This window comes from Microbispora amethystogenes, from assembly GCF_016863015.1.
GTDB lineage: Bacteria > Actinomycetota > Actinomycetes > Streptosporangiales > Streptosporangiaceae > Microbispora > Microbispora amethystogenes.
Genome location: NZ_BOOB01000060.1, coordinates 1 through 51,819, shown reverse-complemented (window position 1 = coordinate 51,819; position 51,819 = coordinate 1). Strand labels below are relative to the sequence as shown.

Here is a 51,819-nt window from a genome sequence, read left to right as displayed (position 1 = left end):
TCGTGGTCACGAACCGTGTCGTGGTCACGAACCGTGTCGTGGTCACGAACCGTGTCGTGGTCACGAACCGTGTCGTGGTCACGAACCGTGTCGCTCTGGTCGGCACCGGCATCCCGATGCCGGCCCGCGTGCCGATGGCCCGCATTGTTCCGGCCCGCATCGCCTCGGCCAGCGCCGGTGGCATTGTCGGACGCACCATTGGGAACCTCGCCGGGAATGTCGCTGGGCGCATCTTTTGGAGCGCCGGCAGGAGTGCCGCTGTCGGCGCCTCCGGCGCTGTCAGAAGAGACGCCCTCAGGAGAAACGAGGTCTGGAGAAAAGCTATCTGGAGAAACCAGACCTGGAGAAACGCGGTCAGAAGAGACACCACTCGCGGTCTCATCACCGGCGTATTCAGCAGCAGGGGCCTGGCCGAGCCGAGTATCGGATGGACAGGCAGAGTCGGGCGAGTCCGTCGAGTCCGTCGAGTCCGTCGATTTTGTCGAGTACGCCGAGTAGCCGGACCGGCTCGGATGCTTTCGCGGCCCGGGCTCGACGATCGGCACATAGTCGCGGGCAAGCGCGCCGTCGGAAGACCAAAGGGGCGAGCGGGCGATGAGCTGATCCCACCAGTCACCATCGCCGGTATTGTTCGAATCAGGGCAGCGCGCTGGATCATGGTCGAACAGATCCATAACACACCTCCTCAAGCGATTCGAAAGCCTGTATTAATTCTTCCACACCAAGCCGACGCAGGCACGCCCGCGCAAGTGACTTGTTGGAGTTACAGGTGCGCTTTCTTTTTTGAGGCGATGACCGACATTTCCCTCCTTGCGTGTCGTGGCGTAAGAGACGGAGTGAGGGATGAAAACAGCCGGGCGGCCGGGGCGTACGACCCGCTCGATGAGGGAACGGATCTGGCCCCGGCCGCCCTTGTGTGACGTGTCAGGGACGCTCGTGGAGATCGTCCACCCAGCCGGCCTCCTCCAGGGCGACCCGCAGGTTCGGCGTGGCTTCGCCATCGCCGACCACCTCGTACTGCAGAAGCCTGGCCGAGCCGGGATCGATGATGATCCGGTATTCGATCGATCCGCCGTCGTCGCCGGGGCCCTTCGCCGCCAGGGCCGCCCCCGTGCGCCCCAGCGCGTCGGCGCGCTCGCCCAGCGCGGTCAGCCCCCGCTCACCGGCCAGCACCCGGAACAGCGCCGCGCGGGTGCCCGGCGTGATCGGGGCGTTCAGCAGGTCGACGGCCGTCTGCCACAGGTAGACGGAGAAGTCTTCCTCGTTCGCGGCGCCTCCGGGCCGCGCCCGGTAGAGCTCGTGCAACCGCCGCTCCAGCGCCTTCTCGTCCGTCGGCAGCCGGTCGATGTTGCGGATGGTGAGGCTGGGGTTGTCGATCGACAGGACCCGGTCGAGCCGGTCCTCGTAGCTCTTCTCGCCACCGCTGACCAGCCGGGGCGCACCCGACTCGCGCCACTTCCGCTCGTCCTCCGACGACCCGAACGTCAGCCTGCCGTCGGACTTCCTGACGTTGCGGTTGGCGTCCCCCCTCTGGCGGGCCCGCCAGGTTTCGTCCGTGCTGCCGGAGAAGACGACGTACGGCAGCAGCTCGGGGTGCTTCTTGAACTCGACCAGTTGGTCCTCGAACCACCGGTCGGCGGCCTTCCGGGAGCCGGACGCCGCCTTCCTGTCCCGCTCGGCATCCAGCGCCCGAATTTTCGCGACGTACGCCGCGTCGTCGACAGCGAGGCGGCTGAAGGTGCGGTCGCGGGTGTACCAGTAGTGCCCGGTGCCCGCCTCGACCTTGGACGCGCTCTCTGCGGCGGCCAGCAACACCGTTCGCGCGTCGAGGACCACGCTGGTGGGTGCACCGGTGGTGGATGCGTCGGTGTTGGGTGCGTCGGCGCCGGGTGCGGCGGCGATGTCGTGCGCGGTTCCGCCGAGCTTACCCGCGGCGCCGGGGACGGCCGGACCCGAATCGGGGGTCACCCTGGGCACGACGATCACGGCGGCCAGTCCTGCAGCCAACCCGGCCGCCAGCACGCCTCCCAGCGCCCACGGGCGACGCCTCGGCGACAGGGCTGGCGACCGTGCCGACGACAGGCCCGGCAACAGGGCTCGCTTCGGCGGCGTGGCCGGGGTCCGGAAGGCCCGGGCGAGATCGTCCGTACGGCGGCGGCGATGGGCCGCCTCGGTCAGTTCGTCCAGCCGCTCAGGCTTGAGCTGGGCGAACATGCGCTCGGTCATCTGGTCCTCCTGGGGGTGTTACGAGGGTGTCCGGTGGCCATCACGCCTCCTCCGCGAACCGCTGCCCGTGTTCGACCGCTCGCGGGCGCCGGGCACCGGCGCTGGCACTGGCACTGGCACTGGCACTGGCACTGGCGGCCGGTTCGGCCCGCAGCGCCCGGCTCAACCGCCTGCGGGCACGGTGCAGCCGCACGTTGTAGGTGCGGGTGGAGCAGCCCATCACGGTGGCGGCCTGCTCGGGCGGCAGGCCGTGCCAGCTCGCCAGCGCCATCGCCTCCACGTCCTGCTCCGGCAGGGTCGCGAGCGCGGCCAGCGCGGTCGTCCGGTCGACGACGTGGTCGGCCACGTCCCAGGCCACGGTGTCGCGTTCGGTGCTCAGCGCGGCGATGCGGTCGACCAGCGCCTGCCGCCGGCCGCGCGAGTCGCGCTGCTTGGCCAGCAGGTTGCGGGCCACGCCCAGCAACCAGGGCAGCACCGGCTCGGGCAGCTCGCCCAGGCGCCGCCAGGCGACCAGGAACGTCTCGCTGCACACGTCCTCGGCGACGCCGTGCTCGGCCCGCAGCAACGCGTAGCCCAGCACGGCCCGGTAGTGCCGGTCGTAGAGGGCGGTGAATCGTTCTTCGGGATCGTCCACACCCAGTAGTCCCTCCGGAGACCCCAGGATTACCGGTGAGCCGGAAAAGCTCACCCCGGAGGGAAGACCGGGCCTACGCGCCAGCCGGGATGTCGCCCGGGATGTCTGCCGGAATATCGCCCCGGATGAGACCGCTGCCCTCGGGCGCGGCGGCGGGGTCGGAGCCCACATGGACCGGCCGGTTGTCCCGGTCGACGAAGACGACGCGCGGCCTGAGCGCCTTGACCTCCTCCTCGGCGACCAGCGCGTACGCGATGATGATCACAAGGTCGCCGACCGAGATGAGCCGGGCGGCGGCACCGTTGATGCCGATCGTCCCGGAGCCCGCCGGGCCCTCGATGACGTACGTCGACAGGCGGTTGCCGTTGTCGATGTCGACGATGTCGACCTTCTCGCCCTCGACGAGGTTCGCCTCGGCCATGAGGTCCGCGCTGATCGTCACCGAGCCGACGTAGTGGAGATCGGCCTGCGTGACGGTGGCACGGTGGATCTTCGACTTCATCAGCGTGCGGAACATGGTCTCCCACCGGGGTTCGAAAGCGGCCTCCTCACAAGCGCCCTCGATGGTACGTCACGCCGCGAAGCCGCCTTTCATCCCCTGCACTCGACGGCCGTGTACTCGACAACCGCGTCCAGGAGCCACTCCGCCGCGTACGCCGCGAAGGAGGAGCGGACGAGCACCCAGAAGCCGTCCTCCTTCGCGACCAGGACGACCCCGGTCCTGGCCAGCAGGGTCTGCGCGCACCGGCCCGGGCCGAACTCCCGGGGATGCAGGTCGAGCGCGCAGCCGTGCGCCAGCACGTCCCGTGCCCGCTCCCCGGCGACCACCAGGGTCGTACGCTGGGCCGACACGTCCACGACCGAGACGTGCTCGCCGGCCGCCGCGCCCCGGATCCGCTCGCGCAGTTCCCTCGCGGCGCCGTCCGGGCCGACGACGAGCCACTCGTCCGGCCCGAGCCACAGCACGCTCAGGCCGCCGCCCTCGGTCACGACACCGGGCTCCACCGGCAGCGGCACGCCGAGGGCGGTACCGATCCGCTCCGCCGCCGGGCTCGCGGGGTCGGCCCGGACGTTCAGGTGCGTGAGGAAGGGGATCTCCGCCAGGCGGATCGCGCCGCCCGCGCTCGCCGCCGCGAACCTGTCCGAGTACGCCGCCGCCGGACTCCTACGCCCGATCACAAAACCAGCCGCAGACTCAGCCACAGAATCAGCCACGGGGTCAGCCGTCACGGCGAGCTCCTTCCGGGTCGTACAGGACGTGGGAGGTCACGGTCACGGGCACGAGGTCGTCGCCGACCGGCGCGTACAACCGCTCGCCGACGCGCCCGCGCCCGCCGCTGACCAGCGCGAGCGCGAACGTGCGGCCGAGCGCGGCGCTGCGGTAGCTGGAGGTGACGAAGCCGAGCGCCGGCACCGGCAGCACGGGCGGCACAGCGGGCAGAGCCGCGGACGCTACAGAGGACGGCACAGAGGCTGCCGCAGAGACCGAAACGAGGTGCGCGCCCTCGGGCAGCAGCACGCCGGGGTCCTCCGGCAGCAGGCCCACCAGGTGCCTGCGATCGGGCCGGGACGTGTCCGCCCGCGCGTACGACCGCCTGCCGACGAAGTCGGCCTTCTTCTTCGAGACGATCCACTCCATGCCGAGGTCCTGCGGGGTGACCGTGCCGTCGGTGTCCTGGCCGACGATCGGATACCCCTTCTCCGCCCGCAGCACGTGCATGGTCTCCGTGCCGTACGGCGTGACCTCGCCCGACGCCATGACCGCCTCCCACAGGGCGAGCCCGTGCCAGGACGAGACGTTGATCTCGTAGGCCAGCTCGCCCGAGAAGCTGATCCGGCAGACCCGCGCGTCGATCCCGGCGACCTCGGCGTCCCGCCAGGTCATGAAGGGGAAGTCGTCCTTGCCGACGGCGAGGCCGGGGGCGAGGGCGGCGAGCACCTCGCGGGAGCGCGGCCCGGCGAGCGCGACCGTCGCCCACTGCTCGGTGACCGAGGTGCAGCGGACCCGCAGGTCCGGCCACTCGGTCTGCAGCCACTCCTCCATCCAGTCGAGCACCGCCGCCGCGTTGCCGGTGGTCGTGGTGACAAGGTAGTGGTCGTCCGCCAGGCGGATGGCGGTGCCGTCGTCGAAGACCATGCCGTCGGGGCGGCACATCACGCCGTAGCGGATGGACCCGACCTTGAGCGTGCTCATCATGTTCGTGTAGAGCCGGTCCAGGAACACCCCCGCGTCGGGACCGACCACGTCGATCTTCCCGAGGGTGGAGGCGTCCATCGCGCCCGCGCCCTCCCTTACGGCGGCGCACTCGCGCAGGACCGCGTCCTCCATGTCCTCCCCCGGGTCCTCGCCAAGGCCGGGGTAGTACCAGGGCCGCTTCCACTGCCCGACGTTCTCGAAGAGCGCGCCACGCGCCACGTGCCACTCGTGCATGGGCGTCGTACGGACCGGGTCGTGCAGGGGGCCCCGGTCGCGGCCCGCGAGCGCGGCGAACGAGACCGGCGTGTACGGCGCGCGGAACGTCGTGGTCCCGAGCGCGGCGACGTCGACGCCGAGGGCGTGCGCCACGACGCCGCCGGTCAGCTGCCCGGAGGTCTTGCCCTGGTCGTGGGCCGTGCCCGCGGTGGTGTAGCGCTTGACGTGCTCGACCGAGGTGAGGCCCGCGCCGGTCGCGCGCAGCACCTCCGCCACCGTCACGTCACGCTGCAGGTCCACGAAGTGGGTGCCGTAGTCGCCCGACTCCACCAGCCACAGATGCTCGGCGGGCGCGGCGGCGGGCTCCTCCTCCACCACCGGCACAGTGACCCCAGGCGCACCGAACCCGAGGGCGGCCAGCGCCCGACGGCCCGCCTCGGCGCCGTCCGCCAGGCAGGCGCGCAGCGTCGTCACGCCGGCGGCGAACCCGGCGGCCTCGGCCGCCTGGCGGGTCTCCCCCGGCGTGAACGCGCCCAGCCCCTCGTCGTACCGCAGCGTGCCCCCGGCCTGGCTGAACAGGTGCACCACCGGCGTCCAGCCACCGGACACGAGCAGCAGGTCGGCGGCGACCTCCCGGGCCCGGCCACCCGTACGGGGGGCGATCTCGGCCCCGGTGACCTCGCCCTCGCCCTTCGCCGCCGTCACCACATGCCCGGTGAGGACCTCGATGCCGCGTTCCGCGCACCGGGCCGCCCACATGCGACCCGGCTCCCGTCGTACGTCGGCGACGGCGGCGATCTCGATCCCGGCGTCGGCGAGGTCGAGCGCCGCAGCGTAGGCGGTGTCGTTGGTGGTGAACACGACCGCCCGGCGGCCGGGCAGCACGCCGTACTGGTTGACGTAGGTGCGGGCGGCGCCGGCCAGCATGACGCCGGGCAGGTCGTTCCCGGCGAAGGCGACGAACCGCTCGTGCCCGCCGGTCGCCAGCACCACGCGTTTCGCGCGGATCCGCCAGACGCGCTCGCGCGCCACGCCGGGCGGGGCCGCCGCGCCGAGGTGATTGGTCCGCCGCTCGACCGCGACGATGTAGTTGTCGTCGTAGTGGCCGATGACGGTGGTGCGGCGCAGCACGCGCGTCTCCGGCAGGGCGGCCAGCGCGTCGACCTCGGCGGCCGCCCAGGCACGGCCCGGCCCACCGTCCACCGTCTCGGTCGTGCCGAGCAGGCTGCCGCCCGGCTCGGGCCGCTCGTCGGCGAGGATCACCCGCGCCCCGGCCCGCGCGGCCACGCGCGCGGCGGCGATGCCGGCCGGTCCCGCGCCGACCACGAGCACGTCGCAGTGCGCGTGGACGGCGTCGTAGCGCGCCGGGTCGGGCCGGTCGGCCAGCCTGCCCCGCCCGGCGAGCCCGGTGGCGACCAGGCCGTCGTACAACTCGACGGTCGTGGCCGTGAGCATCGGCTCGGGGAACGGCTCCTCGATCTGGACGACCGCGTTCGGCTCCTCGCAGCCCGCGGCGTAGACGCCGCGCGGACGGCCGAGCCTGACGCTGGTCGCGACCGCGCGCACGCCGCCCGCCAGCAGCGCCGACGCCAGCGTGTCACCGGCCAGACCTTCGAGGTCGCGGCCGTCGAACCGGAAGCGCAGGACCCGCCCGGTCACGCCCTCACGGCGGTACGGCTGAGTGCTCATGAGTTCACCGGCCGCGGCTCGCCCACCCGGTAGACGGCGTGGATCTCGTTGGTGGCGGTGTCCCGTACGGCGTTGAACCAGCGGCGGCACCCGGCCGCGTGGCTCCACCGCTCCGCGAACAGGCCCTTGGGGTTGTCGCGGAAGAACAGGTAGCGGGCCCACTCCTCGTCGGAGAGGGCGGCCGGGTCGTCCGGATGGGCGACGTGCGCCTGCCCTCCGTAGTGGAACTCGGCCTCGTCCCGCGGCCCGCACCAGGGGCAGGCGATCAGCAGCATCAGCACTCCGGAAGTCAGTGGGCGACGGGTCAGTGGGCGACGGCGGCGGCGCCGTGCTCGTCGACGAGCCTGCCGGTGGTGAACCGGTCGAGCGAGAAGGGGGCGTTGAGCGGGTGGGGCTCGCCGGTCGCCACGGTGTGCGCGTAGCACCAGCCGACGCCCGGCGTGGCCTTGAACCCGCCGGTGCCCCATCCGCAGTTCACGTAGAGGTCCTCGACCGGGGTGAGCCCGACGACGGGTGAGGCGTCCGGCGTGACGTCCACGACGCCGCCCCAGGTGCGCAGCACGTGCGCGCGGGCGAAGACCGGGAACAGTTCCAGCGCGGCCGCCATCTGCCGCTCGATGATGTGGAACGCCCCGCGCTGCCGATAGGAGTTGGCCGCGTCGATTCCGGCGCCCATGACCAGTTCGCCCTTGTGCGCCTGGCTGACGTACACGTGGACGGCGTTCGACATGACCACGGTGGGATGCACCGGTTCGAGCAGTTCCGACACCAGTGCCTGCAACGGGTGGCTCTGCAACGGCAGCGCCACGCCCGCGAACCCGGCGACCACCGAGGAGTGCCCGGCGGCGGCCAGCGCGACCTTCTTCGCGGCGATCGGGCCGCGGGTGGTGCGCACCCCGGTCACCCGGCCGTCGCGCACGTCGAGACCGGTCACCTCGCAGTGCTCGATCATGTCGACCCCGAGGTCCGCCGCCGCCCGGGCGAAGCCCCACGCCACGTAGTCGTGCTTGGCGATCCCGGCCCTCGGCTGGAAGGTGGCGCCGAGCACCGGGTAACGCACGTCGGGCGAGATCTCGACGATCGGGCATACCTCTTTGACCTGCTCCGGCGTCAGCCACTCGGCGTCGACGCCGTTGAGCCGGTTGGCGTTGACCCGGCGCACGCTCTCGCGCACGTCCTGCAGGCTGTGCGCGAGGTTGAGCACGCCGCGCTGGCTGAACAGCAGCGGATAGCCGAGGTCCTCCTCCAGGCCCTCCCACAGCTTCAGCGCGTGCTCGTAGATGCCCGCGCTCTCGTCCCACAGGTAGTTCGACCGGATGATGGTGGTGTTGCGGGCCATGTTGCCGCCCGCGAGCCAGCCGCGCTCCAGCACCGCGACGTCGGTGATCCCGTGGTTCTTGGCCAGGTAGTACGCCGTGGCGAGGCCGTGGCCGCCGCCACCGACGATCACCACGTCGTACGACCGCTTGGGCTCGGCGGAGCGCCACAGCCGGTCGGGGTGGTCCGGCAGGTGAGGCGGCAGGGGGTTCATCGGGCCTCCCCGGTCCCGCGCAGCCGTTCCATCGCGGGGTCGAACAACGGCTCCTCGGCGACCACGGCGGGCACCCGCCGGTCGAAGTAGCCGATCTCCAGCGTGCGGCCGGGCGTGGCCAGCGTGGCGGGCAGCCAGGCGTAGGCGATGCCCTTGCCGATCGTGTAACCGAAGGCCGCGCTGGTGACGTAACCGACGCCCGTGCCGCCGTCGTAGACCGGCTCCCTGCCCATGACCACGTCGGCGGGGTCGTCGATGGTCAGGCAGGTCAGGCGGCGGCGCACGTTCTCCGCGCGCCGCTCCAGCGCCCTGCGGCCGACGAAGTCGCCCTTGTCCATCCTGACGGCGAACCCGAGCCCGGCCTCGTACGGATCGTGCTCGAAGGTCATGTCGGTGCCAAAGGACCGGTAGCCCTTCTCCAGCCGGAGACTGGCGAACGCGCCGCGCCCGCCCGCGATGATCCCGTGCTCCTGCCCCGCCTCCCACAGCGTGTCCCACAGCTTCGCGCCGAGGTCGGCCGTCGTGTAGAGCTCCCAGCCCAGCTCACCGATGTACGACAGCCGCAGCGCGGTGACCGGTACGGCGCCGACGTACGCCTTCTTCGCCCGGAAGTAGCGGAAGCCCTCGTTGGAGAAGTCGGCGCCGGTCAGCGGCTGCACGAGGTCGCGGGCGCGCGGCCCCCAGACGCCGAGGCAGCAGGTGCCGGCCGTGATGTCGCGGACCACGACCGACCCGTCCTCCGGCAGGTGGCGGTGGAGCCAGTCCAGGTCGAGGTTGCCGTTCGCGCCGACCTGGAACGTGTCGCGGCCCAGCCGGGCGACGGTCACGTCGCTGCGGATGCCGCCGTCCACGTCGAGCAGCAGGCAGTACGTCACCGAGCCGACCGACTTGTCCATCTGGCCGGTCGTGAGCCGCTGGAGGTAGGCGAGTGCGCCGGGGCCGGTGACCTCAAGGCGTTTCAGCGCGGTCATGTCGTACAGCGCGACGGCCTCGCGGGACGCCCGGGCCTCCGCGCCGACGATCGGCGACCAGTAGCGGGCGGCCCAGTCGCCGGGCGCGGGAATGTCCCCTCCCTCAAGCAGGCGGGCGTTGGCGCCGTACCACTGCGGCCGTTCCCAGCCGGCGGCCTCCAGGAAGTACGCGTCCAGCTCGCGCTGCCGGGCGTGGAAGGGGCTGAGGCGCACCGGCCGCGGCTCCTCCATCGGCTGGAGCGGGTGGATGATGTCGTAGACCTCGACGAAGTTCTGGCAGCCGCGCGCCAGCACGTAGTCGGGCGCGAGCTGGTGCGGCTCGAACCGGTTGACGTCGCACTCGTGCAGGTCGAACGACGAGCAGTGGCCGTCGACCAGCCATTCGGCCATCGCCCGGCCCACCCCGGCGGAGTGGGTCACCCAGACCGCCTCGGCGACCCAGAAGCCCTTCACGTCCGGCGATTCGCCCAGCAGCGGCATGTGGTCCTGGGTGAAGGAGAACACCCCGTTGACGCCCTCTCCGATCTCCGCCTCACGGGTGCCGGGCAGCAGCCGCCGGGTCTCGGCCCAGGCGTCCTCGAAGTCGCCGGGGGTGAAGGCGAGCACCGAGGGCATCACCTCGGCCTCGTCCACCGGCAGCAGGTCCTCGGGCCGGACCGGCATCGGCCGGTGGCCGTAGGAGCCGATGCCGACGCCGTCGAAGCGCTGGCGGTAGTAGAGGTCGGCGTCCTGGTGCCGCAGGATCGGCAGCGTCGCCTCCTGGGTGCTTCCCTCAAGCACGGGCCCCGTCCAGGCGAGCTGGTGGGCGAGGGGGGTGAGCGGCAGCGGCATGCCCGCCATCGCGGCGACCTTCGGCCCCCAGATGCCGGCGCAGCAGACCACGACGTCCGCCGCGATCTCGCCCTGGCCGGTCACGACCGCGGCCACCCGGCCGTCCTCGGTGCGGATGTCCAGCACCTCACGCCGCTCCAGCACCCGTACGCCGCGCGACGTGGCCCGGCGCAGCTGCGCCTCGACCGCGCGTACGGCCTTGGCTATCCCGTCGGTGGGGATGTGGAGACCGCCGAGCACGGCGGCGGGGTCGAGCAGAGGGAAGAGGTCCGCGCACTCGGCGGGGGTGAGCAGGCCCGACTCGACGCCCCAGGAGGTGGCCCAGCCGTGCCGCCGGTGCAGCTCCGCGAGCCGTTCGGGGGTCGTGGCCACCTCCAGGCCGCCGACCTGGAGGAAGCAGGGCTCGCCGTCGAGGTCGAGCGAGCCGAGCTTCTCGACGGTGTAGCGCGCCATCTGGGTCATGGTCTTCGACCCGTTGATCTGGAAGACCAGGCCGGGCGCGTGCGAGGAGGAGCCGCCGGTCGCGGGCACCGGGCCCTGGTCGACCACCGTGACGTCCGTCCAGCCACGGGCCGACAGCTCGTCGGCGAGCGCAGCGCCGACGACGCCGGCCCCGATGACGACGACGCGCGGGCCCGTCGCACCGACATGTTCCATGTTCACGCTCCTCGGCCGGCGTCGCGCGGCCTGAACCAGTGCTGGGGACGGGGATCGGTGTTCTGCCACACGTGCTTGATCTCGCGGTACTCGTCCAGGCCCGTCGGGCCGAGCTCGCGGCCGACCCCGGACTGCTTGAACCCGCCCCACTCCGCCTGCGGCACGTACGGGTGGTAGTCGTTGATCCACACCGTCCCGTGCCGCAGCCGGGCGGCCACCCGCTGCGCCCGGCCCGCGTCCCGCGTCCAGACGGCGCCCGCGAGGCCGTAGTCGGTGTCGTTGCCCAGGGTGACCGCCTCGTCCTCGCCGGAGAAGCGCTCCACGGTCAGGACCGGCCCGAACGACTCCTCCCGGACGACGCGCATCTCGCGGTGACATCCGTCGAGCACGGTGGGCCGGTAGTAGAACCCGCCGGCCAACTCCGGCTCGTCCGGCCGCCGCCCGCCGCAGCGGAGCTTCGCGCCCTCGGCGAGACCGGCCTCGACGTACGCCTCGACCTTGGCGAGGTGCGCGGCGGAGATCAGCGGGCCGGTCTCCGCCTCGGGGTCGAACGGCCCGCCCAGGCGGATGTCCTCGGCCCGGCGGGCGACCTCGGCCACGAACGCGTCGTGGATCGGGTCCTCCACCAGCAGGCGGGCGCCGGCCGAGCAGACCTGCCCGGAGTGCAGGAAGACCGCGGTCAGCGCGAAGTCGACCGCCGTCTCGAAGTCGGCGTCGGCGAAGACGATGTTGGGGTTCTTGCCGCCGAGCTCCAGCGCGACCCGTTTCACGGTCGCGGCGGCCGAGGCCATCACCCGCCGCCCGGTCGCGAGGCCGCCGGTGAACGACACCATGTCGACGTCCGGGTGCTCGGCGAGCGGCGCCCCGGCCTCGGGACCCGCGCCGAGCACGAGGTTGGCCACGCCCGGTGGCAGGCCGGCCTCCTCCAGCAGCCGCATCAGCAGGACGGCCGTGCTCGGAGTGAGCTCGCTCGGCTTCAGCACGAAGGTGTCGCCCGCCGCGAGCGCGGGGGCGACCTTCCAGGAGGTCTGCAGCAGGGGGTAGTTCCAGGGGGTGATGAGCCCGCACACGCCGATCGGCTCGTAGACCACCCGGCTGACCGCGTCGTCCCTGCCGGTGTCGATCACCCGGCCCGCGTCGGTGCCGGCGATGCCGCCGAAGTAGCGGAAGCACCGGACGACGTCGTCCACGTCGTACTCGCTCTCGGCGAGCCGCTTGCCCGTGTCGAGCGACTCGGCCCGCGCGATCGCCGCCCTGTCGCGCTCGATCAGGTCGGCCGTCCGCAGGAGCAGCCGTCCGCGCTCGCTCGCGGGCGTACGCGGCCAGGGGCCCGCGTCGAACGCGCGCCGCGCCGCCGCGATCGCGGCCTCGGTGTCGGCGCGGGTGGCCTCCGCGACGGTCGCGACGACCGCGCCGTCCGCGGGGCATCGGATCGTACGGCGTCCGCCTGCGACGGCGTCGGTCCAGGCGCCACCGATGAAGAGGTCCGCCACAGGCAGCGCCTTCCGATCACACTCGTTGCGTAATACGCACCTGTTTGCTTATCGAGGAACAGAATCAATCCCAGACACGGGCTCCGTCAAGGCGTGATCCCTGGCGTGTGACGGTAGAAGCCGGCCTCGGCGGGCGGGAGGGGGGTGTTGCCGAGGATCAGGTCGGCCGCCTTCTCCGCGACCATCATCACCGGGGCGTAGATGTTGCCGTTCGTGACGTACGGCATGACCGAGGCGTCCACCACCCGCAGTCCCTCCAGGCCGTGCACGCGCATAGTGTCGGGGTCCACCACCGACATCTCGTCCACGCCCATCTTCGCGGTGCAGGAGGGATGCAGGGCCGTCTCGCCGTCCCTGGCGACCCAGTCGAGGATCTGCTCGTCCGTCGCGACCGACGGCCCGGGAGAGATCTCGCCGGCGCTGAACTCCTGGAGGGCCGGCCGGCCCAGGATCTCGCGGGTGACCCTGACGGCCTCGACCCACTCCCGCCGGTCCTGCTCGGTGGACAGGTAGTTGAACCGCAGGGCGGGCTTCACCCCCGGGTCGGCGCTCTTGATCTTCACGCTGCCGCGCGCGTCGGAGTACATCGGCCCGACGTGCACCTGGTAGCCGTGCCCGCCGGCCGGGGAGCTGCCGTCGTAGCGCACCGCGATCGGCAGGAAGTGGAACATCAGGTTCGGGTAGGCCACGTCGTCGTTGCTCCGCACGAAGCCGCCCGCCTCGAAGTGGTTGGTCGCGCCCGGCCCGGAGCGGAGGAACAGCCACTGCGCGCCGATCCACGGCCGGTGCCGCCACTTGAGGTACGGCTGCATGGACACCGGCCGCTTACAGGCGTGCTGGACGTAGACCTCCAGGTGGTCCTGGAGGTTCTCCCCCACGCCGGGCAGGTCGTGGACCACCTCCACGCCGAGGGCCCGCAGTTCGGCGGCGTTGCCCACCCCCGAGAGCTGGAGCAGCTGCGGGGTGTTGATCGCGCCGCCGCACAGGACGACCTCGCCCGCCCGGATGACCTGCCCGTCGCACTCGACGCCGACCGCCCGTTTGCCCTCGAACACGATCCTCGTGACGTACGCCCTGGTCCTGATCTCCAGGTTCGGCCGCTTCCGCACGGGGTGGAGGTAGGCGCGGGCTGCCGACAGGCGGCGGCCGCGCCGGATGTTGCGGTCGAAGCGGGCGAAGCCCTCCTGGCGGTATCCGTTCACGTCGTCGGTGAGCGGATAGCCCGCCTGCTGCACGGCCTCGAAGAAGGCCGGGAACAGCGGGCTCGCCGCCGGGCCGCGCTCCAGCACGAGCGGCCCGTCGTGCCCGCGCCGCGGGTCGTCCGGGTCCGCCGCGAGGCAGTTCTCCATCCGCCTGAAGTAGGGCAGGCAGTGCGCGTAGTCCCAGTTCTTCATCCCGGGGTCGGCGCCCCAGCGCTCGTAGTCCATCGGGTTGCCCCGCTGAAAGATCATCCCGTTGATGCTGCTCGACCCGCCGAGCACCTTCCCCCTGGCGTGGTAGATCCGGCGGCCGTGCATGAAGGGCTCGGGCTCCGACTCGTACTTCCAGTCGTAGAAGCGGCTGCCGATCGGGAAGGTCAGCGCGGCCGGCATGTGGATGAAGACGTCCCACAGGTAGTCGGGCCGGCCAGCCTCCAGTACCAGCACCCGGGTGGACGGGTCGGCCGACAGCCGGTTCGCCAGCGCGCTGCCCGCGGATCCGCCACCGACGATGACGAAGTCGTACTGCTGAGCGGTCGATTGTGCGGTCGATTGTGCGGTCAATCTGCCCTCGTCTCACTCACGTCCGGCACGGGGACCGACTAAAAGGGGAGGTTTAGTGCAAATCGTATCGTCATGATCGCGGGCCGTTCCGGGTGAGGCGCTACAGTCTCGGCTGTGAGCAACGACGCTTCCGCCGCCAGGCCCGAGGCCTCCGGTGGCGGCGTGCAGTCCGTGGACCGGGCGGTCAGCATCATGGAGATCCTCGCCAGGCGCGGGGAGGCCGGGGTCACCGAGCTCGCGGCCGAGATCGAGGTGCACAAGTCGACCGCGTTCCGGCTGCTGGGCGCGCTGGAGGCGCGCGGGCTGGTCGAGCAGGCCGAGGACCGCGGCAAGTATCGCCTCGGCTTCGGCCTCGTCCGCCTCGCCGGCAGCGTCTCCATGCGGATGGACGTGCCGCAGCGGAGCAGGCCCGTCTGCCGCCGGCTCGCCGAGGAGATCGGCGAGACGGTGAACATCGCCGTCCTGCGGTCGCACTACGCGGTCAACCTCGACCAGGTGCGCGGGCCCGCCGCCGTCACCGCGCACAACTGGGTGGGCCAGCTCACGCCCCTGCACGCGACGTCGAGCGGGAAGGTCCTGCTGGCCCATCTCGACCGGTGGCACCGCGAGGACCTGCTCCGCGCGGCCGGCCTGGAGCGCTACACGCCCGGCACGGTGACCTCCGTGGAGGACCTCGAACGCGAACTGGCCGGGGTGCGCGAGCACGGCTACGCCCTTTCGCTGGAGGAGCTCGAGGTGGGCCTGAACGCGATCGCCGCCCCGGTGCGCTCGTTCCACGGCGAGGTCGTGGCGGCGGTCAGCGCGTCCGGGCCCGCCTACCGCTTCAGCGAGGAGCGCATGCGGGAGACGGCCCCCGTCCTGCTGCGGGGCGCCGAGGAGATCAGCCACCGCCTCGGCGGATAGCCGTCTCCCCCGCCGACTCCCCCGCCGGGCCTTGCGCCGCGTCTTCCGCCGCACGGCGCAGCCGTACGACGACGCTCTTGGAGGTGGGCGTGTTCGACGTCTCCGCCACCGAGTCCAGGGGCACCAGCACGTTCGTCTCCGGGAAGTACGCCGCGCAGCAGCCCCGCGCCGTCGGATAGGCGACCGCGCGGAACCCCTCGGCCACGCGCTCGCCGTCCGCCCACTCGCTGATGATGTCCAGCATGTCGCCGTCCGCGAGCCCGCGCTCGTCCAGGTCGTCGGCGTGGACGAAGACCACCCGCCGCCCGTTCCTGACTCCGCGGTAGCGGTCGTCCAGGCCGTAGATCGTGGTGTTGTACTGGTCGTGGCTGCGGATCGTCTGCAGCAGGAGGCGGCCCCGCGGCACCCGCAGCACCTCCAGCGCGTTCACCGTGAAGTTCGCCTTTCCCGTGGCCGTGGGGAAGCGGCGCTCGTCGCGCGGCGCGTTCGGCAACGCGAAGCCGCCCGGCCCGCGCACCCTCGCGTTGAAGTCGTCGAACCCGGGCACGACCCGCTCGATGCGCTCCCTGATCGCGTCGTAGCCGGCCTCGAACTCGGCCCACGGCACGTGCGGGTCGTCGCCGAACAGCTCGCGGGCCAGCCGGCACACGATCGCCACCTCCGACAGCAGCACGTCCGACGCGGGGCGGAGCCGGCCGCGTGAGGCGTGCACCATGCCCATCGAGTCCTCGACCGTGACGAACTGCTCGCCACCGGCCTGGACGTCCCGCTCGGTACGGCCGAGCGTGGGCAGGATCAGCGCCTGCTCGCCGCACACGGCGTGCGACCGGTTCAGCTTGGTCGACACCTGCACGGTGAGCCGGCAGCGGCGCAGGGCCGCCTCGGTCGCGGCGGTGTCCGGCGTCGCCGAGACGAAGTTGCCGCCCATGGCGAAGAACACCCGGGCGTCCCCGTCCCGCATGGCCCGGATGGCCTCCACGGTGTCGTGGCCGTGCTCGCGCGGCGGCGGGAAGCCGAACTCCTCCTCCAGCGCGTCGAGGAACTCCGGCTTGGGCTTCTCGTAGATGCCCATCGTCCGGTCGCCCTGCACGTTGGAGTGCCCGCGTACGGGACACACGCCCGCGCCGGGACGCCCGACGTTGCCGCGCAGCAGCAGAAAGTTGACGACCTCCCTGATCGTCGGGACCGATTTGCGGTGCTGGGTGAGGCCCATCGCCCAGCAGACCACGACCGAGCGGGCGGCGAGCACGTCGCGGGCCGTCTCCTCGATCTCGGCGCGGGTCAGCCCGGTCGCCTCCAGCACCTCGGCCCAGTCGAGCGTGCGGATGTGCTCGGCCCACGCGTCGAACCCGTGCGTGTGCGCCTCGACGAACTCGCGGTCCACCACCGTGCCGGGCGCGGCGTCCTCGGCCTCCAGCAGGAGCAGCGACAGCGCCTGGAACAGCGCCAGATCGCCCCCGAGGCGGATCTGCAGGAACCGGTCGGACAACGCCGTCCCGGTCCCGGCGAGGCCGGAGGCCTTCTGCGGGTTCCTGAACCGCAGCAGCCCGGCCTCCGGCAGCGGGTTGACCGACACGATCCGCGCGCCACCCCGCTTCGCCCGTTCCAGCGCGGTGAGCATGCGCGGATGGTTGGTGCCCGGGTTCTGGCCCACCACGAAGATCAGGTCGGCCCGGTGCAGGTCGTCGAGCAGCACCGTGCCCTTGCCGATGCCGAGCGTCTGGGTCAGCGCCGAGCCGCTCGACTCGTGGCACATGTTGGAGCAGTCGGGCAGGTTGTTGGTGCCGAACCGGCGGACGAGGAGCTGGTAGGCGAAGGCGGCCTCGTTGGACGTGCGGCCGGAGGTGTAGAAGAGCGCCTGATCGGGGTGGTCGAGCGCGCGCAGCTCACGCGCGACGACGCCGAAGGCGTCCTGCCACGAGATGGGCTCGTAACGGTCCGAACCGGCCGGCTTGTACATCGGCTCGGTAAGCCGGCCCTGCTGGCCCAGCCAGTAGTCGCTGCGCCGGGCCAGCTCGTCCACCGGATGCTCGGCGAAGAAGTCCCGGGTGACCCGGCGGACCGTCGCCTCCTCGGCCACCGCCTTGGCGCCGTTCTCGCAGAACTCGGCGGGGCTGCGGTGTCCGTCGCCCTCCGGCCAGGCGCACCCCGGGCAGTCGAAACCGGTCTTCTGGTTGACCCGGAGCAGAGTCAGCAGCGTCCGCCCCGCGCCCATCTGGCGGTACGCCGTGCCCAGCGCGTGGCCGACCGCCGGGACCCCGCCCGCCCATGCCTTGGGCGAGCCGACCTCCAGCCGCTCGTCTCCGACGTCCTCCCGAGGCGCCTTACGCGTCACCCCGCATCTCCTCCACCCTCACTCAGCCTGCCGCGCACCCAATCATGGAACAGGCCGATGTGGTGCTCGCTCGGCACCAGCACCCCGCCCCGGGCGTACGTGCGGGAGCTCATCGACGGCTGCGTGCGCTCGCAGGCGTCGAAGTCCTGCTCGTTCACCCGGTGGAACAGCTCCACCGAGCGGCTGACGTCCCTGCCGGCCTCGACGACCTCCGGCAGGTACAGCCAGTCGCACTCCACGACCGTGCGGTCCACCGCGAGCGGGAACATCCGGTGCACGATGACGTGGTCGGGCACCATGTTGACGAAGACCTGCGGCTTGATCGTGATCGCATAGTAGCGCCGGTCCTGGTCCTCCCTGATGCCCGGGATCCGGTCGAGCCCCTCGGAGCCGTCGACCGTGAACCCCCGGATCTCCTCGCCGAACAACGCGCCGTGGCCCACGTAGTACTGCGCCGCGTAGCCGCCGGCGAACTCCGGCAGCACCTCGGTCAGCTCCGGGTGGATGGTCGCGCAGTGATAGCACTCCATGAAGTTCTCGACGATGAGCTTCCAGTTCGCCGCGACGTCGTAGCGGATCCTGCGGCCGAGCGCCAGGCCGGCGACGTCGTAGTTGTCGAGGGAGGCCACGTCGCCGAGCCGGGTGCGCACCTCGCCGAGCACGTCCTCCTCGAACGACGGCGGCTCTTCGGCCAGGCAGACCCACACGTAGCCCAGCCACTCCCGCACCGCCACGTTCACCAGGCCGTACTCGACCCGGTCGAGGTCGGGCATCTTGGTGAGGTTGGGGGCCGCGACGAGCCTGCCGTCGAAGTCGTACGTCCACGCGTGGTACGGGCACTGGAAGGCCCGCCTGGCCTCGCCGGACTCCTCCGTGCGCAGCCGCGCGCCACGGTGGCGGCAGACGTTGTAGAACGCCCGGGCCGAGCCGTCCCGGGCCCGGGTGACCAGGATGCTCTCCCTGCCGACCTGGACCGTACGGAACGCCCCGGGCTTCGGCAGGTCGGAGGCCCGTACGGCGCAGAACCACATCGACTCGAAGACGCGCTCGCACTCCCGTGCGAAGACCCCCGGGTCGGTGTAGTACGCCCCCGGCAGCGTGGCGACCAGGCTGGGGGGCAGGCTGGGCGGCAGGCTCACGGCCGCGGCTCCTGAGAGGGGATGACGTAGATCGTGTCGGCCTCCACGACCACCGTGTGCGTCCGCACCGGCAGCTTCGCGGGAGGGGAGTCCACCTTGCCGGTCCGCAGGTCGAAGCGCGAGGCGTGCAGAGGGCACTCGACCTCGCACCCCTCCAGCCAGCCGTCCGCCAGCGAGGCGTCCTGATGGGTGCAGGTGTCGTCGATGGCGTAGATCTCCCCGTCCTCCGTGTGGAAGACCGCGATCGGCGGGTCGGCGTCCAGGCGGAACGCCTCACCCCGCGGCAGGGAACGGAGGGGACACACAGGAATCATCGGCGTCCTCGGTCGTGAGTGAGCACAGTTGTGCGACCCGAAACTCGGAGCACTATGCGCAACACACTGAGGTCACCTGTGTCCGGTGTCAATAGGCGGACCAACAGACGGACCAACTACCGCAAAGCAGGCACCTGCCCCGTCGGGTGAGCCGGGAGGCCCGGCACCCGCGATGATTGGTCTTCGCGTTCTTCACCGTTCGCGTTCTTCACCGTTGTCAGAGAGGAGACGACGTGCGGCGCCAGGACGAGGCCGAAGATCTGGTCCAGTTGCTCACGCCGGAAGGCGAACGTGTCGTGCACCCCGGGTACGACCTGGACCTGCCGAAGAGCCAGTACCGAGGGCTGTACCGCGACATGACGCTGGTGCGGCGGCTGGACCGGGAGGCCTTCGCCCTGCAGCGCCTGGGCGAGCTGGGCATGTGGATCCCCTGCCTCGGGCAGGAGGCCGCGCAGATCGGCTCCGGCCGGGCGCTGGAGCCGGACGACCACGTGTTCCCCTCCTACCGGGAGCACGGCGTCGCCTGGTGCCGGGGCATCCCTCCGCTCACGCTCATGGGGATGCTGCGCGGCACGACGAACGGCGGCTGGGATCCGCGCCACACCGGCTTCCACCTCTACACGATCGTCCTCGGCGTGCAGACCCTGCACGCCGTGGGATACGCGATGGGAATGCGCAGGGACGGCGACTCCTCGGCCGTCGTGGCGTACTTCGGCGACGGCGCCGCGAGCGAGGGAGACGTGAGCGAGGCGTTCAACTTCGCCGCCGTCTACAACGCGCCGGTCGTCTTCTTCTGCCAGAACAACCAGTGGGCCATCTCGCAGCCGGTGGACCGGCAGAGCCGGGCGCCGATCCACCACCGGGCGCGGGGCTACGGCTTCCCCGGCGTACGCGTGGACGGCAACGACGTGCTGGCCTGCCTCGCCGTGACGAGGGCCGCCCTGGAGCACGCCCGCCGGGGCGACGGGCCGTTCCTCATCGAGGCGCACACCTACCGGATGGGCCCGCACACCACCTCCGACGACCCGGGGCGCTACCGCCCGGCCGAGGAGGTGGAGGAGTGGCAGAGGAAGGACCCGATCGCGCGGATGCGGGCGTTCCTCCTGCGCGAGGAGCTCGCCGACGACGCGTTCTTCCGGGAGGTCGACGAGGAGGGCGACCGCCTCGCCCTCGAACTGCGCGAGGGCGTGATCTCCATGCCGGACCCGCCGGTGGACGCCATGTTCGACCACGTCTACACCGGCCGCCACACGCTGCTGGAGGAGGAACGCGCCTGGTACGCCGCCTATCTCGACCGGTTCGAGGAGCCGCGCGCCTGACCGCGCGCCGTGTCGTCGTGACGGCCGAGGCGAACCCGGAGCTCCATCTGGGCGTCCAACAGCGACCCCACATCCGGCTACCGACCATGGAGCTCCCCAGTGGCCCTGACCCCACGCTCCGTCCGGCGTACCACGGCGACGGCGGCGCTGCTCGCCGCCTCGGTCTCCCCACTCCTGCCCGGCACCGGCGCCGCCGCCTCCACCGCCTCCACCGCCTCCGCGGCCGGCTCCGCCGTCACCGCGCGCTACGTCGCCCTCGGCGACTCGTACGCGTCCGGGGCGGGGCTGCCGGAGCCCACGGACCCGGCGTGCTCGCGCTCCGGCCTGAACTATCCGTCGGTGCTCGCCCGGTCGTACGGGTCCCGCTCCTTCAAGGACGTCACCTGCGGCGGCGCGACCACCCGCGACCTGTGGCACCGGCAGGGCGCCAAGGCCCCGCAGTTGCGCGCCCTGTCGAGGAACACGACCCTGGTCACGGTCACCATGGGCGGCAACGACATCGGCTTCTCGAGCATCATCGGCACCTGCCTGTCCGCCGCGCGGTCCGACCCCGCCGGCAGCCCGTGCCAGGCGCAGTACGCGAAGAGCGGGCACGACGAACTCGCCCGCCGCATCCGGGCCCTGTCACCGCGGATCACCGCGATGCTGGCGGACGTCAGGCGCCGCAGCCCGCGCGCGACGGTGATGCTGGTCGGCTACCCCGCCCTGCTCCCCGAGAGCGGCGCGGCGTGCCCCTCGGTCGTCCCCTTCGCCAAGGGCGACTTCCCCTACCTGCGGGACACGGTGAAACGGCTCAACGGGATGCTCCGGCAGCAGGCCCGGCGGAGCGGCGCGCTCTACGTCGACACCTACACGCCGACGATCGGGCACGACATGTGCGCCGGTGACGCGCGTTTCGTCGAACCGCTCGTCGTGCCCGCCGGGGTCGCGCCCGCGCACCCCAACCAGCAGGGACAGCGCGTCATGGCGTCCCTCGTCGCGGAGCGGATCGACCGGCTCCGCCGCTGAGGACCCGTTCGCTCCTTCGGCTCAGGCCTGCACAGGCCGCCACATGCCGATCCGTACGGACACGCCGGGCGACGCGTGGACGATCGGGTCGTGCCCCGGCTCGGGCAGGCCGGCCGCCCGCAGCAGCCCCTGCTCCAGCCCGGCCGTACGGGCGTGGTGCAGGGGCCAGCGCGGATGCTCGACCTCGGCGGTGGCCAGCCGTCCGGCGACGACCGTGAAGAGCCGGTACCGCTCGACCAGGAAGTCGGCGAGCCCGCTGCGCTCGGCCTCCGTCACCGGCGCACCGAGGTCGACGTCCGCGTCGCACCGCACGCCCGACGAACCCGGCGCTCCCGGCCAGAGGCGCCGGCAGCGATAGCTGCGCCTCTCCCCCGCGCCGCTCACGGACATGCGGGACCAGTAGTACGGCAGGCCGTACCCGGCCCGGGCGCCCAGCACGGCGGGGAGGCTCCCGGCGTCCAGCGACAGGAACCACAGGCCGCCGCGCCCCCGGGCGTCCCGCGCGTACGTGCGCACGTTGGTCTCGGGGAACCGCGACAGCCACGGCAGCGGCGGCAGGCCGGGCGCCCGCACGTCCCGCATGAGGAACGGCGTGACCCCGACGTACGCCGACCCCTCGAAGGTGTCCACGGTGAGCCCGTCCGGCAGGAACCCCTGCACGATCTCGGGCGGATACCGCCAGTGGATGAAGGTGATGTCGGCCCAGCGGTGGTGCATCACCGGCCGCTCGACCCGCCCTGCCGTCTCCGTCACCATGCCCGTCCCCTACCCGCCCAGCGCCGATCGTCGCCGCCGGGCCGCGCGGAGGAACTTTCGTCACAAGGTAACGAAAGATCAGCGGTTTTCCCGAAACTATCTTCACAATTCTCCAAAAGGGGCTTACCTTCGGGTCGAATCACCGCTACGCGGCCGGTTTGTGAGGCGAACGCGTGCCCACGACCGTGCAGCTGGCCCGCACCGCACCGAGGGAAGGAAGCTCCGCCATGCCCCCCAGGTGGCCGACCCATCTCACCAGAAAACGGATCGCGCAGACCTGCGCCTTACTTCTGACTTTCACGGGCCTGACCGTGCTCGCCCCGGCCGTGCCCGCGCAGGCGGCCCCCATCGACGCCGCCGACTACCAGCGCGTGGAGCTGGCCAGGGGCGCCGCCGAGATGGGCGAGCCGATGACGATGACCGTGCTGCCCGACCTGTCGGTGCTGCACACCGCTCGCGAGGGAGTCCTGCGGCGCACCGACGCGCGCGGCGACACCACCGTGGTCGGCACGCTGAACGTCTACTCCCACGACGAGGAGGGGCTCCAGGGAGTCGCCGCCGACCCGGGCTTCGCGACCAACCGGTTCGTCTACCTCTACTACGCTCCCCGCCTCGACACCCCCGACGGCGACGCCCCGGCCACCGCGTCCGACTTCTCGGCCTGGAAGGGCGTGAACCGGCTGTCGAGGTTCACCGTCAAGGCCGACTGGACGCTGGACAAGGCCAGCGAGGTCAAGATCCTCGATGTGCCGGCCGACCGCGGCATCTGCTGCCACGTCGGCGGCGACATGGACTTCGACGCCGCCGGCAACCTCTATCTGTCGACCGGCGACGACAGCAACCCCTTCGACTCGTCGGGCTACTCCCCGATCGACGAGCGGCCCGACCGCAACCCGGCGTACGACGCCCAGCGCAGCGCGGGCAACACCAACGACCTGCGCGGCAAGATCCTGCGCATCAAGGTCAAGCCGGACGGGACCTACGAGATCCCCGAGGGCAACCTGTTCGCGCCGGGCACCCCGGACACCCGGCCCGAGATCTACGCGATGGGCTTCCGCAACCCGTTCCGGCTGAGCGTCGACAAGGCCACCGGCGTCGTCTACGTGGGCGACTACGGCCCCGACGCCGGCACCGCCGACCCCAACCGCGGGCCGAGCGGCCAGGTCGAGTTCAACCGGGTCACCCGCCCCGGCAACTACGGCTGGCCCTACTGCACGGGCACCAACACGGCGGCCGAGACCTACAACGCGTTCACCTTCCCCTCCGGTCCCTCCGGAGCGAAGTACGACTGCGCCGGCGGCCCGGTCAACGCCTCCCCGCGTAACACCGGTCAGCGCACGCTGCCGCCCGCCCAGCCCGCGTGGATCAGGTACGGCGGCGACGCCGGCTCCCCGCCCGAGTTCGGCGGCGGCTCCGAGTCCCCCATGGGCGGGCCGGTCTACCACTTCGACGCCGCCCTCAACTCCGCGGTCAAGTTCCCCCAGGACCTCGACGGCCACCTCTTCGCCGGTGAGTTCGGCCGCAGGTGGATCAAGGCGATCGACGTGCGGGCCGACGGGACGCGCGGTGACATCACCGACTTCCCGTGGACCGGCACGCAGGTGATGGACCTGGCGTTCGGCCCGGACGGCGCGCTGTACGTGCTCGACTACGGCACCGGCTACTTCAACGGCGACGCCAACTCGGCGCTGTATCGCTTCGAGTACATCAAGGGCCGTGACCGTTCCCCGATCGCGGTGGCCAAGGCCGACAAGACCTCGGGCAAGACGCCTTTCACGGTCACGTTCTCCTCGGCCGGCTCCGCCGACCCCGAGGGCGCGACGCTCACGTACTCCTGGGACTTCGGCGACGGCACCACCTCCACCGAGGCGAATCCGGTCAAGACGTACGACAAGGACGGCACGTACACCGCGACGCTCACGGTGCGCGACCCCGCGGGCAACAGCGGCAGCGCCAGCGTGGTCGTCACGGCGGGCAACACCGCTCCGACCGTGACCATCGAGACTCCCACGGCGGGCAGCCTGTTCCAGTGGGGCGACTCGGTCCCCTTCACGATCAAGGTCACCGACCCTGAGGACGGCGACGTCGACTGCGCGAAGGTCAAGATGACCTACGTCCTCGGCCACGACAGCCACGGCCACCAGATCAGCTCGAAGAGCGGCTGCTCCGGCGAGCTGACCATCCCGGTCGACGGCGAGCACGACGACGCGGCGAACATCTTCGCCGTGTTCGACGCCGAATACACCGACAAGGGCGGGCTGACCACCCACACCCAGCACATCCTGCAGCCGCGGCACCGCCAGGCCGAGCACTACGGGGCCTCCCAGGGCGTCAACCCGATCGGGAAGAGCAACGCGCACGGCGGCAAGACCGTGGGCGACATCAACAACGGCGACTGGATCTCCTTCAAGCCCTACGAGCTGAGCAAGGCCAAGGGGATCGCCGCCCGCGTCTCCTCCGGCGGGAAGGGCGGCACCATCGAGGTCCGCACGGGATCGCCGACCGGCACCCTGCTGGGCAAGGTGAGCGTGCCCGTCACCGGAGGCTGGGAGACGTTCACCGACGTTTCCGCGCCGCTGTCGAACGCCCCGGCGGGGACGACCGAGCTCTTCCTGCTCTTCAAGGGCAACGACGGCGCGCTGTTCGACGTGGACGACTTCACGCTGACGGCCGAGCCGCCCGCGGGCGGAAGCCCGGGACCGATCGTCAACGCCGGCGGCCTGTGCCTCGACGTCGCGAACGCCGACCCCGCCAACGGCACCAACGTGCAGCTCTACCAGTGCAACGGCACCGGGGCTCAGGTCTGGAGCGTCAACGGCTCCACGCTCCGCTCGCTCGGCAAGTGCCTCGACGTCTCCAACGGCGGCAACGCCGACGGCACGCGGGTGCAGATCTGGGACTGTGTCGCCAATGTCGGCGCGCAGGTCTGGACCATCGGGACGGACGGCACGATCAAGAACCCGCAGTCCGGTAAGTGCCTCGACGGCTCGACCACCGGCCAGATGGTCATCAAGACGTGTGATGGCAGCAACGCGCAGAAGTGGACGACCTCGACGGGCCCGGGCGGCGGCGCCGAGGGCGAGGTCCTGGTCTTCTCGCGTACGGCCGGCTTCCGGCACGACTCGATCCCGGCGGGCATCCAGGCGATCACAGACCTGGGCTTCAAGATCACCGCGACCGAGGACCCCGCCGTCTTCACCGCCCAGAACCTGGCCAAGTACAAGGCCGTGGTGTTCCTCAGCACCACGGGCGACGTGCTGAACGACACCCAGCAGGCGGCCTTCGAGTCGTACGTCAAGGCGGGTGGTGGCTACGTGGGCATCCACGCGGCGGCCGACACCGAGTATGACTGGCCGTTCTACGGCGGCCTGGTCGGGGCGTGGTTCGCCTCGCACCCCGCCGTCCAGCAGGCGACCGTGAAGGTGGAGGACCGGGCCCACCCCGCGACCGCCCACCTCGGGCCGACGTGGACGCGCACCGACGAGTGGTACGACTACCGGACCAACGCCCGCAGCACCGCACACGTGCTGGCCACGCTCGACGAGAAGTCGTACTCGGGCGGCAAGATGGGCGACGACCACCCGATCGCGTGGTGCAAGGAGTATCAGGGCGGCCGGTCGTTCTACACGGGCGGCGGCCACACGGCGGCCTCCTTCTCCGAGCCGGAGTTCCGGCAGCACCTGCTCGGCGGCATCAGGTACGCCATGGGCGACCTCAAGGCCGACTGCCGTCCCGAGACCGGCTACACGACGCTCTACAACGGCGGCACCACCGGCTGGGAGCAGGCCGGCCCCGGCGGATTCACCAACGCCGACGGCACCCTGACCTCGCACGGCGGCCTGGGGCTGTTCTGGTACAAGGCGAAGGAGTTCCACTCCTACTCGCTCAAGCTCGACTGGAAGATGCGCGGAGACGACAACGCGGGCGTCTTCGTCGGCTTCCCCGCCTCGGACGACCCGTGGTCGGCGGTCGACAACGGCTACGAGATCCAGATCGACGCCACGGACGCCCCGGAGAAGACCACCGGGTCGGTCTACGGCTTCCAGTCTGCGGACCTCAAGGCCAGGGACGCCGCGCTCAACCCGCCGGGGCAGTGGAACACCTACGAGCTCCGGGTGGAGGGTGAGCGCCTGCAGATCTTCCTGAACGGCGTAAAGATCAACGATTTCGTCAACACCGACCCGAAGCGGTCCCTCCAGCAGGGCTACGTGGGCATCCAGAACCACGGCGACGGCGACGAGGTGGCGTTCCGGAACATCCGCATCAAGGAGCTCGGCCCGGCGGAGGGCGACGTCACCGTCCAGGCCGAGAGCTGGACCGAGGCGAACGGCGTCGACACCTACCCGCACGCCCCGGCGCACGGCGGCACCGTGCTCGGCTACGTCAACCCCGGCGACTGGGCGGCGTACGACGGCGTGGACCTCACCGGCGTCACCCGGTTCACGGCCCGGGTGGCCTCGCCCAACCCGAGCGGCGGCTTCGAGATCCGGACCGGTTCCCCGACCGGCCCGGTGCTCGGCAGCGTCACCGTCCCGAACACCGGTGGCTGGGAATCGTACTCGGACGTCTCCACGGAGCTCACGAACGTCCCCAGCGGGAGCGTGAAGCTCTACCTGGTGTTCACCGGGGCCGACTTCGACGTGGACGACTTCACACTCGTCCGCGCCCCGAAGGACGCCAAGGTCAAGCTGACCGTCACCGCCTCCTCCCGCTGCATCGGCACCTCGGCGTACCTGGCGGTCACGGCCGTCAACGACGGCGACGTGCCGGCGGACATCGCGTTGACGACTCCGTACGGTTCCAAGACCGTGGCCGACGTGGCCCCGGGCAAGCAGGCCTACCAGTCCTTCAACACCCGCGCCGGGCAGATCGACGCGGGCACGGTGACCGTGAAGGGGACCGCGACGATCGGCGGCAAGCAGGTCACGTCGTCCTACGACGCGGCCTACACCGCGGCGAGCTGCCGCTGAGCCGCTCACACCGCGGTCAGCTTCGCTGACCGCCCGGCGGTGACCACGGTCACCACGACGAGGACACCGCCCTAGCACAACCGGGGCCGGCCGGCCCATGAGCCGGCCGGCCCCGCCCCTCATCGCACGAGCGGCCTCGTACGACCCGGTGGTTGACCCGCTGCTTTCCGTGAGAGTCAAGATCATTCCCTCGGATACTAAATTCAAGTATTGACCTAAGTCTCGAAGGCGATCACTCTCGGGTCAGGGCTCGTCCCCGTTCACCCCCCGAAGAGAGATCGCCATCATGCGAAAGCGTTCGACGATCCATCCCACGCGCCGCGCTCTGACGGCCGTGCTCAGCGCGCTGGTCCTGGTCGTGGCCTGCGTCGTCGCAGCGACGGCCGTGTCCGCGCCGGCCGCGGCCGCGCCCATCCTGCTGTCGCAGGGCAGGACCGCGACGGCCTCGTCCACCGAGAACGCCGGCACACCGGCGTCGGCCGCCGTCGACGGGAACACCGGCACCCGGTGGTCCAGCGCGTTCGGCGACCCGCAGTGGCTCCAGGTGGACCTCGGCACAACGGCGACGCTGAGCCAGGTCACCCTCAACTGGGAGACCGCCTACGCCACCTCGTTCAAGATCCAGGTGTCGGCCGACGCCACCACCTGGACCGACCTCTACTCCACCACCACCGGCACCGGCGGCACGCAGACCCTCAACCTCACCGGCTCGGGCCGCTACGTCCGCCTCTACGGCACCGCCCGCGCCACCGCATACGGCTACTCCCTGTGGGAGTTCCAGGTCTACGGCACCACCGGCACGTCGCCGGGCTGCACCGGCCCCAACAGCGCGCTGAACCGGCCCGCGACCGCCTCGTCCACCGAGAACGCCGGGACGCCCGCGTCCGCGGCGGTGGACGGCGACCCCGGCACCCGCTGGTCGAGCGCCGCCGCCGACCCGCAGTGGCTCCAGGTGGACCTGGGCTCGGCCAAGACGATCTGCAAGGTCGTCCTGACGTGGGAGGCGGCCTACGCCACAGCCTTCAAAATCCAGGTCTCCGGCAACGCCTCCACCTGGACCGACGTCTACTCCACCACCACCGGCACCGGCGGCATGCAGACCCTCGACGTCACCGGCTCGGGCCGCTACGTCCGCCTCTACGGTACCGCCCGCGCCACCGGCTACGGCTACTCGCTGTGGGAGTTCGCCGTCCACACCAGCGGCGGCGGCACCATCGACCCGCCGCCGAGCGGGACGCCGATCTCGGCGTACAAGCAGGTGACGGCCTCGTCCTGGGAGGGCGGCAACGCCCCGGCGGCGGCGCTCGACGGGCGGACGACGACCCGCTGGTCGAGCCAGTACTCCGACGACCAGTGGCTGCGGGTCGACCTCGGCGGCGCCGGGCACGTCACCGGTGTCACGCTCAACTGGGAGTCCGCGTACGCCACGGGTTACCGGATCGAGGTGTCCGCCAACGGCACGTCGTGGACGCCGATCTACACCACGACCGGCGGCAGAGGCGGCGTCGAGAACCTGAACGTCACCGGCGACGGCCGCTACGTCCGCTTCGCCGGCACGGCCCGCGCGACGGGCTACGGCTACTCGCTGTGGGAGTTCCAGGTCTTCGGCACCGTGGACACGGCGGCCACGACCGCTCCCCTGCTGTCCCCGCCCACCAGGGCCCCGGCGACCACCGGCCAGTTCGCGCTGTCCGCCCCCGCCGACAAGGCCATGGTCACCGACACCCGGCGGCCCGCGTTCTCCTGGGCGGCCGTCTCCGGCGCGGTGCGCTACGAGGTCTGGCTGAACGTCAGCCGCACCGACTACGACTTCACCGCCTCGGGCAACCTGATCGACCTCTACACCAAGGTCGCCGAGCCGACCGGCACGAGCTACACGCCCACCTGGGACATCCCCGACCGGTGGACGTACAAGTGGTACGTCGTCGCGGTGAGCGGGTCGGGCGCGAGGACGACGTCGAACATCCGCACCTTCAGCCTCTACCTGCCCGACATCGAGCAGGCCGCCGACGGCGTCCCGATCGTCAACGGTGCCCGCGACCTCGACAAGAACGGCACGATCGAGCCGTACGAGAACTGGCGGCTGCCCGTCGAAACCAGAGTGAACGACCTTCTCGGCAGGATGACCCCCGAGGAGAAGGCGTACCAGATGTTCTACAACGCCCAGACCTACCCGCTCTCGGGCTGGCACTTCGGCCCGGCGTTGCCGAACGACCTGCACGCCGTCCTGCTGACCGCGTCAGGAACCCGGCTCGGCATCCCGCCCGTCTCGGCGGGCGACACCATCGCCGGATACCAGACCACCTATCCCCTGCAGAGCGCGCTCGCGGCGGGCAAGGACTACGCGCTCGACTACAGGCTCGGCGACACGCAGCGCCGCGAGGAGCTCGAGGTCGGGGCGCGCGGCGTGCTCGGCCCGCTCGCCGAGGTCGGCACCAAGGTCCTCTACCCCCGCATCCAGGAGGGCAACGGCGAGAACGCCGACGTCGCGGCCGCCCAGGTCCGCGCGCTGGTGGCCGGGCTCCAGGGCGGCCCCGAGCTCAACCCCGCCTCCGTGCTGGCAACCGTCAAGCACTGGCCGGGCGAGGGCGCGGGCGGCGAGGCCGGGATCACCTACGACGCGGTCACGATCAGGTACCACATGATCCCGTTCAGGGCCGCGATGGAGGCCGGCGCGGTGAACATCATGCCGGGGTACGCCGGAAGCTCCTACCTCGACCCGGGCGGCTCGGGCGCGGGCGACAGCAAACCGATCCTCGACTACCTGCGGAACAACCTCGGTTACACCGGTCTCATCACCACCGACTGGCTGCCGTCCTCGGTCTGGGTCAAGGCCGCGAACGCCGGCTCCGACGTGATGGGCGGGGCCGACCCCGGAGCCACCGGGTTCACGATGGCGACCTTCCTCGCAGGAGTCCCGATCGCGCGAATCAACGACGCGGTGACCCGGATCCTGCGCCTGAAGTTCACGCTCGGCGTGTTCGAGCACCCGTACGGCGACCCGGTGAACGGTCCCTACCGCTTCCACCAGCCGTCGTACGTCGCGCTCGCCAATCAGGCCGCCCGGGAGTCCATCACGCTGCTCAAGAACAACGGCGTGGTGCCGCTGAAGCTCAAGGCGGGCGACAACGTCGTGGTGGCCGGCCCGCGGGCCACCGACGGATCGGCCTGCTGCATCTGGACGAGCTTCTTCCACCAGGAGTACGGCTCGCAGACGTTGCTGGACGCGGTGAAGGCGCGGGCGGCCACCGCGGGCGTCAACGTCTACCAGGACACCGGGCCTTCGCCCAAGCTCGCGATCGTGGCGGTCGGCGAGCCGACCTACACGCACGCCACCGCCTGGGTGAAGGAGCAACCCCAGCTGCCCGCCGACCAGCTGGCCGTCATCCAGAACTTCAAGAACCAGGGCATTCCGGTGGTCGTCGTGCTGACCCTCCCCCGGCCCATCGTCATCAGCGAGTGGAACGGCCTGGCCGACGCCATCGTGGTGACGTACCGGGGCGGTGAGGAGGTCGGCCCGGCCACGGCCGGCCTCCTGTTCGGCGACTACACGCCGCGCGGACGCCTGCCGTGGCAGCTCCCACGCGGCCTCGACCAGATCCTCAAGCCGGGCGGCGGCGACGTGCTCGCCGACGCCGTCGAGGACTGGAACCTCCCCTACGACCTGGGCGCGACCGCCGCCCAGCGGTCGGACATCCGGGCCCGCATCGACGCGGGCCAGACCGTCCCCACCACCTACGGCAACCCCCTCTATCCATACGGAGCCGGACTGCAGGGCTGGTCGTGACACCGGCCTCAGACCGAGGTCGGCAGCGGCCCGCCGTGCCAGGTCACGGCGTCGCCCAAGGCGGCGAGGAGATCCACCTCGCCGCCTTCGGCCTCGGCGTAGGCACGGTGGAGGTTGAGCACCAGGCGCTCGGCGTCCGCCCATCCGGCGAACTCGCCCAGGTCGGCTACCTGCGCGGCGGCCAGCGGGGTGAGCCCGTTCTCACGTCCCGCCCGGGCGGCGTCAAGGACGAAGCGGTAGTACCGCTCGTGCGCGGCCAGGATCTCCGGCAGCTCGGAGGCTGTGGCGAGCGGCCCGTGCCCCGGCACGACGCGCTCGGGTTCGAAGGCCGCCAGCCAGTCCAGCGACCGCAACGCCCCCTCAAGCGATCCCATCAGCACCAGCGGCGTGAGCCCGTTGAACAGCAGGTCCCCGGCGAACAGCACCCGTTCGCCGGGAAGCCACGCCACCACGTCCCCGGGGGTGTGCGCGGCGTGGCCGGGATGCCGCAAGTCGACGCGGCGCCCCCCGAGATGGACGGTCAGCTCGGAGGTGAACACCACCGACGGCGGGCGGCGCGTCACGTGTCCCCAGTCGGGCACCGGCCTCCACATCGGCGGGCAGCCGTCGATGATCGGATCGGCCAGCAACGCCTCTCTCATCGCCGCGTGCCCGAAGACGACCGTGTCGTCCGGGAGCAGGCTGTTGCCGTAGCAGTGGTCCCCGTGCTGGTGGGTGTTCACCGCCATCCGGATCGGCACGTCGCCGGTCGCCTCGGCGACCGCGCCGAGAAACCGCCGGGTGCGCGCCTCGGTCGCGCAGGTGTCGACGATCAGCACGCCGTCGTCGCCTGCCACGGCTCCGGCGTTGTTCAGCCACCAGGTGCCGTCCGGCTGCACCCAGGCGAAGATCCCCGGCCCCACCTCGTGCAGCCCCGCCCCGTGCAATTCCGTCTCGTCGGCCCGCTCCACCACGCTCACGATTCCTCTCGCCGGCATCCTCCCCAGGGGGACCCTACCGAGGGAGGGACTCACGGTGGGCGCGCCCAGACCCGGTCACGCCGGGCCGAGCCGGGTCAGCTCCGGCCGTACAGGGCCGGCAGGCCGATCAGGTGCACATCAGGTGAGGCACTCGCCTGGGCCACCACCTTGTCGTTGATAAGCATGGGCGGGCGGGAGCAGCGGGTGCGGGTGCCGTCGCGGGAGCCGTCCCAGAAGACCCAGCCGCACCGCCGGTCGGGGCAGCGCTTCAGGCGCGGCCACTCGCCGCTCGCGGTGGTGGCGAGCCAGGCCCGGGCGATGGCGGCGAGCGGGTCGTCGGAGCGGAGTGCGAGGCCGTCCAGGACGGCGTGCGCCGCGGCCGTCGACCGGCGGTCCGGCTGCTCGCCGTCGGCGAGCAGCCGGGCCCGCAGGCCCTCCCGCAGGGTGCGGGCACGGGCCAGGTCGTGCGGCGTGACGTGGGCGGGCAGCCCCTGCGCGGTCAGCCAGGCGCGCATGCCCGCCACGCTCTCCAGGAGATCGACGCCGCGTTCGACGTCGATCGTGTTCGCGAACGACTCCAGGAGCCTGGTCTCCTCAAGCGGGTGCCGGTAGCTCATCGCGGGCTCTCAGGAGGTCCGGGACCTGCCGATGAGCAGGGCGGCGAGCAGCGCCGCCACGGCGAAGCCCGCGCCTGTCAGGAAGGTCGCCTGCATCCCCTGGCTGAACACGTACCCGTCGAGGGCCTCCTTGGACAGGCCGGCCGGCGGGTGCTCGGTCGCGCGGGTGCTCGCCGCGGTGGCGATGACCACGATCACGGCGAGGGCGAGGGACGACCCGACGTTCTGCACCATGCTCACCACGCTGGACGCCGCACCGGCGTCCTCGCTCTCGACGCCCGAGGTGGCGCGGCTGAACGCGGGGATGATCGCCATGGCGACGCCGGCCCCGACGAGCACCAGCGAGGGCAGCACGCCGGTCCAGTAGCCGTCGCCGATGTCCATCCGCAGCAGCCAGGCGTTGGAGATGAGCAGCAGCACCGCGCCGATCAGCACGACCATCCGCCCGCCGATCCTGGGTTCGAGGCGGACGGCCAGGCTCGCCGCGCCGGTCATGCCGACGGAGACGGCCAGGAAGGCGAACGCGGTGGTCAGGGTGCTGTAGCCGAGGACGATCTGGAAATACTGGCTGAGGTAGAAGAACAGGCCGATCTGCGCGCCCGGCGTGATCATCAGCACCAGGTAGGCCCCGACGCGGCTCCGGTCGGCGAACAGCCGCAGGTCGAGCAGCGGCTGCCGGGCCCGCCTGCTGATCAGCACGAACAGCGCGAGGAGCACCAGGCCGGCCACGACGGAGCCGATCACCCAGCCGTTGAGCCAGTCGCCGCCCTGCGAGGTGGTGAGCCCGTAGACGATCGCGACGACGCCCAGGGTGGCGCTCAGCGCGCCCGCGAAGTCGAACCGCCCGGGGCGGCGCGGGGTCTCGGCGATCACCATCGGACCCAGCACCAGCAGGACGAGGCCGAAGACCGCGCTGGGCAGCAGCACCACGCGCCAGGAACTGATCGTGCCGAGCAGCCCCACCAGCATCAGCCCGACGGCGGCGCCGGCGCCGCCCGCGACCGTGTACGCGCTGATCGCCCGGCGGCGCAGCGCGCCCTCCTCGAACATGCTGACGATCAGGGCCAGCACGCACGGCGTGGCGAGCGCCGCGCCGACGCCCTGGGCCCCCCGGGCCGCGATGACCAGCCAAGCGTCCGGAGCGAGCGCGCGGGCCAGGCAGCCCGCGGTGTAGAAGGCGACGCCCGCGACGAACACCCGGCGCTTGCCGAGGATGTCGCCGGCCCTGCCGCCGAGCAGCAGCAGGCCGCCGTACGGGAGAAGGTAGGCGTTGACGACCCAGGAGAGCTCGGTCTGGGACATCTGGAGCGCCTGGCCGATCCCGGCCAGCGAGATGCTGATCACCATCTCGTCGACCATGATGAGCGCCCAGAAGGCCACCACGACGGACAGGGCGATCAGGCTCTTGCCCCTGATTCCGTCGGGGACGGTCCGGGTTGACGGATGAGTGAGCATGGAGATCCTCCGGCTCCGGATTCGCGCCGCGGGCGCGGGGGGTGTGCTTCGTGCTAGGAGGGCAGGCCGATGGACAGGCCGTGCCGGAAGACGTCGCGCGGGTCGTACCGCTTCTTGATCCGCTGCAGTCTGGGGTAGTTGTCGCGGTAGTAGAGCGTGTGCCAGGGAGTGCCGGAGGTGTTCCACGCCGGGTCGGCCAGGTCCCTGTCGGGGTAGTTGATGAACGCTCCGCCGTTGACGGCGTTCGGCACCGGCACCCCGCCGGTGTCCTGGTAGAGCTCCCGGTAGAGGTTCCGGACCCACGCCATGTTGGTCTCGTCCTCGTACTCGCTGCTCCAGCCGCCGGCGGTGAAGTAGACCCGCAGGACGGAGTCGCGGTGGACGGCGGCGGTCGCGCCGGACGCGACGCTGTTGATCCGCCCGCCGAAGCCGGTGATGTTCACCAAGGCGTTGGGGTTGTAGTAGGAGTCGTCGCTCAGGTGCCGCCAGAGTGTCGCGATCTGCGCGGCGGTGTAGCTGCGGCGCAGGTCGGCGGTCTTGTTCTTCTGGCGTCCGGCGGGGTCGCTGACCCAGTTGCGGGGGTCGAGCCAGGGGGTGGTCTCCTGGACGTCGACCATCGGTTCGACGCCCACGCCGGAGGTGACGGCCGCGAAGTGGGCGTCGAGCATCGCCTGGCCGCCCGGCACCGACTCGTCCACGCCGGCCAGCAGCATCAGCGTCCCGGCCGAGCGGTGGTTCGTGGTGAGCGTGCCCCACAGGTTCACCGCCGGGCTGCCCGGCGCGCTGTTGTTCTGGTACCAGGTGCAGTAGTTGCCGACCAGGGTGGTGAAGGCCTGCTCGGTCATCGCGTCCCACGACCACATGAGCAGCCGGGCCCGCTGGTTGCCGGTCCGGGGCAGGAGCCGGGTGGGGTCGGTGGACGTGACACCCGGCGTCCTGAACCAGTAGCGGGTGACGATGCCGAAGTTGCCCGCGCCGCCGCCGGTGTGCGCCCAGAACAGGTCGCGGTTGGGGTCGGACGGGCTGTCGGTGGCCACGACGACGCGGGGCCTGCCCGTGGCGTCGACGGTGACGACCTCGACCGCGTTCAGGTGGTCGACGCTGAGGCCGTGCTTGCGGGAGAAGAAGCCGTAACCGCCGCCGGGGATGTGCCCGCCGATGCCGACGGTCGCGCAACCGGTGAAGGGGATCATCACGCCCCAGCCCTTGAAGAGGGTCTCGGCCACCTCGCCGACGAGGGCGCCGGGCTCCACGGCGAAGGCCCCGCGCCGCGCGTCGTGGTAGACCGCCGTCATCTGGGACAGGTCGACGACCGCCTTGACGTCGGAGGTGGTGGTGAAGTCCTCCATGCAGTGGCCGCCGGAGCGGGCGACCAGCCGCTTGCCCGCCGCCACGGCCGCGCCGACCGCGTCCACGACCTGCTCGGCCGAACCCACCACGGTCACCTGGTCGGGCGCGCCGGTGAAGCGCATGTTGTGCCCGCTGCGCAGGCTGTCGAAGCGGGGATCACCGGGCCGGACGACGAAGGGGCCGAACTCGGGCACGCACCGGGTGCCGGTGGTTCCCGCGGACGCCGGTGTGCCGCCCAGGGCGACCCCCGAGGCCAGGCCGGCCCCGGCCGCCGCCGCGCCGGCCAGGAATCCCCGGCGGTTGTATACGGTCACGCTTTCCACTCCTCAATCGGCGAATTACCCGACCTCGGCGGGCGCCCTTCTCCGACGCCCGCCTGATCGAGTGGTTTTCGTTCTTTCCTGACCGTTCCAGCGCTGGAATCAGCAGTGCAGGTTTGCGCAGGGCTGGTTTCAGCTCTTGAACGGCTTGCCCACCGGGAACATCTTGCCGCCGAGGGAGGCGTTCAGCGAACCGGCGAACAGGTACATGCCGATCAGCGGCATCGAGAAAATCGCGATGATGCCGAAGGGGAGGATCCACGGGTCACCCGCGGCACCGGGCCGCGCCACGCTGACGGCGATGAACAGCGTCAGCAGCGAGAAGTCGATGACGAGGAACAGCAGCCCGAAGATCTTCGGAAGGCGGAGCGTGGTGAGGGTCACCACGGTCATGAGCCCGAGCCAGACCAGGATGAAGTTGGCCTGGGCGCCGCGCTGCGCGGGCTCCGGAAGCTGGCCGAACCAGCTGTTGACGAGGCCGAACACGAGCATGGAGAAGCTCAGCCAAAAAGCGCCGAACAGGCCGAACATGGTCGCCTGCCAGCCGTCGCCGCGGCGGGCCGCCCAGACGGTGGCGCCGATGAGGAGCACGCCGCAGAGGGACATGATCGGCAGCGGGGCGGCGAGCGTGCTGGGGATGGTGACCTGGTTGAAGCCGGTCAGGAACAGGGCCAGCGCGAACGCCGCGGTCGCGAAGGCGGGGTACCCGAGGAGGCCCGGGTCGGCGGTCGCCGGCTGCTTTCCGGCGCTGGCCCGCTCCGTCGAGTGGTTGAGGTCGGGGAGTACGGGGATTTCGGTGGCGGTCATAGGACTCTCCGGTGGCCGGGATTCTGGCCTCGTGAACGTATTCGCGGCGGATATCCATTGCCGTATCAATCCGCTCTCGCCCGCCGGGCCCCGCTCTCAGCCCGCTCTCACCTCGCTCTTTTCGCATTGTCCGCGACCAGGCCGCGGTTTATGCAAGTCGTAGCTTTACTGGTCGAGATGAGGGACCGTATGCGTACGCTACTGATCGACAACCATGATTCGTACACCTACAACCTCTTTCAACTGATGGCCCGGGTGTACGGCACGGAGCCGACGGTGGTGACCAACGACGACGCCGCGTGGCCCGGTCTGGACATCGGGGAGTTCGACGCGATCGTCGTCTCCCCCGGCCCCGGCCATCCGGGCCGGGACCGCGACCTCGGCGCCGTCCGGCAGGTGGTGGCGCACACCACGGTCCCGCTTCTCGGGGTCTGCCTCGGTCACCAGGCGATCGCGTTGCTCTCGGGAGCCGACGTGGTGCCCGCGCCCCGGCCGCGCCACGGACACCTGACCCGCGTGCGGCACACCGGCGAGGACCTCTTCCAGGGACTGCCCCAGGACTTCCAGGCGGTGCGCTACCACTCGCTGTGCGTCCCGGAGGAGGGCCTGCCCGCCTCCCTCACGCCGACGGCGTGGGCGGAGGACGGCGTGCTCATGGGGCTGCGACACCGGGAGCGCCCCCTCTGGGGAGTGCAGTTCCACCCCGAGTCGATCGCGACCGAGTTCGGCGCCCAACTGGTCGAGAACTTCGGCCGCCTCGTGGCGAAGGCGCTGGCGGAGCAGGGCAGGCCGCTGCGCCCGGCGCGGGCGCCGCGACGGGCGGCCGTCCGGCCGGCGCCCATCACGCCCGAGACGCCGCCCGCCGCCGTCCGTCCGTGGCGGCTGCTGCACCGCGTGGTGCCGTACGAGGTGGACACGGCGGCGGCGTTCACGGACCTGTTCGGCGGTCTGGAGCACGCGTTCTGGCTGGACAGCAGCCGGGTGGAGCCCGGCCTGTCGCGGTTCTCCTTCCTCGGCGCGCCGGAGGGCCGCGACGGCGAGATCCTGAGCTACTCCGTCGGCGAGGGGCTCACGATCCGGAGCGGGCCGGGCCCGGAGACCGTCACCACGCCTGAGTCGATCTTCGAGGCCCTCCGGGCGCGGCTCGCCGAGCCGGTCCTCGACGTCCCCGACGTGCCCTTCGACCTCACCAGCGGATACGTGGGCTACTTCGGCTACGAGCTGAGGGCCGAGCTGGGCTCGCCGTGCCGGCACCGCGCCGCCACGCCCGACGCGGTGTGGCTGTCGGCCACCCGCCTGGTGGTGGTCGACCACGAGCAGCAGGCCACCCACCTCATCGCGCTGACCCGCTCTCCCGACGACCCCGCCGCGTCGTCGTGGCTGGCCCGCGCCGAACGGCGGCTCGCCCGGTGGCGGCCGCCACCGGGCGCCGACACGCCCGCCGCCGACGGCCACGACCCCGAGCCCGGCCTGCTCCGCGCCAGGGACGGCTACCTGCGCGACGTCGAGGCGTGCCGGAGCAAGCTGCGTGAGGGTGAGAGCTACGAGATCTGCCTGACCACCCAGACCCGGCTGCCCGTGACCGGCGACCCGCTGGAGCTGTACCTCGCGCAGCGCGCGTCCAACCCCGCGCCGTACGCCGCCTTCCTGCGGCTGGGCGGCTTCGCCGTCCTCTGCTCGTCCCCCGAGCGGTTCCTGCGGATCCGGCCGGACCGGACCGTGGAGACGAAACCGATCAAGGGCACCGCGGCCCGGGGGCGCGGGCGCCGGGAGGACCTGCGGCTGCGGGCCCGGCTGACGACCGACCCCAAGGTCAGGGCCGAGAACCTGATGATCGTCGACCTGCTGCGCAACGACCTCGGGCGGGTCTGCGAGGTCGGCTCGGTCCACGTGCCCAGCTACATGGCGGTCGAGACGTACGCGACCGTCCACCAGCTGGTGTCCACGATCCAGGGAACGCTGCGGCCGGACGTCGACGCGATCGGCTGCGTCACGGCGTGCTTCCCCGGCGGGTCGATGACCGGCGCGCCCAAGCTGCGCACGATGGAGATCCTCGACGAGATGGAGCAGACGGCGCGCGGCGTCTACTCCGGCGCCATCGGCTTCCTCGGCCACAACGGCACGGCCGACCTCAACATCGTGATCCGCACCGCCGTGGCCACCGCCGAGGGCCTGACCGTGGGGGCGGGCGGGGCGATCGTGCTCGACTCCGATCCCGCCGAGGAGTTCGAGGAGATGCTGCTGAAAGCACGGGCGCCCCTCCGCGTGGCCGGGCCCCCGTTGTCGGCGTCGGAACCGGGGCTGCGCTGGGCGGAGGCGGCACGATGACCAGGACCGGCAAGGACTACCTCGACGCGCTGCGCGACGGCAGGACGATCTGGCTGGACGGCGAACGGGTGGACGACCTGACCACCCATCCCGCCTTCCGGCGTTCGGTCCGTTCGATCGCCGACCTGTACGACCTGACGGCGGAGCACCCCGAGACGCTGACGGCGTCGGTGCCCGGCGTCGACGGGCCGGTGTCGCGCGCCTACCAGATCCCGCGGACGAAGGACGAGCTCAAGGCCAAGGGCAGGGCGTTCAAGCTGTGGTCGGAGGCGACGTTCGGGTTCCTCGGCCGCTCCCCCGACTACATGGCCTCGGCGGTGGCCGGGATGGCGACCGTGCCGGAAGTGCTGGCCCGCGACGGCTTCGACGGCTCGGCCAACCTGCTCGCGCACTGGCGGCGGATGGCCGAGGGCGACCTCTACCAGGCGCACACGCTGGTCAACCCGCAGATCGACCGTACGAAGGCGCCGTCGGAGCAGATGGAGGACGACCTCTGTTTGCGGGTCGTCGCCGAGCGCGACGACGGGATCGTCGTGCGCGGCGCCAAGATGATCGGCACCGCGGCGGCACTCGCCGACGAGATCCTGGTCGGCGTCACCCAGCGGATGCCGCCCAGCGAGGCCGACTACGCGGTGAGCTTCTCCGTGCCGGTGGCGGCGCCCGGCATCTCCTTCGTCAGCCGGACCTCCTACGAGGCCCGCGCCACCAGCGTCTTCGACTATCCGCTCGCCAGCCGCCTGGACGAGAACGACGCGCTCGTGGTCTACGACGACGTGTTCGTGCCGTGGGAGCGGGTCTTCGCCTACCGCGACCCGGAGGCCTGCCACGCGCAGTTCTGGAAGACCCCGGCGTTCGTCAGCTTCGTCCACCACGGCGCCACCCGGTTCTGGACCAAGCTGGAGTTCCTCACCGGGATCGCCATCCTCGTCGCCAAGGCCAACAACGTCTACGACATGCCGCCGGTGCGGATGCAGATCGGGAAGCTGCTGTCGTGGGTGAACACCGCCAAGGCGCTGGTCGTCGCCGCCGAGGAGCTGTGCGAGCCGGTGCCCGGCGCCGACGCGGTCATGCCGCACCGCGAGACGGCGTACGCCCAGCTCGCCGTGGGGCCGGACCTGTACCCCAAGGTGATCAACGAGATCAAGCTGCTGGCGGGCGGCGGGCTGATCCAGCTGCCGTCCTCCTACCGCGACCTGCTGCGGCCGGAGGTCGCCGCGCTCCTCGGGAAGTACGTGAAGTCCCCCGGGTACGACGCCGAGTCGCGGATCAAGCTGTTCAAGCTCGCCTGGGACGCCGTGGGCAGCGAGTTCGCCGGGCGGCACGACCAGTACGAGCGCTTCTACCACGGCGCGCCGCACGTCTACCTGCCCGCCCTCGTGCGTGAGGGCGACCCCGGCCGGTACGCCGCGCTGGCCGGCCGGTGCCTCGACGGCTACGAACTGGAGGACGGGTGAGCACCGCCCGGCCGCCGATGACCGCCGGCACCCTCCTGCGCGCCTACGTGGGGTCGCAGCCGGCGGCCGTCGCGGTCATGGCCGGTCTGCTGGTCTTCTCCATCGGCCTGGAGATCGCCGAGCCGCGCATCGCCGCGCACTTCATCGAGTCGGTCCAGCTCGGCCGGGCCGAGAGCACGCTCGTCGGGATCGCCGCGGTGTTCCTGGCCGTGGCCGTGACGCGGCAGGCCGCGCGCATCGTGTCGGCGTACGCCAGCGAGCGGGTCTCGTGGATCGCCACCAACGCCGCCCGCGAGGACCTGACCGCGCACGTGCTGTCGCTGGACCTGACCTTCCACGAGTCCCGCCCGCCCGGTGAGCTGATCGAGCGCATCGACGGCGACGTCAACCAGGTGGCGGAGTTCTTCTCCAGCCTGATCCTCCACATCGCCGGCAACGTCCTGCTGGTGCTGGGCATCCTGATCGCCCTGGCCACCCTCGACTGGCGGGTCGGGCTCACCTTCACGGCGGTCACGATCCTGAGCTATCTGGCGCTGTCGCGGATCGCCGGGATCGCCGGGCTCAAGTGGGAGGACGACCGGGAGCAGAGCGCCCGGTTCTTCGGCTACGTCGGCGAGGCGACCCTCGCCACCGAGGACCTGCGCTCGTCCGGCGCCACCGGCTACGCCATGGCGCGCTTTCACCGGCACCTGCGCGCCTGGCTGCCGGTGAAAGTAAGGGCCGAGGGCTGGGGCAGCGCCATCTGGGTCGTGCTCTCGATCGCGTTCACCGCCGGCACGGCGATCGCCTTCGGCTACGGCGGGGTCTTCTACCGCGACGGCGTGGTGTCTCTGTCCGGCGTCTACCTGATCGTCGCGTACGCCGCGATGCTGAACACCCCCATGGAGGTGCTGCGCCACCAGGTGCAGACGCTGCAGCAGGCGATGGCCGCCACGCGGCGCATCGCCGAACTCTTCGCCCACCGGTCCTCCCTCGCCGACGGGACCGCCACCATCCCCTCCGGCCCGCTGTCGGTGCGGTTCGACCAGGTCAGCTTCGGCTACGGCCCCGACAACGAGTCAGCGGACGGCATGGTCATGCGGGAGGTGTCGTTCGACGTCCCGGCGGGGACCACGCTCGGGCTCGTCGGCCGGACCGGCGCGGGCAAGACCACCATCGCCTCCCTGCTGTTCCGCCTGTACGACGCGGGCCGGGGCCGGGTGCTGGTCGGCGGCGTCGACGTCCGCGAGGCGGCCCTGGCGTCGCTGCGGTCGCGGATCGGGTTCGTGCCGCAGGACGTGCAGATCTTCGACGCCACCCTGCGGGAGAACCTGACCTTCTTCGACGAGCGGGCCGACGACCGGCGGCTGCTGGAGATCCTCGACGTGCTGGAGCTGCGGCCCTGGCTGGAGGGGCTGCCCGACGGGCTCTCCTCGCGGATCTCGCCCGGCACCCTGTCGGCCGGGCAGGCGCAGCTCATCGCGCTGGCCCGGGTGTTCCTGACCGATCCGGGGCTGGTCGTGCTCGACGAGCCGTCCAGCAGGCTCGACCCGGTCACCGAGGCCCAGGTGGAGCGCGCGCTCGACCGGATGCTCGCCGGGCGCACCGCGATCGTGATCGCCCACCGGCTCGACACGATCCGCCGTACGGACCAGGTGATCGTGCTGGACACCGGCGCGATCGCCGAGCGGGGCGCCACCGCCGGCCTGCTGGCCGACCCGGGCTCCCGGCTGGCGCGGCTCTACCAGGTCGGGAAGGTGCTCACATGAACGGACCGGCCGAGCCCTCCCCGCTGGGGTTCCTCTGGCGGCTGATCACCTACAGCCCCTGGCGCTATCTGCTGGCCGCCTCCGCGTGGGCGGTCTTCCACCTGTGGCCGCTGCTGCCCGGCGTGCTCGGCAAGCTGCTGTTCGACGTCCTGGAGGGCCGGGCGCCCGCCGGGATCACCGTCTGGACGGTGGTGGCGGTCGCCGTGGGCGCGGGCCTCGCCCGGTGCGTCGCCATCGTCGGCGCGACCGTGGCCTGGGCGGGCTGGTACCTGCGCGCCCGGGGGCTGATCCAGCGCAACCTGCTCGCCCTGGTGTTCCGCAAGCCGGGCGCGCAGCCGCTGCCGGCCGCCGCGGGCGAGAACATCTCCACCCTGCGGGACGACAGCGACGCCATCGCGATGATGGGCGGCTGGGGCTTCGACATGATGTCCGGGCTCATCTTCGCGGGCGGCGGGCTGGCGATCCTGCTCAGCGTCGACGTCCAGGTGACCCTGGTCGTGATGGCGCCGCTCGCGGTCGTCCTGGTCCTCGCGCAGCTCGCCCGCGCCCGCGCGTACCGCATCCGGGTGCGCAGCAGGGCGGCCACCGCCCAGGTCACCGGGACCATCCAGGAGATCGTGTCCGCGACCCGCGCGATCAAGGCGGCGGGCCGGGAACGCGAGGTCGTCGCCCGGCTGCGCCGCGACAACGAGGCGCGCAAGACCGCGATGATCCGCGACAAGGTGCAGAGCCTCGCCATCGACTCCGTCTTCAACAGCACCGCGAGCATCGGCTCCGGCCTGATCCTGCTGCTGGCGGCGGGGCGGATGCGGTCCGGCGAGTTCACCACCGGCGACTTCGTACTGTTCTCCACCTATCTCATGCAGGTGGCCGACTACACGTCCTTCATGGGCTACCTCGTGCGCACCTACCAGCAGGCCCGGGTCTCGTTCGTACGGGCGGCCGCCATGCTGCCCGGCACGCCCTCGCGGACGCTGGTCGAGCACCACCCGCTGCACCTGCGCGAGGACGCGTCCCTCACCACTGTGCCACCGGAACCGGAGCCGCTGCGCGAGCTGGAGGCGCGGTCGCTGACGCACGTCTTCCCCGGCTCCGGGCGAGGCGTGCGTGAGGCGTCCTTCACGCTCCGGCCGGGGACCGTCACGGTCGTGACCGGCCCGGTGGGGTCGGGCAAGACGACGCTGCTGCGCACCGTGCTCGGCCTCTACGCGCCGCAGGACGGCGATATCCGCTGGAACGGGGAGCGGGTCGACGCCCCGGGTGACTTCATGGTGCCGCCGCGGGTCGCCTACACCCCGCAGAACCCCGCCCTGCTGTCCGGCACGATCAGGGAGAACGTGCTGCTCGGCCTGCCGGACGACGGCCGGGTCGAACGGGCGGCGGCCCTGGCCGTGCTCGGCCCCGACCTGGAGCGGCTCGGCGGCGGGCTCGACACGGAGATCGGCGTACGCGGTGTGCGCCTGTCCGGCGGGCAGGCGCAGCGCACGGCCGCCGCCCGGATGTTCGCCCGCGACAGCGCGCTGCTGGTCATGGACGACCTGTCCAGCGCGCTCGACGTGGAGACCGAGCAGGAGTTGTGGCGGCGCATCTTCGCCACCTCGGCGACCTGCCTCGCCGTCTCCCACCGGCCCGCCCTGCTGGAGCGGGCCGACCAGGTGCTGCTGCTGAAGGACGGCCGGATCGTCGCCGCGGGCCCGCTGGCCGAGCTGCTGCGGACGTCCCCGGAGATGCGGACGCACTACCGCCCCGCCCCGCCAACGAGGAGTCGACAGTGTCACGTGTGATCATCGTCGGCGCCGGCCCCTCGGGGCTGGCGCTGGCCGGCGAACTGGCGGCGGGCGGTGTCGACTGCCTCGTGGTGGAGAAGCGGTCGAGCCGCGCCGCCCTGTCCCGGGCCTTCACCGTGGAGCCCCGCACGATGGAGTTGCTCGACATGCGCGGCCGGGTCGCCGGGCTGCTGGCCGACGGCCGCCCCTGCCCGCACCCGCCGGTGGGCGACCGGAACGGCTACCTCGACTACGGCCTGCTCGACACGCCGTTCCCGTACAGCCTGGTCGTGCCGCAGCACCGCACCGAGGCCGCCCTGCAGGCCGCGGCCGAGGAGGCCGGCGCGGTGGTCCGCACCGGCGCCGAGGTGGTCGGCCTGCGCCAGGACGCGGAGTCCGCCGAGGTGGACGTACGCGGCCCGGACGGCGTGGTGACGACCGAGCGCGCCGACTACGTGGTCGGCTGCGACGGCGTGAACAGCACCGTGCGCGCGGCGGTCGGTGTCGACTTCGAGGGCTGGAACTACGACGTGTCGGTCATGATGGGCGACATGCGGCTGCGCAACCCGCCGTCGCCGCCCGCCTACGCCCGCATCACCCGCCGGGGCATGGTGGCGCTGTTCCCCTTCAGGGACGACACCTACCGGGTCATCGTCTTCGACCACGAGAAGATGCACGTCCCGGCGTCGCTGCCGGTGACCCCTGCGGACCTGCGGGAGAGCTGCGCGGGCATCCTCGGCATCGACGTCGAGCCGTACGACCCGATCTGGCTGTCGCGGTTCCGCAGCTCGCAGCGCCACGCCCGGCGCTACCGCGTCGGCCGGGTGCTGCTGGCCGGGGACGCCGCCCACACGCACATCCCCTCCGGCGGACAGGGCCTGCAGACAGGCATCCAGGACGCGTTCAACCTCGGCTGGAAGCTCCGCGCGGAGCTCGACGGCTGGGCCCCGCCGGGACTTCTGGACAGCTACGAGGACGAGCGCTACCCGATCGCCGCGGCGACCCTGCGCAAGACCGACCTCTCCTTCCGGTTCGAGACCTCGAACGGCCTGGCCGCACGGCTGGTCCGCCAGGTCGTCACGAAGCTCGTCCGCGTCCGCGCGATCCAGCGGGTGAACCTGGAGCACCTGTCCGGGCTCACCCTGCGTTATCCGGCGGGCGACGGCGGCTCCTGGGCCGGGCGGCGGGTCCCCGACCGGCCGCTGACCGACGGCACGCGGCTGTTCGAGCGGTTCCGGGACGGCCGCTTCGTGCTGGCCGGCCCTCCGGGCGTCACCGCCGGACCGGACGGCTGGTCCGGCCGGGTCGTCACCGCGGCCCTCGCCGAGCCGATCGGGCGCGGCTGCCCGCCCGTGGTCCTCGTCCGGCCCGACGGATACGTGGCGTGGGGCGGCAGGGACGGAGGGGCCGACGCCGGCGAACTCGGGGCGGCGCTGCGCCGCTGGTGCGGCGAACCGCGGCCCGCCGGTATCGCGCGGAGAGAAACGTGAGAGCCGCTTTTCCGACAATGAATTGCACTTAAAAAGCGTCGGAAAACTCCGGAGGCGGGCCATGCGAAATTATTCAGCCGAATCGTATGGCGATGCGATCGCCTCCGTGTTCGACGTCGTGAACGACGACCCGGTGGAAGTGGCCGCCATCGTGGAGTTCCTGCGCAACCGCGCGGGGGCCGGGCCGGTGCTGGAAGCGGGCATCGGAACGGGCCGGATCGGCATCCCGCTGGCGGGGACCGGCGTCGAGGTGTTCGGCGTGGAAGTCAGCCGGGAAATGGTCAACCAGCTTCGCACGAAGCCGGGCGCGGAAAAGGTGACCGTCGAAGTCGGCGACATGAAGGAAATCGACTTCGGGCGGAAGTTCTCACTCGTCTTCCTCGCACAGGGCACCTTCGGCGCGTTGCTGTCCGAACCGGCGCAGCGCGCGTACATGCGGCGCGTCCCGGAGATCCTCACCGAGGACGGCCGGCTCGTCGTGGAGACGATGGAGGTGGACGACTCCCGCTTCACCCACGACCAGTACGTCGCCACCTCACTGCTCGACGTCGACCACGTGGTGCTCAGCGCGGCCCTCCGCGACCCCGGGCACCAGGTGCTGAGCATCCAGAACGTGCTGCTCACCGCGCACGGCATCCAGCTCTACCCCGTGAAGTTCCGGTACTACACCGCCGGGCAGCTCGACGAGATGGCGGGTGACGCGGGACTGCGGCTGCTCGAACGCTACTCCGACTGGACCGAGGCCGACTACGCGCCGGGCTGCCTCCGGCACGTCTCGGTCTACGGCACCCAGGACTGAACGACCCGTCACCGTCTGGAAGGCGACTCGCCGATGAACATCTCACCCCCCAGGACGCCGCGGCGGTACACCGTCGTGGTCGCGGCGCTCGGCGCCGCGGTATCCCTCACCAGCGGTTGCGCCCTGAACCTCGCCAACGCCAAGTGGTACACCACCACCTACTCGGGCGAGGCGCAGACCGTGGGCCACGGCACCGCGCGGCCGTACGTCATCATCGACCAGGACGGCAACCCCACGGAGGTGGGGGTGCGCCTGTCGGCGACGGCGCTGGACGGGCTGCCCACCGAGGACACCGTCCCGCCGACGGAGACCATCCTGGAGTTCCCGAAGCAGGCGAAGGCCACGGTCTTCAACCACGTGATGCTCAACTGGTACAGCCACGGGCGCAAGCCGGCCGAGATCTTCGGCGAGCCGCACTTCGCCTTCCACTTCTACACGCCCGACCACCACGCGGTCATGGAGATCGACCCCAAGGTCCACCCGGACCGCGCCGGGAAGGTGCCGGAGAAGAAGTACATCGCGCCCGACTACATCTCCGAGCCGGGCAACCCGGTGGAGATGACCAAGCCCCAGATGGGCCTCCACTGGATTGACACGACGCGGCACTTCGGGCCGGTCGGCAGCGCCGAGGAGTTCCGCGAGGTCTTCGTCTACGGCTCCCACGACGGCAGGCTCATCTTCCAGGAGCCGCTGGCGACGCGGAAGTGGCTGCTGACCAAGCCCACTTTCAAGTCGGACATCCGCCAGCCGCAGGAGTACCAGCGCACCGGCTACTACCCGACCTTCTACGGCATCAAGTACGACGCCGCCACCAACGACTACGTGATCTCGCTGGGCGGCATGCGGATGCGTAAGGCGACGTAGGTCGTGTCCGGCACCCTCGGCCCGTCGCGCGAGGCCCAAGGCCCCCGGGCCCGCGCGGCGGGCGCCGCCGTCCCCGCTTTGCCGGACGCCGTCCCCGCTTTGCCGGACGCCGTCTCCGGCTTGTCGGATGACGACGTGGCGCAACTGGTCCGCATCCGCCACTTCGAGCGCACGCTGTTGCGGATGTTCGAGGCCGGCGCGCTGAGCGGGACCACGCACACGTGCATCGGGCAGGAGTACGTGCCGGTGGCGCTGGCCCCGCTGCTCGACGGCGACTTCGTGGTCAGCAACCACCGCGGTCACGGCCACTACCTGGCCCACGTCGGCGACGCCGCCGGGCTGCTCGCCGAGATCATGGGCCGGGAGGGCGCGGTCTGCGCGGGCGTCGGCGGCAGCCAGCACCTCCACCGGCCCGGGTTCCTGTCCACCGGCGTGCAGGGCGAGGGCGTGGCGCTCGCGACGGGCGTCGCGCTGCGGCACCGGCGCGCCGGCACCGGCCGGATCGCCGCCGTCTACGTCGGCGACGGCACCTGGGGCGAGGGCGCGGTGTACGAGGCGCTCAACATGGCGGCGCTGTGGCGGCTGCCGGTGCTGGTCGTCGTGGAGGACAACGGGATCGCCCAGTCCACCCCCACGAGCGCACACCTCTCCGGGACCATCGCCGGACGGGCCCGCGCCTTCGGCGTCGAGTACGCCGAGATCGCCACCAACGACATCCCGGCCATCCGCGCCGCCGCCGGGCCGGTGATCGCGCGGGTCCGCGACGGCGGCGGGCCGGCGGTCGTACGGTTCCTGACCCGGCGGCTCGGCCCGCACAGCAAGGGCGACGACACCCGCCCGGCCGAGGAGGTCACGGCCCTGTGGGAGGACGACTGGCAGGCGGAGCTGGAGGCGCGCCTCGGTCCCCGCTTCCGGGAGATCGACCAGCGGGTCCGCGCCGAGGTGGACCGGATCGCCGCCGAGGTGGCGGCACGCCCGCCGTCGCGGTGGGCCGACGTGGCCGACGCGGGAGCCGTGCAGTGAACGAACTGATCACCCTGGTCGCGGGCATCCTCGACATGCCCGCCGAGACGGTCGACGAGAACACCGGCACGGCCACGGCCGCCGAGTGGAGCAGCCTGCGCCACGTGCAGATCATCGGCTCCGTCGAACGGGCCTACGGCGTGCGGCTGAGCGCGCGCGAGGCCCGCGCGTGCCGTTCCGTGGGCGCGCTGCGGGACACCCTGCGGACGCGGGGAGTCGCGGTATGACACCGCTCGCGCCCCGGCTCGCGGAGAGCCTGAACGGCGCGCTGCACCGGCTGTTCGCCGAACGCCCCGGCCTGCACCTTCTCGGCGAGGACGTCGCCGACCCCTACGGCGGCGCCTTCAAGGTCACCAGGGGTCTGTCGGACCGGCATCCCGGCCGCGTCCTCTCCACCCCGATCAGCGAGAACGGCCTCGCGGGCGTCGCGGCCGGTCTCGCCCTCGCCGGGGACGAGGTCGTGGCCGAGGTCATGTTCGGCGACTTCGCCGCGCTCGTCTTCGACCCGGTGCTCAACCTGATCTCGAAGTCGGTGACGATGTACGGCCGGCGGCTGCCCATGCCGGTCGTGCTCCGCTGCCCGGTCGGCGGCCGCCGCGGCTACGGGCCCACCCACAGCCAGAGCGTGCAGAAGCACTTCGTCGGCATGCCGAACCTTGCGTTGTACGAGCTCAGCCCGTTCCACGATCCGTACGGGCTGCTCGCGCACGCTCTCGACCACGGGCCCGCGCTGCTTTTCGAGGACAAGGTGCTCTACACCCGGCGGGCGTACGCCGACGGGGTCGTGGACGAGCACTTCCGCTCCTCGCTCACCGGGGACGCGCCCGGCTGGGCGCATGTGACCCCCGTGGACGGCGCCGCTCCCGACGTCGTGCTGGTCTGCCCCGGCGGCGTCGCCCACCGGGCCCTCGCCGCCGCCCACCTCCTGCGGGAGCGGGGCGTCACCGCGCACCTGCTGGTGCCCGGGCGCCTGTATCCCCTCGACATCGAGCCCGTCCTGCCGCTGCTGGAACGGCCCGCGCTGGTCGCCGTCGCCGAGGAGAGCACGGCGGGCGGCACCTGGGGCTCCGACATCGCGGCGCTGGTGTACGAGCGGCTGTGGCCGCGCCTGCGCGCCCCGGTGCTGCGGCTGTCGTCGGCCGACTCGATCATCCCGGCCGCCCGGCACCTGGAGGACCGGGTGCTGCTGGGCGAGCGGCACATCGCCGAGGCCGTCGCGGAGCGCCTCGACATGCTGAAGACAGGCGCCGCGGTCGTCGCCGAGCCCGTCGCGGCTCCGGTCGTTCGGTCTGTCGCCGAGCCCGTCGCCGAGGTCGCCGCCGAATCTGTCTTAGTACCACTCGCTGTGCCGCTCGTCGTGCCGAAGCTGAACAGCAACGACACGCACTATCTGGTGACCGGCTGGCTGGCCGAGGACGGAGCCAGGGTCGAGGCGGGCGCTCCCCTGGTCGAACTGGAGACGTCCAAGGCGGTCGAAGAGATCGAGGCGCCGACGGCGGGATATCTGCGGATCTCGGCGAGCGCCGGCACCGAGGTGGAGGTCGGCGCCGTCATCGCGGAACTCCACGAACTCGCGCCTCCATTGCAAACGGCGGCGGGGAGCCGGCCGGGAAGCGAGGCGCCTGCGACGGTCGCGGCGTACGCGACGGCCGGTGGTGACGAGCCACCCGCGGCGCCCGCGCAGGCCGCCCAGCCTGCCCAGGCTTGCCCGCCGGCCGAGCCGTCCCCGGCCGACCGGCGGACGTACGTGCTCGACCGGGTGCAGCGGGGCACCGCCGCCGTCGTGAGCCGGGCCCACAAGGAGGTGCCGGCGGCCTTCACCGCCGTCGAGTTGGGCGTCGACCCCCTCCTCGCCAGACTGCGCCTGCTGTCGGAGGAATCCGGCGCCGAGGTCGGCGTACCCGAGGCCGTGGTGAAGGCGGTCGCCGCCGCCCACGACCGCTTCGGCCATCTCTTCGGCAGTCTCGTGGACGAGCGGACGGTCGCGCTCGCCGAGACGCCACACGTCGCGGTCACGATCGACGCGGGACGCGGCCTCTACACGCCGGTCATCCGGGACTGCGCGAGCCGATCCATCGCCGATATCGCCGACGACCTGATGGACTTCCGCATGAAAGCGTGGCGGGGAGGTGATTTCACCACATCCGAGCTCGATGGCGGTACGATCACGATCTCGATCAACACTGAGGCCGATGTGGTGTTCGTCCAACCGATCGTCATGTGGCCGCAGTTGTGCATGCTCTCCGTCGGCGGGCTACGTCGGCAGCTCGCGCTCCACGACGGAGTCCTCGCTACAACCACGGTCGTCGTCCTCGGCCTCGCCTATGACCACCGGGTCGTCAACGGCGCCGAAGCGGTGGCCTTCCTGCGAGCGGTCGCGGACAACCTCCGCGAGCCGGACCGGCTCGACCAGCTGGTCGCCTGACGGCGTGATGGAGGACTGATGACGTTCGGGCTGATCGCCTTCGCAGCGGAAGTGGGCGAGCCAGTGCCCGTCAAGGACGTGGTAGCCGACTACACCGAGGACGTCGCACGTGTGCTCGCGTACGGCTACGACTTCGTGCATCGCGCGGCCCCCGGGACGGGCCTGACCGATCTCGCCGTCGAAGCGGGCGGCCAGGCCCTCGCCGCGGCGGGCGTCGCCGCCCGCGACGTCGACCTCCTGGTGTTAGCGATCACAGACATCGCGGAGTACCTCTACTGGGACGCGGCGGCCGCGGTCGCCCACCGGCTCGGCCTCTCCTGGGCGGAGGCCGTACTCGTCGACCAGGGCTGCGCGGGCGGCGTCACCGCCTTCGACACCCTGGCCGGCCGGTTCGCCACCCACCTGTCATACGACACGGCGCTGGTCATCGGCGCCAACCGCACCACTGAGGCGTACTGGAACCGCCTCGACACCCACTCGTTGCTGTTCTCCGACGGCGCGGCGGCGGCCGTGGCCAGCCGCAACGCCACCTCGCTGCGCTGGCGCACCTCGTACGCCGAGACGGACGGCCGCTACGCCGACTTCTTCCGGATGGACGACGGCGGCGGGGCGAATCCCTTCGGGCCCGGCACGCCGCCTCCCAAGGTCCGGGACGCGTGGCAGATCATGGAGCACTTCCAGTACGACTCCGATCGCATGGCCGGCTTCGCGGACGAGATCAACGACCGTACGGCCCGTGCCGTCCACCGCGCCTGCAAGCAGGCGGGCATCACCGAGGACGAGCTCGCCTGGCTCCTCCTGCTCAACGACAATCCTCGTGTCATCGCCGCCCAGGCCGATCTGATCGGTGTGCCGACATCCCGTACGAACATCCGCGGCGCACGGCAGCACGGGCACTTCGGTGCCGCGGACCACCTGTTCGAGCTGGGCAACCTGCACGCCTCGGGAGAGCTGGGCCTCGGCGACTACGTGGCGCTGGCCACGAACGGCCGCGGAATGCACTGGGCGTGCACGATCCTGTGGTCCTGACGTACGCCATGGCCTGATCGCCCGCTTCCCCGGCTTCCCCCGGCCCGTCGTGAAGCTCGCGCGTCCACGGTTCAGGTGCCGGCCGCCCGGCGGGACCTCGTCGTCGCTCACCGTGGTCTTGGTCTTTCAGTCGCTCGGGACGCCGCTCGCCGCCCCGGTACGGCCGAGTGTGCGGCGCAGCCTGGGGATGGCCGCCGGCCGCACCGGCCCGCTCGCCGTCGCGGGCAGGGACTCCGCCAGTCCGGCGATGGTGGGGTGCTCGAAGACCACCCGCAGCGGGAGCGACGCTCCGGTGAGGGCGTTGAGCCGGCTGACCAGCCGCGTGGCCAGCAGCGAGTGCCCGCCGAGGCTGAAGAAGTCGTCGTGGATGTTCGTGACGGGCCGGCCCAGCAGCCCGGCGAACAACTCGGCCACCAGGTGCTGCGCCTCCGTGCTGGGAGGCTCGGCCTCGCCGGTGGTGGGCACCGAGGTCGGCTCAGGTAGCGCCTTCCGATCGATCTTCCCGTTGGGGGTACGCGGCAGGGCGTCCATCACCACGACGCGAGCAGGGACCAGATGCTGCGGCAGACACCCCCGCAGGTACCGAAGAAGGATCTGCTCACCATCCTCCCCACGCTCTTCCGTGAGGGTGGTTGTGGTGGCGATG

General features: G+C 71.7%; 37 protein-coding genes. 16 read left to right on the top strand and 21 right to left on the bottom strand.

The features are described from left to right. The 11 genes from Mam01_RS32895 to betA form a co-directional block, all read right to left on the bottom strand. A partial coding sequence (locus Mam01_RS32895; RefSeq protein WP_204289069.1) for a hypothetical protein occupies positions 1-674 on the bottom strand: 674 nt, incomplete at its 3' end. 250 nt (positions 675-924) lie between these two features. After that, complete coding sequence (locus Mam01_RS32890) at positions 925-2,226, bottom strand: hypothetical protein (RefSeq protein WP_204289068.1); 1,302 nt, start codon at positions 2,224-2,226, stop codon at positions 925-927. A gap of 40 nt (positions 2,227-2,266) precedes the next feature. Next, positions 2,267-2,860 (bottom strand): RNA polymerase sigma factor, encoded by a 594-nt coding sequence (locus Mam01_RS32885; RefSeq protein ID WP_204289067.1) that lies wholly within the window; start codon positions 2,858-2,860, stop codon positions 2,267-2,269. Positions 2,861-2,933: 73 nt separating this feature from the next. Beyond that, positions 2,934-3,377: an aspartate 1-decarboxylase gene (gene panD / locus Mam01_RS32880; protein ID WP_204289066.1), complete on the bottom strand. Its 444-nt coding sequence runs from the start codon at positions 3,375-3,377 to the stop codon at positions 2,934-2,936. A gap of 74 nt (positions 3,378-3,451) precedes the next feature. After that, positions 3,452-4,039: a sarcosine oxidase subunit gamma gene (locus tag Mam01_RS32875; protein ID WP_239101799.1), complete on the bottom strand. Its 588-nt coding sequence runs from the start codon at positions 4,037-4,039 to the stop codon at positions 3,452-3,454. A gap of 40 nt (positions 4,040-4,079) precedes the next feature. Then, on the bottom strand, positions 4,080-6,962 hold the full coding sequence (locus Mam01_RS32870; protein ID WP_204289065.1) for a 2Fe-2S iron-sulfur cluster-binding protein: 2,883 nt from the start codon (positions 6,960-6,962) through the stop codon (positions 4,080-4,082). Then, complete coding sequence (locus tag Mam01_RS32865) at positions 6,959-7,237, bottom strand: sarcosine oxidase subunit delta (protein WP_204289064.1); 279 nt, start codon at positions 7,235-7,237, stop codon at positions 6,959-6,961. Before Mam01_RS32865 ends, Mam01_RS32870 begins: the two co-directional genes overlap by 4 nt. 29 nt (positions 7,238-7,266) lie before the next feature. Continuing rightward, a complete protein-coding gene (locus Mam01_RS32860) occupies positions 7,267-8,493 on the bottom strand; it encodes a sarcosine oxidase subunit beta family protein (protein ID WP_204289063.1) in 1,227 nt (408 codons plus the stop codon). Then, positions 8,490-10,952: a GcvT family protein gene (locus tag Mam01_RS32855; protein ID WP_204289062.1), complete on the bottom strand. Its 2,463-nt coding sequence runs from the start codon at positions 10,950-10,952 to the stop codon at positions 8,490-8,492. Before Mam01_RS32855 ends, Mam01_RS32860 begins: the two co-directional genes overlap by 4 nt. Positions 10,953-10,954: 2 nt before the next feature. Beyond that, positions 10,955-12,445 (bottom strand): aldehyde dehydrogenase family protein, encoded by a 1,491-nt coding sequence (locus tag Mam01_RS32850; RefSeq protein ID WP_204289061.1) that lies wholly within the window; start codon positions 12,443-12,445, stop codon positions 10,955-10,957. Between the two features lie 86 nt (positions 12,446-12,531). Continuing rightward, the gene (gene betA / locus Mam01_RS32845) at positions 12,532-14,208 is read right to left on the bottom strand and encodes a choline dehydrogenase (RefSeq protein ID WP_204289060.1); all 1,677 of its coding nucleotides are present in this window, start codon (positions 14,206-14,208) and stop codon (positions 12,532-12,534) included. Between the two features lie 114 nt (positions 14,209-14,322). Here betA and Mam01_RS32840 point away from each other — a divergent pair, with 114 nt between their 5' ends. Continuing rightward, positions 14,323-15,111, top strand: coding sequence for an IclR family transcriptional regulator (locus Mam01_RS32840; protein ID WP_204289059.1), 789 nt, complete (start codon positions 14,323-14,325; stop codon positions 15,109-15,111). Here the strand turns inward: Mam01_RS32840 and Mam01_RS32835 are convergent. From Mam01_RS32835 to Mam01_RS32825, 3 genes are read right to left on the bottom strand one after another with little or no spacing between them, the layout of a single operon-like run. Continuing rightward, positions 15,089-17,446: an FdhF/YdeP family oxidoreductase gene (locus Mam01_RS32835; RefSeq protein ID WP_204289058.1), complete on the bottom strand. Its 2,358-nt coding sequence runs from the start codon at positions 17,444-17,446 to the stop codon at positions 15,089-15,091. The genes Mam01_RS32840 and Mam01_RS32835 overlap by 23 nt on opposite strands. Continuing rightward, positions 17,443-18,585 carry an aromatic ring-hydroxylating oxygenase subunit alpha gene (locus Mam01_RS32830; RefSeq protein WP_239101798.1) on the bottom strand — a complete coding sequence of 381 codons (1,143 nt, stop codon included), beginning with the start codon at positions 18,583-18,585 and terminating at the stop codon, positions 17,443-17,445. Before Mam01_RS32830 ends, Mam01_RS32835 begins: the two co-directional genes overlap by 4 nt. After that, complete coding sequence (locus tag Mam01_RS32825) at positions 18,582-18,899, bottom strand: bifunctional 3-phenylpropionate/cinnamic acid dioxygenase ferredoxin subunit (RefSeq protein WP_204289057.1); 318 nt, start codon at positions 18,897-18,899, stop codon at positions 18,582-18,584. The genes Mam01_RS32830 and Mam01_RS32825 overlap by 4 nt, the downstream gene beginning before the upstream one ends. Before the next feature lie 233 nt (positions 18,900-19,132). Here Mam01_RS32825 and pdhA point away from each other — a divergent pair, with 233 nt between their 5' ends. Together pdhA and Mam01_RS32815 are read left to right on the top strand one after the other, a co-directional pair. Then, the gene (pdhA, locus tag Mam01_RS32820) at positions 19,133-20,218 is read left to right on the top strand and encodes a pyruvate dehydrogenase (acetyl-transferring) E1 component subunit alpha (protein WP_204289056.1); all 1,086 of its coding nucleotides are present in this window, start codon (positions 19,133-19,135) and stop codon (positions 20,216-20,218) included. 99 nt (positions 20,219-20,317) lie between these two features. Further along, positions 20,318-21,226, top strand: coding sequence for an SGNH/GDSL hydrolase family protein (locus Mam01_RS32815; RefSeq protein ID WP_204289055.1), 909 nt, complete (start codon positions 20,318-20,320; stop codon positions 21,224-21,226). A gap of 21 nt (positions 21,227-21,247) precedes the next feature. Here the strand turns inward: Mam01_RS32815 and Mam01_RS32810 are convergent, their stop codons facing one another. After that, positions 21,248-21,982, bottom strand: coding sequence for a YqjF family protein (locus tag Mam01_RS32810; protein ID WP_204289054.1), 735 nt, complete (start codon positions 21,980-21,982; stop codon positions 21,248-21,250). A gap of 227 nt (positions 21,983-22,209) precedes the next feature. On the opposite strand from Mam01_RS32810, the gene Mam01_RS37575 reads away from it, so the two are divergent. Together Mam01_RS37575 and Mam01_RS32790 are read left to right on the top strand one after the other, a co-directional pair. Beyond that, entirely contained in the window at positions 22,210-26,952 is a 4,743-nt protein-coding gene (locus Mam01_RS37575) for a ThuA domain-containing protein (RefSeq protein ID WP_307820178.1), read from the top strand. Between the two features lie 286 nt (positions 26,953-27,238). Next, positions 27,239-30,739: a discoidin domain-containing protein gene (locus Mam01_RS32790; RefSeq protein ID WP_204289053.1), complete on the top strand. Its 3,501-nt coding sequence runs from the start codon at positions 27,239-27,241 to the stop codon at positions 30,737-30,739. Between the two features lie 8 nt (positions 30,740-30,747). On the opposite strand, the gene Mam01_RS32785 is transcribed toward Mam01_RS32790, so the two are convergent. The 5 genes from Mam01_RS32785 to Mam01_RS32765 form a co-directional block, all read right to left on the bottom strand. After that, the gene (locus Mam01_RS32785) at positions 30,748-31,716 is read right to left on the bottom strand and encodes an MBL fold metallo-hydrolase (protein WP_204289052.1); all 969 of its coding nucleotides are present in this window, start codon (positions 31,714-31,716) and stop codon (positions 30,748-30,750) included. 77 nt (positions 31,717-31,793) lie between these two features. Next, positions 31,794-32,315, bottom strand: a complete 522-nt coding sequence (locus tag Mam01_RS32780; RefSeq protein WP_204289051.1) for an ABATE domain-containing protein — start codon at positions 32,313-32,315, stop codon at positions 31,794-31,796. Positions 32,316-32,324: 9 nt separating this feature from the next. After that, positions 32,325-33,770: an MFS transporter gene (locus Mam01_RS32775; RefSeq protein WP_204289050.1), complete on the bottom strand. Its 1,446-nt coding sequence runs from the start codon at positions 33,768-33,770 to the stop codon at positions 32,325-32,327. A 53-nt stretch (positions 33,771-33,823) separates the two neighbouring features. Next, positions 33,824-35,434 (bottom strand): FAD-binding oxidoreductase, encoded by a 1,611-nt coding sequence (locus tag Mam01_RS32770; RefSeq protein WP_204289049.1) that lies wholly within the window; start codon positions 35,432-35,434, stop codon positions 33,824-33,826. A 138-nt stretch (positions 35,435-35,572) separates the two neighbouring features. Next, on the bottom strand, positions 35,573-36,247 hold the full coding sequence (locus Mam01_RS32765) for a GPR1/FUN34/YaaH family transporter (protein ID WP_204289048.1): 675 nt from the start codon (positions 36,245-36,247) through the stop codon (positions 35,573-35,575). A 189-nt stretch (positions 36,248-36,436) separates the two neighbouring features. Between Mam01_RS32765 and pabB the strand changes: the two genes are divergently transcribed. From pabB to Mam01_RS32710, 11 genes are all read left to right on the top strand, one after another. Further along, positions 36,437-38,575, top strand: a complete 2,139-nt coding sequence (pabB, locus tag Mam01_RS32760) for an aminodeoxychorismate synthase component I (RefSeq protein ID WP_204289047.1) — start codon at positions 36,437-36,439, stop codon at positions 38,573-38,575. Next, on the top strand, positions 38,572-40,029 hold the full coding sequence (locus Mam01_RS32755; RefSeq protein WP_204289046.1) for a 4-hydroxyphenylacetate 3-hydroxylase family protein: 1,458 nt from the start codon (positions 38,572-38,574) through the stop codon (positions 40,027-40,029). Before pabB ends, Mam01_RS32755 begins: the two co-directional genes overlap by 4 nt. Beyond that, the gene (locus Mam01_RS32750) at positions 40,026-41,777 is read left to right on the top strand and encodes an ABC transporter ATP-binding protein (RefSeq protein ID WP_204289045.1); all 1,752 of its coding nucleotides are present in this window, start codon (positions 40,026-40,028) and stop codon (positions 41,775-41,777) included. The genes Mam01_RS32755 and Mam01_RS32750 overlap by 4 nt, the downstream gene beginning before the upstream one ends. Further along, a complete protein-coding gene (locus Mam01_RS32745; RefSeq protein ID WP_204289044.1) occupies positions 41,774-43,561 on the top strand; it encodes an ABC transporter ATP-binding protein in 1,788 nt (595 codons plus the stop codon). Before Mam01_RS32750 ends, Mam01_RS32745 begins: the two co-directional genes overlap by 4 nt. Continuing rightward, entirely contained in the window at positions 43,549-45,033 is a 1,485-nt protein-coding gene (locus Mam01_RS32740; RefSeq protein ID WP_204289043.1) for an FAD-dependent monooxygenase, read from the top strand. Before Mam01_RS32745 ends, Mam01_RS32740 begins: the two co-directional genes overlap by 13 nt. 106 nt (positions 45,034-45,139) lie before the next feature. Beyond that, a complete protein-coding gene (locus Mam01_RS32735) occupies positions 45,140-45,832 on the top strand; it encodes a class I SAM-dependent methyltransferase (RefSeq protein WP_191909863.1) in 693 nt (230 codons plus the stop codon). 33 nt (positions 45,833-45,865) lie between these two features. Further along, positions 45,866-46,696, top strand: coding sequence for a DUF5602 domain-containing protein (locus Mam01_RS32730; protein ID WP_150929910.1), 831 nt, complete (start codon positions 45,866-45,868; stop codon positions 46,694-46,696). Positions 46,697-46,699: 3 nt separating this feature from the next. Beyond that, a complete protein-coding gene (locus Mam01_RS32725; RefSeq protein WP_239101797.1) occupies positions 46,700-47,719 on the top strand; it encodes a thiamine pyrophosphate-dependent dehydrogenase E1 component subunit alpha in 1,020 nt (339 codons plus the stop codon). Next, complete coding sequence (locus tag Mam01_RS32720) at positions 47,716-47,946, top strand: acyl carrier protein (RefSeq protein WP_204289042.1); 231 nt, start codon at positions 47,716-47,718, stop codon at positions 47,944-47,946. Before Mam01_RS32725 ends, Mam01_RS32720 begins: the two co-directional genes overlap by 4 nt. Then, the gene (locus tag Mam01_RS32715) at positions 47,943-50,144 is read left to right on the top strand and encodes a 2-oxo acid dehydrogenase subunit E2 (RefSeq protein WP_204289041.1); all 2,202 of its coding nucleotides are present in this window, start codon (positions 47,943-47,945) and stop codon (positions 50,142-50,144) included. Before Mam01_RS32720 ends, Mam01_RS32715 begins: the two co-directional genes overlap by 4 nt. An 18-nt stretch (positions 50,145-50,162) precedes the next feature. Next, on the top strand, positions 50,163-51,173 hold the full coding sequence (locus Mam01_RS32710; protein ID WP_204289040.1) for a 3-oxoacyl-[acyl-carrier-protein] synthase III C-terminal domain-containing protein: 1,011 nt from the start codon (positions 50,163-50,165) through the stop codon (positions 51,171-51,173). A gap of 126 nt (positions 51,174-51,299) precedes the next feature. On the opposite strand, the gene Mam01_RS32705 is transcribed toward Mam01_RS32710, so the two are convergent. Further along, a partial coding sequence (locus Mam01_RS32705) for a phosphopantetheine-binding protein (RefSeq protein WP_204289039.1) occupies positions 51,300-51,819 on the bottom strand: 520 nt, incomplete at its 5' end.

What these genes read in the sequence shown, in the direction of transcription:
- Mam01_RS32785 (WP_204289052.1), bottom strand. Translation starts at nt 31,716, where the DNA reads ATGCCGGCGAGAGGAATCGTGAGCGTGGTGGAGCGGGCCGACGAGACG.
- Mam01_RS32865 (WP_204289064.1), bottom strand. Translation starts at nt 7,237, where the DNA reads ATGCTGCTGATCGCCTGCCCCTGGTGCGGGCCGCGGGACGAGGCCGAG.
- Mam01_RS32855 (WP_204289062.1), bottom strand. Translation starts at nt 10,952, where the DNA reads ATGGAACATGTCGGTGCGACGGGCCCGCGCGTCGTCGTCATCGGGGCC.
- Mam01_RS32860 (WP_204289063.1), bottom strand. Translation starts at nt 8,493, where the DNA reads ATGAACCCCCTGCCGCCTCACCTGCCGGACCACCCCGACCGGCTGTGG.
- Mam01_RS32715 (WP_204289041.1), top strand. Translation starts at nt 47,943, where the DNA reads ATGACACCGCTCGCGCCCCGGCTCGCGGAGAGCCTGAACGGCGCGCTG.
- pabB (WP_204289047.1), top strand. Translation starts at nt 36,437, where the DNA reads ATGCGTACGCTACTGATCGACAACCATGATTCGTACACCTACAACCTC.
- Mam01_RS32810 (WP_204289054.1), bottom strand. Translation starts at nt 21,982, where the DNA reads ATGGTGACGGAGACGGCAGGGCGGGTCGAGCGGCCGGTGATGCACCAC.
- Mam01_RS32730 (WP_150929910.1), top strand. Translation starts at nt 45,866, where the DNA reads ATGAACATCTCACCCCCCAGGACGCCGCGGCGGTACACCGTCGTGGTC.
- Mam01_RS32825 (WP_204289057.1), bottom strand. Translation starts at nt 18,899, where the DNA reads ATGATTCCTGTGTGTCCCCTCCGTTCCCTGCCGCGGGGTGAGGCGTTC.
- Mam01_RS32890 (WP_204289068.1), bottom strand. Translation starts at nt 2,226, where the DNA reads ATGACCGAGCGCATGTTCGCCCAGCTCAAGCCTGAGCGGCTGGACGAA.
- Mam01_RS32780 (WP_204289051.1), bottom strand. Translation starts at nt 32,315, where the DNA reads ATGAGCTACCGGCACCCGCTTGAGGAGACCAGGCTCCTGGAGTCGTTC.
- Mam01_RS32745 (WP_204289044.1), top strand. Translation starts at nt 41,774, where the DNA reads ATGAACGGACCGGCCGAGCCCTCCCCGCTGGGGTTCCTCTGGCGGCTG.
- Mam01_RS32775 (WP_204289050.1), bottom strand. Translation starts at nt 33,770, where the DNA reads ATGCTCACTCATCCGTCAACCCGGACCGTCCCCGACGGAATCAGGGGC.
- Mam01_RS32790 (WP_204289053.1), top strand. Translation starts at nt 27,239, where the DNA reads ATGCGAAAGCGTTCGACGATCCATCCCACGCGCCGCGCTCTGACGGCC.
- Mam01_RS37575 (WP_307820178.1), top strand. Translation starts at nt 22,210, where the DNA reads ATGCCCCCCAGGTGGCCGACCCATCTCACCAGAAAACGGATCGCGCAG.
- Mam01_RS32870 (WP_204289065.1), bottom strand. Translation starts at nt 6,962, where the DNA reads ATGAGCACTCAGCCGTACCGCCGTGAGGGCGTGACCGGGCGGGTCCTG.
- Mam01_RS32710 (WP_204289040.1), top strand. Translation starts at nt 50,163, where the DNA reads ATGACGTTCGGGCTGATCGCCTTCGCAGCGGAAGTGGGCGAGCCAGTG.
- Mam01_RS32755 (WP_204289046.1), top strand. Translation starts at nt 38,572, where the DNA reads ATGACCAGGACCGGCAAGGACTACCTCGACGCGCTGCGCGACGGCAGG.
- panD (WP_204289066.1), bottom strand. Translation starts at nt 3,377, where the DNA reads ATGTTCCGCACGCTGATGAAGTCGAAGATCCACCGTGCCACCGTCACG.
- Mam01_RS32765 (WP_204289048.1), bottom strand. Translation starts at nt 36,247, where the DNA reads ATGACCGCCACCGAAATCCCCGTACTCCCCGACCTCAACCACTCGACG.